The organism is Nocardia sp. NPDC004278 (assembly GCF_053602975.1).
Genome location: NZ_JBSGEQ010000031.1, coordinates 1 through 57,671, shown reverse-complemented (window position 1 = coordinate 57,671; position 57,671 = coordinate 1). Strand labels below are relative to the sequence as shown.

Here is a 57,671-nt window from a genome sequence, read left to right as displayed (position 1 = left end):
GCGGTGTCCGAGGACCGTGGCCACCTGGGCGCGCACTACGTCGAGGACCGCCCGCCGCTGTTCGGCCTCGCTCACACCGGCCAGGCGCCGACGCAGCATGCCGAAGTCGTCGGAGTCGCCAACCACTCGGCGCCGCGGGATCGTCACCAATTCCCTGAGCAGAGCTGGTAGTTCGGTCGATCGTCGCGAAAGCGCCTGCGGGTCGATGCGTGTCGCTACGACCTGCGCGGTGGGCGCGGACAACGCCGCGTCGAACATGGCAAGGCCCTCGGTTACCGATAGCGGGGTGATGCCTCGACGCTCGATGCGCTGAATACGTGCCGCACCCAGCACATCACCCATACCCGCACCCGACCACAAACCCCACGCCACCGACACAGCCGCGAGACCGAGACCTCGGCGATGAGCGGCAAGCGCATCCAGGAACACATTCGCCGCCGCATAGTTGCCCTGTCCTTCGGCCAGCACCAGACCACCGACCGACGAGAACAACATGAACACACCCAGCGACATACCCGCGGTCAGCTCATGCAGATACCACGCCGAATCCGCCTTCGCGGCCAGCACCGAATGCATCCGATCAGCGGTCAGTGCCTCGACCAGACCGCTGTCGCCGATCCCCGCCGCGTGCACGACCCCGGTCAGCGGAGACGACTCCGGGATTCCCGCGAGCAACCGCGCGAGCGATCCGCGATCGGAGACATCGCACGCGACGACGTCGGTATGCGCACCGAGCCTGGACAACTCCTCCCGCAAAGCGGTCGCACCGGGAGCATCCGGACCCCGCCTGCTTGCCAGCAGCAGACGCTGCACACCGAGCCGCGCAACGAGGTGCCGGGCAACCTCGGCCCCGATCCCACCCGTGCCACCCGTCACCAGCACCGTGCCATCGGGATCGAGCGCCGGCTCCCGCGGTGGGGTCTGTGTGATCCGAGCCAGCCGAGGTGCGAACGCCGCGCGCCGCCGAATCGCGATCTCCGGCTCGCCGGACATCAGCACGGCAGGCAGCTCCGAAAACGATTCGGCCCCATCGACATCCACCAGCACAAAGCGGCCCGGGTGCTCGGACTGAGCCGCACGCACCAGGCCCCACACGGGGGCGTGTGCCACCTGGACGTCCGTCCCCGGAATGTCGACCGCCCGCTCGGTCACCACCGCAAGCGTCGCATCGGCGAACCGCTCATCCGACAGCCAGCGCTGCAACACCGCCAGGACAGCGACGGCGGCCGAGTGCAGACCCGCGACCACCTCGCCGACCTCTGTATCACACTTCAGCACAACGACTTCCGGAACCGATCCGGAAAGCGCCACCTCTCCCCACTCGACCACAGAGACCGGCTCGCCGCTGGGAACTGCGCGCCACTGCACCCGGAACAGCTCCCCCGGTGTGGACTGTGCCAGCTGCTTCGGCGGCAACGGCCGGACGGACAGCGACCGCACCGACACCACCGGAACCCCTGCACCGTCAGCTGCTTGCACCGACATAGCGCCGGAGCCGATGGGCACAATCCGCACCCGCAGCCGGGACGCCCCGGTAGCGAACAACGACACCCCCTCCCACAGGAACGGCACCGCCGTGGCCTGTCCGTCCGGTCCTGAATCTGCCAGCGCGCTCGCGTGCAATGCCGCGTCGAACAAGGCAGGGTGCACACCGAACCCGGCCGCGTCCGCCACTTCCGGCAGCACGACCTCGGCGAACACCTCCTCCCCTCGCCGCCACATCGCCGTCAAACCCCGGAAGGCGGGACCGTAGCCATATCCCAAGTCGGACAGGCGGTCATAGGCTCCGGCGATGTCCACGCCCGTCGCCCCCGTTGGTGGCCATGTCTCGAATACGTAGTCCGGCAGGGTATCTGCTACCCCGGTGTGCACCCGACCTGTCGCGTGCAGCACCCACGTTCCATCGACATCCTCGTCCGCTGCGCAGGAGTACACCGCGACCGAACGCCCGCCGCCCTCCTCGGGACGACCGAGGACCACCTGGACCCGCACCCCGCCCGCCGCTGGCAGGATCAGCGGAGCCTGCACGGTCAACTGTTCCACGGCGCCGCAACCCACCTGCTGCCCCGCCCGCAGCGCCAGCTCGACGAAACCGGTCCCCGGCAGCAGCGCCACACCACCGACAGCGTGATCGGATAGCCACGCCTGCGTGCCTGCGGACAACCGACCGGTGAACACCACGTCCCCTGACTCGGCATGTTGCACAACCGCACCCAGCAACGGATGATCGGCGCCCACCAGTCCCCATCGCGAAACGTCGGCCGAATCCCCCACCGATTCCAGCCAGAACCGCTGCCGTTCGAATGCGTAGGTCGGCAGATCGACGTGTCGGCCGTATCCGCCGAACACCGCGCTCCAGTCGACGTCTACTCCGGTCACGAACACATGCGCCACGCCGGCAAGCACTGACCATGCCTCCGAACGATCCCGCACCAGCATCGGTGTCACCACCGGATCGGCGGGCTCCAGGCACTGCCCGATCAGTCCCGTCGACCCACCGTCCGGACCTGCCACCACGAACCGGCGCGCCCCGGCCGCGGCGAGTGTGCGCACCCCATCGGCGAAGCGCACGGTCTCCCGGACATGCCGCACCCAGTACTCGGGTGCGGTCATCTCGGAGCCAGCCGATTTCCCACTGACATTCGACACGATCGCGATGGTGGGCTCGGCGAAGTCCAGTCCCGCGAGAACTTCGGCGAACTCGGCCAGCATCGGTTCCATCGATGCCGAATGGAACGCGTGTGATACCGCGAGCCGACCAGTGCGACGGCCCATTTCGGCCAAGCGGTCGACCACCTTCGCGACCGGCTGCGCCGCACCCGACACCACAACCGATTCCGGGCCGTTGACAGCCGCCAGCGCCGCTCCGTCCACCAGCAGCGCCAGCACCTCCGCCTCGGACGCCTGCACCGCGTACATCACGCCGCCGGAGGGCAGCGCCTGCATCAGCCGACCTCGTGCGGTCACCAATGCGGCGGCGTCGTCGAGCGACAGCATGCCGGCCACATGTGCGGCGGTGATCTCACCGACGGAGTGCCCGATGACGAAATCGGCGCGCACACCCCAAGATTCGAGTAGCCGGAACAGTGCGACGCCCACGGCGAACAGGCCCGCCTGCGCACCGGACGTCTGGTCCAGCGTGTTCCGGTCCTCCCCCCACAGCACGTCCCGGATCGACTGATCACCGTGCGCATCGACGGCGCTCACCACCGCGTCGAATGCCGCGGCGAATGCCGGAAACGTGCCGTGCAGTTCGCGGCCCATCGCGAGATATTGCGCCCCCTGCCCTGGGAATACGAATGCCGTGCCGCCCGAGGGCTGTACCGAACCTCGGATCACGGCGGCCGCATCGGCACCCTCGTGCAACGCTACGGTGCCGGTCAGCAAGCCGTCGCGATCCGGCCCGAGCACCACGGCTCGATGCTCGAATACAGATCGCGTCGTCGCCAGCGACCATCCGATATGCGCCGGATCCGACTCCGGACGCGACGACACCCAGTCCAGCAGTCGGCCCGCCTGGTCGGTCATCGCCTGCGCACTGCGCGCCGACAACACCCACGGCACCAGCGCAGGCCGATAACCCGTCGGGTCGGCGGTGGCATCATGCTCGGCGACCTGCTCGAGGATGAGGTGGGCGTTGGTTCCGGAGATCCCGAACGACGACACCGCAGCACGTCGCGGCCGATCCAGTTCGTCCCAATCCCGGTGTTCGACAAGCAGTTCCACTCGGCCGCTGTCCCAATCCACCTGCGACGACGGTGAATCCACATGGAGTGTCTTCGGCAGCACCCCCCGCCGCAATGCCTCGACCATCTTGATCACCCCGGCCACACCGGCCGCGGCTTGGGCGTGGCCCATGTTCGACTTGATCGATCCGAGCCACAGCGGGCGGTCAACGGGACGATCCTGACCGTAAGTGGCGAGCAGCGCATGAGCTTCGATCGGATCACCCAGTGCCGTACCGGTCCCGTGCGCCTCGACCACATCCACCTCGGACGCGGCCAGCCCAGCATTCGCCAACGCCAGCCGAATGACCCGCTCCTGCGATGGTCCGTTCGGCGCCGTCAAACCATTCGACGCACCATCTTGATTCACCGCACTACCGCGAATCACCGCCAGCACGCGGCGGCCATGGCGCCGGGCATCCGAAAGCCGTTCCAGCACCAGCACCCCGACGCCCTCGGACCACCCGGTACCGTCCGCGGCCTCCGCGAACGACTTGCACCGTCCGTCGGCCGACAACGCCCGCTGCCGCGAGAATTCCACAAACAGTCCCGGAGTCGCCATCACCGTCACGCCGCCGGCCAAGGCCAAGGTGCACTCACCCGACCGCAGCGCCGCCACCGCCTGGTGCAGCGCGACCAGGCTCGACGAGCACGCCGTATCCACCGATACCGCAGGCCCTTCCAGCCCGAGCGCATACGACACCCGGCCCGAAACGATCGAGCCTGCACTGTCATTGCGCGGATAGTCGTGATGCATCACGCCCATGTAGACGCCGGTTGCACTGCCCCGCAACGCCTTCGGGTCGATAGCGGCCCGCTCCAGCGCCTCCCACGATGTCTCGAGCACCAGCCGCTGCTGCGGATCGATGGCGACGGCCTCGCGGGGGCTGATCCCGAAGAACCCTGCGTCGAATTCGCCTGCCCGATGCAGGAAGCCGCCCTCGCGCGCATACGTTTTCCCGGTCGCATCGGGATCCGGGTCGAACAGCCCGTCGACGTCCCAGCCGCGGTCGGCCGGGAACTCCGACACCACGTCGCGCCCGTCGGCCACCAGCCGCCACAGGTCCTCAGGTGTGCAGACCCCGCCCGGGTAGTGGCACCCCATCCCGACGATCGCCACCGGCTCCCTGGTGGCGGCCACCAGTTGCCGGTTCTGCGCGCGCACCGTCTCGTACTTCTTCAACGACGCCCTGAGCGCGTCCAGCAGGGTCTGGTCCGAAGCGGTCATCAGTCCTCCAATGCCATCTCGATGAGCGCGCTGGCGCTGAGCGAGTCGATAGCATCGCCGTCGGATTCCATGTCCGTGTCGGCCGCCTGTTCGGACAGTTCGAGCAGCGCGGGCAGCAACCCTGCGCGACGGATCGTGTCGAGCGGAATCGCGCCGATAATGTCCCGTAGTCGTTCCTGCGCGGGATCGGGAGATCCGGGTCGGTCGGTGAAAAGGTGCTTCCGAACCAGGTATTCGGTGAGGGTGGCCGGGCTCGGGTAGTCGAAAATGAGGCTGACAGGCAGGCGCAGCCCGGTGGCGGTGTTGAGCCGATTGCGGACCTCGATGGCCGTCACCGAGTCGAAACCCAGCTCCTGGAAATTGCGGTCCGGATCGATATCGGCTGCGCCGTCATGTCCGAGAACAACCGCCACTTGAGTACGAACCACCTCGAGGACCACGCGGATCTGTTCGGTCTGGGTCGAACCCGTCAGCCGCTTGCGCAGTCCGGTGGAATCACCTGTGTCGCCCGCGGCCATCCGCCGAGCCGGTGGAACCAGGTCACGTAGCAGAGCGGGCACCGGGTCGGTGCGCTCGGCCAGTGCTCGGGTACTGATGCGGGTGGCCATGACGACCGAATCCGCCACGCCGAGCGTCGAATCGAGCAACGCCAACCCATCGGTGACCGACAGCGGTGTGATGCCCTGGCGTTCGATGCGCTGAATACGTGCCGCACCCAGCAGATCGCCCATACCCGCACCGGACCACAAACCCCACGCCACCGACACAGCCGAAAGTCCACTGCTTCGCCGATACGCGGCCAGCGCATCCAAGAACACATTCGCCGCCGCGTAGTTGCCCTGCCCCTCGGCCAACACCAAGCCGCCCACCGAGGAAAACATCATGAACAAACCAAGCGGCATTCCCGCGGTCAACTCGTGCAGATACCAAGCCGAATCCGCCTTGGCAGCCAACACCGAGTGCATCCGATCTGCGGTCAGCGCGTCGACGAGGCCGGTGTCGCCGATCCCTGCGGCATGCACCACCCCGGTGAGCGGATATGCCGCGGGAATCGCCTCGATCAACCGTTGCAGTGCCGCCCGGTCGGCCACATCGCACGCAAGGATATCGACGGATGCGCCGAGCGCCTCGAGCTCGTCTCGCACAACGGTCGCGCCCGGAGCACTCGAACCCCGCCTGCTTGCCAGTAGCAGACGTTTCACACCGTGCCGCGCAACGAGGTGCCGCGCAACTTCGGCTCCGATCCCACCCGTGCCACCGGTGATCAACACCGTGCCATCGGGATCCAGTCGGACTGGTTCGCCGAGCTCGGCCCGCGCGATGCGTGCCAACCGAGGGACACAGACCCGGCCGAGCCGGATCGCCACCTCGGGCTCGCCGGCGACCAACGCCGCCGACAAGGCAGCGGTCGAGGACTGATCGCCGTCGACGTCCACCACGATGAACCGTCCGGGGTGTTCGGCCTGGGCCGCGCGCAGCAGACCCCAGACGGGAGCATGCGCCACATTCAGTTCGACGCCGGTAGCAGCCAGGTCGGTGCCGGTGACATCGACGGCTCGTTCGGTCACCACGGCCAGGGTCGTGTCGGCGAACCGCTCGTCGGCCAGCCACCGCTGCAGTGCCTCCAGCACGTCGACACTGACGGAATGCAGATCGGCCACCACCCCATCGGAACCGGCCGCACACCGGTAGACCACGACATCCGGTACCTGACCGCCGGTTTCGACCTCATGCCACTGCGCCCACGGCGCCGAACCTGCGGCCGCAGCCGCCCGCCACGCGATCCGAAGCAGATCTCCCCGACCCGGTCCCCGCAACTGCTCCTCCGACACCGGTCGCACGGACAGCGACCGCACCGACAACACCGGCGCTCCAGCGTGATCCGCCGCTTCCACCGCGACGCTGTCGGTGCCGACCGGCGAGATCCGCACCCGCAACCGTGTCGCCCCCGAGGCGAACAACGACACACCCTCCCACAGGAACGGCACCGCTGTCGCGTCCCCATCCGACCCCGAACTTCCGTGCACCGCACCGGCATGCAGCGCAGCATCGAACAATGCCGGATGCACGCCGAACCCGGCCGCATCGGCCACGCCGGGGAGGACGACCTCGGCGAACACCTCCTCCGCCCGCTGCCACATCGCTGTCAGACCACGGAAAGCGGGACCGTAGCCGTACCCGAGGTCGGACAAACGGTCGTAGGCGCCCGCCACGTCGACCGGCAATGCCCCCGACGGCGGCCAGGTCTCGAAGTCGAACTCCGGCACCTTCGCGGCCGGCCCAACGGTGCCGCGTGCGTGCAACACCCACTCCCCGTTCCCGTTCTCGGTGGTGGAGTACACCGACACACTACGGTCACCGGTCTGCTCGGGACCGCTCACCACGACCTGGATCCGAACGGCGCCCTCGACCGGCACCAGCAGCGGTGCCTGCAAGGTCAATTCCGCCAGCACCGCACAGCCCACCTCGGCAGCGGCGCGCAGCGCCAACTCCACGAAACCCGTGCCGGGCAGCAGCACCACCCCGGCCACGGCGTGATCGGCCAGCCACGGCTGGGATTGCTGCGACAGACGGCCGGTCAGCACCACACCGCCCGACTCCGGCGCGACCACGACGGCACCCAGCACAGGATGACTCAGGGGGGACAAGCCCAACGACAGCGCATCCCCCGAACCCGCCATCGGATCCGCCCAGTACCGGCGCCGCTGGAACGCGTACGTCGGCAGATCGACTCGCTGCACCGCGCGGCCGGAAAACACCGCGGCCCAATCCACTCCATCCAGGTGGGCGACCGCCGCCAGCGCGGACGAGGGCTCCGAACGTCCCTTTCCCAGCACCGAGATCACCCGCGCGTCCGGCGATTCCACGGATGCTTCGATCAGTCCGGGCAGTCCACCGTCCGGACCCGCGACAAGGAATCCGGCGACACCCGCACGGTGCAAGGCCCGGATTCCGTCGGCAAAGCGCACCGTTTCGCGAACATGCCGGACCCAGTACTGCGGCGACACCAACTCCGAACCAGCCAACGCGCCAGTCACATTCGACACCACCGGAATCACCGGTTCCTCGAAAGCAAGTCCCGCCACCACCTCAGCGAACTCCGCCAACATCGGCTCCATCAACGCCGAATGAAACGCATGCGACACCCGCAACCAACTCACCCGACGCCCCATGCCCTGCAACCCATCCACGACGGCGGACACCGCATCCCGAACACCGGACAACACCACCGAACCCGGACCGTTCACCGCCGCAACAGCAACCCCATCGGCCAACAGCGCACGCACCTCCGCCTCCGACGCCGCCACCGCACACATCACCCCACCCGACGGCAACCCCTCCATCAACCGACCACGCGCCACCACCAACACCACCGCATCCCCCAACGACAACACACCAGCCACATGCGCAGCCACCACCTCACCCACCGAATGCCCAACCACAAAATCCGGCCGAATCCCCCACGACTCCAACAACCGAAACACCGCAACCTCAACCGCAAACAAACCCGCCTGCGCAAATACCGTCCGACTCAACAGCTCTTCGTCAGATCCCCAAACAATCTCGGTCAAACAACACCCCAACTGTTCATCCAACCGACCGACAACCTCATCGAACGCCGCAGCAAACACCGGATACGCCCCATACAGCCCCCGGCCCATACCCAGCCACTGCGCACCCTGCCCCGGAAACACCAGCGCCGTCTTCCCCGGCACACCAGCCACGCTCCGCACCACAGCAGCCGACGACCTACCCCCAGCCAACTCCGCCAACCCGGACAACAATTCCGTCCGATCCGCACCGACCACCACCGCACGATGCTCGAACCGCGACCGCGTCGTCGCCAGCGACCATCCCACATCGACCGAACCCAGTCGGGGTCGCTCGGCCAGGAATTCCACCAAGCGCTGGGCCTGTGCGCGGAGCGCCGATATATTTTTCGCCGAGACAATCCACGGCACCGCACCATCGCTTGCGCCGGTCCGGTCGACAGTCGCGGTGCTGATCGCTTCGTGATCGGCGACCGGGGCCTGCTCCAGAATCACGTGCGCATTGGTGCCGCTGACCCCGAACGACGAAACGCCCGCCCGCCGCGGCCGTTTCGTCTCCGGCCACGCCATGGGTTCGGTCAACAATGCCACCGCACCGGACGTCCAATCCACGTGCGAGGACGGCGAATTCACGTGCAGGGTGGCGGGAAGCACCCCGCGGCGCATCGCTTCCACCATCTTGATCACGCCCGCGACACCGGCGGCGGCCTGCGTGTGACCGATGTTCGATTTGATCGATCCCAGCCACAGCGGACGATCCGCCGGCCGATCCCGGCCGTAGGTGGCCAGCAGCGCCTGTGCTTCGATGGGATCGCCCAATCGTGTTCCGGTGCCGTGCGCCTCGACCACATCGACCTCGGCGGCAACCAGTCCCGCGTTCGCCAAGGCCCGGCGGATCACGCGCTGCTGGGCGGGGCCGTTCGGCGCGGTCAAACCGTTCGACGCACCATCCTGATTCACCGCCGATCCACGCACCACCGCCAGCACTTCGTGGCCGTGGCGGCGCGCGTCGGAAAGCCGCTCGACCACAAGCACTCCCACGCCCTCGCTCCATCCGGTGCCGTCCGCCGCATCCGCGAACGACTTGCACCGCCCATCCGGGGCGAGCCCACGCTGCCGGGAGAACTCGATGAAGGTGCTCGGCGTCGCCATCACCGTCACCCCGCCCACCAAGGCCAGTGCGCACTCACCCGAACGCACCGACTGCACCGCCTGATGCAGGGCGACCAGGCTGGACGAGCACGCCGTATCCACCGATACCGCAGGCCCTTCCAGTCCGAGCGCGTACGACACCCGCCCGGACACGATCGCGCCTGCGACCGCACTGCCTGGATAGTCGTGGTACATCATGCCGACGAACACGCCGGTGTCGCTGCCGCGTAACGACTCCGGCGCGATGCCCGCGTCTTCGAGTGCCTCCCAGCTGGTTTCCAGCAGCAGCCGCTGCTGCGGATCCATCACGGCGGCTTCCCGGGGGCTGATGCCGAAGAACTCCGCGTCGAATTCAGCCGCGTCGTACAGGAATCCGCCCCTGCTAACGTACGATCTCCCAACCGCCGCGGGATCCGGGTCGAACAACGACGCCACATCCCAACCACGATCGACCGGGAATCCCGAGATGGTGTCCCGGCCTTCGGCGACCACATCCCACAGTTGCGCCGGGGAGCCCACGCCGCCCGGATAGCGACATCCCATGCCGACGATCACCACCGGCTCCGCCGCGGTCTGGGCAGGTGCGTTTCCAGATGGAGTATCCGGCTCTTCACCGAGCAGATCCCGAAGGATCAGGCGGGCAACGGCATCCGGCGTCGGATAGTCGAAGACGAGGGTCGCAGGCAGCCGCAGGCCGGTCACCGCGCTGAGCCGGTTGCGAGCCTCGACCGCGGTCAGCGAATCGAATCCCAACTCTCCGAAATTGCGACCCTCCTCGATGGCGGCCGGCCCGTCGTAGCCCAGCACTGTGGCGATCTGGTCACGTACCAGGGCGAGTACCAGCCGCGCTCGGTCGGACGCGGCGAGGCCGGACAGCCGCTCACGCAGCACCGCCGCCGAATCCGCCGCCGAAACACCGGTTGCTCCCGTGGCACCGCGACGCGCGCGCGGCGCCAGTTCCCGCAGCAGCGGCGCGAGGGTTTCGGTCCCGGACTGTGCCGCGAGCGCGATCGGGTCCCAGCGAACCGCGACCACCTCGGCGAGGTCCTGCCCCACGGCGGCATCGAACAGTGCCAAGCCCTGCTCGGTCGACAGTTCCAGGAACCCGGTCCGGTTCCATCGCGTGGCGTCGACCGCGCCGAGCTGCCCGCGCATTCCGGTGTCCGAGGCCCACATGCCCCATGCGATCGACGTCGCCACCAACCCGTTCGCGCGCCGGTGTGCGGCCAGCCCGTCGAGGACCGTGTTCGCGGCCGCGTAGTTGCCCTGGCCGGCGCCACCGAACGTCCCCGCGACCGACGAATACAGCACGAACATCGCCAAATCCAGGTTCCCGGTCAGCTCGTGCAGGTACCAGGCCGCATCGGCTTTTGCCGCCAGCACCGCATCCAGCCGCTCCGGCGTCAGCGATGCGACCACACCGTCGTCGAGCACGCCCGCCGCGTGCACCACACCGACCAGGGGAGACTCCTGCGGCACGGAGGCAATCACTTCCGCCACCGCATCGCGCGCGGATACGTCGCACGCCACGACGCGAACTCGAGCCCCTAGATCGGTGAGCTCCCGCAGCAATTCGGCTGCGCCGGGTGCCGCCGGTCCACGACGGCTCACCAGTATCAGTGATCCGGCCCTATGCGCTACCACGAGATGCCGGGCCATCGCCGCGCCGAGCCCTCCGGTACCGCCGGTGATCAACACCGTCCCATCGGTCAGCGCTCGCCTGGTACCTCGCCGCACACGGGTGCCCGTGGCGGGGACACGCCTCAGCCGGGCCGCATGCAACACACCGCCGCGAACGACGACCTGCGGCTCGCCCGAGGCGAGCACCGCGGGCACCACACCAACGTCACCGGGCGCACTATCACTGTCCACGAGCACAATTCGACCCGGATCCTCCGACTGCGCCGCACGCACCAGCCCCCACATCGCGGCACCCGCCAGGTCCGTCACATCTTCTCCGGCCGGCCCGACCGCGCCATGCGTGATCAGCACCAACGTGCTCGTCCCGAATCGAGACGCACCCAGCCACGTCTGCACCGCTGCCAACGCCTCGCGGGTGGCGGTATGAATTCTCGCTACGACGTCACCGACACTCCCACAGCTACCCGGGACGTCGATGACGACAACCGAGGGTATGGCATCAGGTCTGTCCTGTGCGTGGCGGATCGTGGTCGGGAACGAGCCGATGTCGGAGAACGACATCAGATCCGCAACAACCGGCGGTGTGCCGACGGGCGGGACAAGCGGATTCCATTCGACCGCATGCAACCGATCATTCGATCCGGCAGTGGACAGTTGTTCGGCCGCCACCGGCCGCGTAGTCAACGAGCGGACCGTCAGCACCGGCTGATCGTTCTCGTCAACAGCGACGATCGCCAGCGCGCCGGTACCGTTCGGTGCTGATGAGATTCGGGCGCGCAATGACGACACTCCGGTAGCGTGCAGCGTCACGTCCTGCCAGGAGAACGGCATGGCCATGGACGGTCCGTCCCCGCTCTCCGGTTCGGCGAGCGCCAGCGCATGCAGTGCCGCATCCAAGAGCGCCGGATGCACGCCGAAACCCGCTGTACCCGTGTCGGTTTCCGGCAGCTCGACCTGTACGAACAGGTCCGCGTCCCGCTGCCACACAGACCGCAGGCCGCGGAAGGTCGGCCCGTACCCGTAGCCCACGTCCGCCAGCCGGTCGTAGACGCCGCTCACGTCGATCGGTACCGCATCCGAAGGCGGCCAGTCACCGAGCCGATCCGCTGCACCGTGGCCCGCGGCCTGCCGACTCAGCACGCCTTGCGCGTGTACCGTCCACTCCTCGTCGGTATTCGCGTCCTCGATGCACGAGTACACCGATACGGCGCGCGCGCCGGTTTCGTCGGGGCCCGCCACGACCACCTGGATGCGAACCCCACCCGCGGACGGCAACACCAGCGGCGTCACCAACGTCAGCTCCCGCACCGTGGCGCAGCCCATCTCGGCACCGGCACGCAGCACCAACTCGACGAATGCCGTGCCGGGCAACAGCACCACCCCACCCGCGGCGTGATCGCCGAGCCACGGCTGGGAATTCAGCGACAGTGTGCCGGTGAGCACAACGCCACCCGAATCCGGGGAAGTCACCACCGCACCGAGCAACGGGTGATCGGCGGCCGACAATCCCGCCGCGGACACCTCACCCGCAGCCGTGGTCGCGTTCAGCCAGTACCGCCGCCGTTGAAACGCATATGTCGGCAGCTCGACCCGCCGGGGCGCGGCCGGCGCGAACACCGCAGCCCAGTCCACATCCACGCCCCTGACGTCCAGTTGCGCGACAGCGGTCAGCGCGGTCGATACCTCCGGCCGGTCTTTGCGCAGCAGCGGCACCGCCGCCACCTCGGCCCCGTCGACGGATTCGAGGCTCCGGCCGATCAATGCGGTGAGACCACCGTCAGGTCCCGCGATCAGGAATTTGGTGGCTCCTGCTCGCCGCACGGCGAGCATTCCCTCGCCGAAGCGCACCGTCGCGCGGACGTGGTCCACCCAGTACCGCGGCGTCGCCAGTTCCGAACCTGCGAGCTTCCCGCTGATATTCGACACGATCGGGATCGACGGCGTGCTGAACGTAAGCCCGGCAACGACATCGGCGAACTTCGCGAGCATGGGTTCGGTCAGCGGCGAGTGGAATGCGTGCGACACGGGTAGCCAGCTGACGCGTATTCCCCGCTGCCGCAACCGGTCCACGATCTCGGCAACCGCATCGCGCGCGCCGGACAGCACGACCGCATCCGGTCCGTTCACCGCCGCAACAGCGACACCGTCGGTCAGCATCGCCGATACGTCGGCTTCGGACGCCGTCACGGCACACATCGCCCCGCCCGGCGGCAGCGCCTGCATCAAGCGTCCGCGCGCGGCCACCAGCGTGGCTGCGTCATCGAGCGTCAGCACACCGGCCACATGCGCCGCCGCCACCTCGCCGATTGAATGACCAGCCACGAAATCCGGCCGAACGCCCCATGATTCGAGCAGTCGGTACGCGGCCACCGCGACGGCGAACAGACCGGCCTGCGCGAACACGGTGGCGTTTGCCGCCTCCTGATCCGAGCCCCACAGGATCTTGCGCAGCGCACCGCCCAGCCGCTCCTCCAGCCGAGCCGCGACCTCGTCGAATGTCGTCGCGAAGACCGGAAATGCCGCGCACAGCTCCCGGCCCATGCCCACGAATTGCGCGCCTTGCCCAGGGAACACCAGCGCGGTCTGCCCGGCGCCGTCCGCTCTCCCCCACGTAACGCCTGTCGTCGGCGTCCCGTCCGCCAACGCTGCCAACCCGGACAACAGCTCCGAACGATCGGCACCGACGACGACCGCGCGGTGCTCGAATCGCGATCGCATCGTCGCGAGCGACCAGCCCACATCCACCGGGGACGACTCCGGATGTCGAATGATCCAGTCGTGCAGCCGTTTCGCCTGGGCGAGCAACGCTTCTCGGCTCCGCCCGCCCAAAACCCACGGAACCACCGCCATCTCGCAGGGCGCGGCGACCTCGGCGGGTTCGGGATCGGCCGCGGGCGCCTGCTCCACAATCACGTGCGCGTTCGTGCCGCTGACCCCGAACGACGACACTCCGGCCCGGCGCGGCCGCTCCGTCGCCGGCCACGCCCTTGCCTCGGTCAGCAGTTCCACGGCGCCCGCGGTCCAGTCGACATGGGCGGACGGCCCGTCGACATGCAGCGTCTTCGGGAGAACGCCGCGCCGCATGGCTTCGACCATCTTGATCACCCCGGCCACCCCGGCTGCCGCCTGGGTGTGACCGATATTCGATTTGATCGAGCCCAGCCACAGCGGCCGGTCGGCGGGCCGATCCTGCCCATAGGTCGCCAGCAGCGCTTGGGCCTCGATCGGATCACCCAGTGTCGTGCCGGTGCCATGCGCTTCGATCACGTCCACGTCGGATGCGGCGACGCCCGCGTTCGCCAAAGCCCGGCGGATCACCCGCTGCTGGGACGGACCATTCGGCGCGGTCAAACCATTCGAGGCACCGTCCTGATTCACCGCACTACCCCGAACCACCGCCAACACCCGATGACCGCGGCGTCGTGCCTGCGACAGCCGCTCCACTACGAGCACGCCGACGCCCTCGCTCCATCCGGTACCGTCGGCCGCATCCGCGAATGATCTGCAGCGCCCGTCCGCCGACAGGCCACCCTGCCGGGAGAACTCGAGGAATGCCGCAGGTGTGGCCATCACCGTCACCCCGCCGACGAGCGCCAACGTGCACTCGTTCAACCGCACGGCTTGTACCGCCTGGTGCAGGGCGACCAGGGAGGACGAGCATGCCGTATCCACCGACACCGCGGGGCCTTCCAGGCCGAGCACATACGACACCCGGCCCGACACCACGCTTGATGTAGTCCCCGTCAGGAGATAACCCGCGACGTTGTCGGCGTCGGCGACCTGGTGCAGGCGCGGGCCGTAACCCTGGTCGGTCACCCCGGCGAACACGCCGGTATCGCTGCCGCGCAACGTCTCCGGGTCGATTCCCGCGTCTTCCAGTGCCTCCCAGCAGGTCTCCAGCAGCAACCGCTGCTGCGGGTCCATCGCCATGGCCTCACGCGGGTTGATTCCGAAGAACCCGGCATCGAAATCGGCGGCTCCATCGATGAATCCACCCTCGCGCACCTCCAGCGAGGCCGCCACATTCCAGCCCCGATCAACCGGAAACCCCGACACCGCATCCCGGCCCGCCGCCACCACATCCCACAGATCCGCCGCCGAGGACACACCTCCCGGATAGCGGCATCCGATCCCGACGATCGCCACCGGTTCCGACAGTGCCGCATGCAGCTGCTGCTTGGCCTCGTACAGCTCGGAAGTGACCCATCGCAGGTTTTCGAGGATCTTGTCGTCGTTCATCGATCTGGACCTATCTGTCGAAAGCCGGTGCGCGCGTCAGGATTTTCCGAGCTGCGTCTGGATGAAGTCCGCGAGTTCCTCTGCCGATGCGGACCGCAGGGCGTCCTTGGTATCCGCAATCCCTGGAACCCCCACCGTGTCACGGCATTTCAGGAGGAGGTGTTCGAGACGCTGTGCGGCATCGCGGCGTTCGGGGCTATCGGGGCGAGTGTCGAGCAGCACGGCTTCCAGCTCGTCCACCGCACGCAGCACTCGCTTCGCCACGGCATCGGTCTCGCCGACGCCTAGTTGGTGAAGGAGGTGTTCGGCGACGGCCCGGGAGGTGGGATGGTCGAAGATCAGGGTCGCCGGCAGTGCCAGCCCGGTTGCGAACCTCAATCGGTTGCGGGCATCGACGGCGGTCAGCGAATCGAATCCGAGGTCCTTGAAATTGCGGTCGGGTGCGACCACATCGAATGCGGTGTGGCCCAGAACCATCGCAACCTGGTCGCGCACCAGGTCGAGCAGCAGACGTTGCTGTTCGGCCGCGGGCAAGCCGGTCAGCCGCTGCCGCAACACGGCTTCCGACTCCGCCGTGGCCGCGGTGTCGTCCTGTTCGTTCCGCAACACCGCCCGCACGTCGGGGAGGTCCGCGATGAGCGGCCGATGGCGCAGCATCGTGTAGGGCCCGGTGAACAACGTCCAATCCATGTCGGCGATGGTGAGCACGGTTTCGTTGTTACCGACCGCCTGACTCAGTGCCCGCAGAGCGGTATCCGGGTCCATCAACCGCACGCCCCTGCGTTCGAGATAATCGGCCGCGCCGGTGGTCTCGGCCATCCCGCCGCCCGCCCAGCCGCCCCAGGCCAGTGCGGTGGCGACCAGTCCGCGGGCACGCCGGTGTTCGGCGAGACCGTTCAGGAACGCGTTGCCCGCGGCGTACCCGGCGCCGCCGCTGTTGCCCCACGTCGCGGCGCCGGAGGAGAACAGCACGAAGGCATCGAGCGGACGCTCGCCGAGCAGGTCGTCGAGGTGCTGGGCGCCTGCGATCTTGGGGGCAGCGACAGCGGCGAGCGCGGCCGGATCGGTGTCGGTGATCCGACACTGCGATTCCACTCCGGCCGCATGGATCACGGCGGTCAAGGGGATGTCGCCGTCATCGATTGCCGTCAGTGCCGTGGCCACCTCGTCGCGATCGGTCACATCACAGGCCAGGATCGTGGCACGGCCGCCGAGCGACGTCAGCTCCGCCGCCAGTTCACCGGCGCCGGGAGCGCGCGGGCCGCGTCGGCTCAGCAACACGACATGCGCTGCCCCGCCCCGCACCAGCCACCGGGCGAGATGCGCGCCGATACCGCCGGTGCCGCCGGTAACCAGGACCGTTCCCCGTGGCGTCCATGATCGGTTCAGACCTGATTCGGGCAGCGGCGCCCGCATCATCCGCCGACCGTAGCTGCCCGACGGGCGCAGCGCGATCTGATCTTCGCCATCATCGCGTGACAGCAAGCCCGGCAGTCGGCGCAGGAGCGCGGAGTCCCATTGGGCGGGCAGGTCGATCATGCCGCCCCACCGGTCCGGGAGCTCCAGACCTGCCACCTGGCCGATGCCCCACATCGGCGCTTGGCGTGTGCTGTCGACCCGCTCGGCGGGACCGACCGCGACCGCGCCGCTGGTCACACACCACAGCGGGACACCGACACCCACATCGCTCGCAGCCTGTAGGAGAAGAAGATTCCCCAGCACGCCTCGGGTCAATGCGGTAGCCCGGGTACTGGGCCGATCATCCAACGCGGCGAACGACACGACACCGGATAGTTCGCTCGCCGCATGTTCGCGACGGAGCAGGTCGGTGACCTCGTGCCGCGTCATCCGGTCGGCATCGATCTCTATCCTTCGCACGTCGACGCCCGACTCCTGAAGCGCCCCAAACGGATCTCCGTCGAGCGCAGCACCGGCCGAGACGACGACAAGCCATGTGACCGACGGCTGGAGCGGGCGGTCCGCGAGTCGGGCCCATTCGATCCGGTAACGCCAGGAGCCGATCGCCGATCGGCTTCGGCGCCGCGAGCGCCAGGACGACAGCAGTGGCAGGACCTCTCCGAAGCGGCGATCCGGGTCGATGCCGAGCACATCGGTGTCGGCGCCGTCGACGGCACGCCAGAACTCGCTATCGATGGCGTCCTCGGTGGCCGACAGGTCGGATCCGGAGCCCGCCGCCCGCTCCAACCAGAAGTGGCGCCGTTGAAAGGCATAGGTGGGCAACGGCACCCGCCGTGGCGTGCCGCCTTCGAAGACCGCCGGCCACCGTGCACCCGACGCGTCGACGACGTCCACGCATGCCGCCGCCATCAGTACCGTCGATGCTTCAGTGCGGTCCTTGCGCAAGGCTGGGACCACGAACTCCGCGGACTCCAGGCACTGCTCTATCAGGCTCGTCAGACCACCGTCTGGACCCGCCACCACGAACCGGCTCGCCCCAGCTGCCTCGAGCGCCCGGATTCCGTCGGCAAAGCGCACCGTTTCGCGAACATGCCGGACCCAGTACTGCGGCGACACCAACTCCGAACCAGCCAACCCACCAGTCACATTCGACACCACCCCAATCGCAGGCTCATGGAACTCGAGACCCGCCACCACCTCAGCGAACTCGCCCAACATCGGCTCCATCAACGGCGAATGAAACGCATGCGACACCCGCAACCAACTCACCCGACGCCCCATGCCCTGCAACCCATCCACGACGGCGGACACCGCATCCCGAACACCGGACAACACCACCGAACCCGGACCGTTCACCGCCGCAACAGCAACCCCATCGGCCAACAGCGCACGCACCTCCGCCTCCGACGCCGCCACCGCACACATCACCCCACCCGACGGCAACCCCTCCATCAACCGACCACGCGCCACCACCAACACCACCGCATCCCCCAACGACAACACACCAGCCACATGCGCAGCCACCACCTCACCCACCGAATGCCCAACCACAAAATCCGGCCGAATCCCCCACGACTCCAACAACCGAAACACCGCAACCTCAACCGCAAACAAACCCGCCTGCGCAAATACCGTCCGACTCAACAGCTCTTCGTCAGATCCCCAAACAATCTCGGTCAAACAACACCCCAACTGTTCATCCAACCGACCGACAACCTCATCGAACGCCGCAGCAAACACCGGATACGCCCCATACAAACCCCGCCCCATACCCAACCACTGCGCACCCTGCCCCGGAAACACCAGCGCCGTCTTCCCCACGGTATCCACTGCGCCCAGCGCCACCCCTGTCGACGACCTGCCTTCGGCCAGTTCCGCCAACCCGGATAGCAATTCCGACTGATCGACACCGACCACCACCGCACGATGCTCGAACCGCGACCGCGTCGTCGCCAGCGACCACCCCACATCGACCGAACCCAGCTCAGGGCACGCCAGCAGATAGGCAGACAGCCGTTTTGCCTGCGCTACCAATGCCTCTCGGCTCCGCCCGGACACCACCCACGGCACCACAGGCAATGGGTGCGCTTCATCGCCGGGGTGGTCCTTCTCGATGGTGCCCGGAATATGAGTCGCCGGATCGACCGGTGCTTGTTCCAGTACGACATGTGCGTTGGTGCCGGAGATCCCGAACGACGACACGGCGGCCCGGCGCGGTCGCCCGGTATCGGGCCACGGCCGCTGCTCGGTCAGCAGCGCGAGCCCGCCCGCGCGCCAGTTCACATGCGGTGTCGGTGCGTCCACATGCAAGGTCTCGGGCACTATGCCGTGCCGCATGGCCTGCACCATCTTGATGATCCCGGCCATGCCGGCCGCGGCCTGCGTATGACCGATATTCGACTTGATCGATCCCAGCCACAGTGGCCGATCGTCCGGACGGTCCCGCCCATAGGTCGCCGACAGCGCCTGGGCCTCGATCGGATCACCCAACCGAGTCCCTGTCCCGTGTGCCTCGACCACATCCACATCGGCGGCACCGACACCAGCATTCGCGAGGGCCTGACGGATGACGCGCTGCTGCGACGGACCGTTCGGCGCGGTCAAACCATTCGACGCACCATCCTGATTCACCGCGCTGCCCCGAACCACCGCCAACACCGGATGCCTGAGACGCCGCGCATCCGAAAGCCGCTCCACCACCAGCACGCCGACACCCTCCGACCATCCGGTGCCGTCCGCTGCCTCCGCGAACGGCTTGCACCGGCCGTCCGGGGCCAAGCCACGCTGGCGGGAGAATTCGACAAAGGGCTCCGGCGTGGCCATCACGGTGACCCCACCGGCCAATGCCAGCGTGCATTCACCCGAGCGCAGCGCCGCCATGGCCTGGTGCAGGGCAACCAGACTCGACGAGCATGCCGTGTCCACCGACACCGCGGGCCCTTCCAGGCCGAGCGCATACGACACCCGCCCCGACACCACACTCGACGCGGTGCCCGTCAACAAGTAGCCCTCGGCACCGGTCTCGCTGCCCGTGCCTGCCCACACATTGCCGTAGCCCTGGACCGACACCCCGACGAATACGCCGGTGTTACTGCCGCGCAAGGAGCCCGGTTCGATGCCCGCGTGTTCGATTGCTTCCCAGCATGTTTCGAGAAGTAAGCGCTGTTGCGGATCCATGGCCACGGCTTCGCGGGGGCTGATCCCGAAGAACGCCGCATCGAATTCGCCCGCGTCGGGCAGGAAGCCGCCCTCCCGGGCATATGACTTGCCGGCCGCCGCCGGATCCGGATCGAACAGTCCTGCCACATCCCAACCCCGATCGGCCGGGAACCCGGAGACCGCGTCCCGTCCCTCGGCCACCAGGTGCCACAGCTCATCAGGCGAGGTCACACCGCCGGGGAAGCGACACCCGATCCCCACGATGGCCACCGGCTCGGTGGAGACCGCGACCATCGGCGCCGTCGTCGCGTCCGCAGGCCGTCCGGTCAGCTGACGGTTCAGATAGGCTGCGACGGCCGCGGCGGTCGGGTAGTCGAAGACGAGAGTCGTGGGAAGTGCGAGTCCGGTCACGGTTTTGAGCCGGTTGCGAGCATCCACGGCGGTGAGCGAATCGAAACCCAACTCCTGGAAGTTGCGATCTGCTGCCACCGCATCGGCCCCCGTGTGGCCCAGGACCGCTGCGACCTCGCTCCGTACCAGCTCGAGCAGCACCCGCAATTGTTCGGGCTCGGCCAACCCGGCAAACCGTGCCCGCCATGCCGATTCAGGACTGCCTGTTTCAGTGTTGTTCGTCCGTACCGATTCGGGTACCAACTCGCGCAGTAGCGGCGCGACTGTTCCCGCCCGCGCGGTCAGGGCCGCCGGATCGAATCGGGCAGCAACAACTGCGGCCCGAGGCTGGTTCAGGGCGGCGTCGAACAACGACAGCCCCTGCCCGATCGACAATCCGAGCACACCACCACGAGTCATCCGCGCGGTATCGGAATCACCCAGACGCCCGGTCATTCCGATCCTCGACGACCATAGGCCCCACGCAATGGATGTGGCCACCAAGTCATGTGTCCGACGGAGCGCGGCCAAGCCGTCCAGGAAGGCATTCGCCGCCGCATAGTTGCCTTGGCCCGGCGCGCCCAACACTGCGGCCACCGAGGAGAACATCACGAACATCGCCAGATCCAGATCCCGCGTCAGTTCGTGCAGATACCACGCCGCGTCTGCCTTCGCGGCCAGCGCCACGTCCATCCGCTCCGGCGTCAACGACCCGATCACACCGTCATCGAGCACCCCCGCCGCATGCACCACACCCACCAACGGCAACTCAGCAGGAACCTCGGTCAACAAGCGTGCTACCGCATCGCGATCCGACACATCACAGGCTACAACCTCCACCCGAGCCCCCAGCCCGGTCAGCTCCCCGACCAATTCCTCCGTCCCCACCGCAGCCATCCCCCGACGACTCACCAGCATCAGCGACTCGACACCACACTCGACCACCAAATGCCGAGCCACCACCGCGCCCAAACCACCTGTGCCACCGGTGATCAACACCGTCCCTCCGGCAAGCGTGACGGCCTCCCTCTCCCCATCGCGGTCGTCTGCTCGGACCAGCCGGGCCGCATACAGCGCACCCTTGCGCCGGACCACCTGGGACTCCCCGCATGCCGATACCGCCGAGACGATGTCCGGCAGATCAGCGCGGCCCGTTGATTCATCTATGTCGGCGAGCACGATCCGACCGGGATCCTCCGATTGCGCCGACCGCACCAAACCCCAGACCGCCGATCCGGCCAGATCTGTGACATTCTCATCAGCGGCATCCGCCGCGCCGCACGTCAGGACCAGCAACGTGCTCGACGCGAATCGCTCTTCGCTCGAAAATGCCTGTAGCACAGCCAGTACCCGGTGGGTCGTGACGTGCGTGGCGGCGAGGACATCGGCCGCTTCGCCACGTCGGCAGTCGAGCACGACCAGCGGCGGCAGCACGCCCGAGCCGAGTTCCTCGGTCGCGGATTCGATTTCGGTCCACTCGATGAACGACCTCGACGCCGGGTCCGCGGGCGCCGGTATCTCGATCCACCGCACGGTATGCAGTTGGTCGGCGGCCGAGGGCCCCGCGTCCACCGGTCGGGCCTTCGGGACCAGCCAGTACCGCTGCCGCTGGAAGGCGTACGTCGGCAGGGCCACTTGGCGCGGTGCGGTTCCCGCGAACACGGCGTCCCAGTCGACAGTGTCACCGGACACGAACAGCCGTGCCGTCGCGGCCAGTGGCGCGAAGGCCTCCACACGGTCCTTGCGCAGGGCTGGCACCACCACAACATCCGCACGATCGGCACACTGCTCGATAAAGCTGGTCAAGCCTGCATCGGGACCAACTATTACGTATCTGGTCGCGCCCGCCTCCCGCAGCGCACGTACTCCATCGGCGAAGCGCACCGTCTCCCGCACGTGCCGCACCCAATACTCCGGTGACAGCAGCTCCGAACCCGCCACCGCACCAGTCACATTCGAAACAACCGGAATGGCCGGGTCGCCGAATGCCAAACCACCGACGACGTCGGCGAACTTCGCCAGCATCGGCTCCATCAACGGCGAGTGGAACGCGTGCGACACCCGCAACCAACTCACCCGCCTCCCCGCCAGCGCGAAGTGATCCACTATGGCGGACACCGCATCCCCGATGCCGGATACCACCACCGAACGAGGCCCGTTCACCGCCGCAACCGCCACCTGATCGGTCAGCAACGGCAGCACCTCCGCCTCGGTGGCCGCGACCACGGCCATCGCCCCACCCGCAGGCAACGCCTGCATCAACCGGCCCCGCGCCACCACCAAAGACGCTGCATCGTCCAACGACAGGACATCAGCCACATGCGCCGCCGCCACCTCACCCACCGAATGACCACACACGAAATCCGGTCGCACGCCCCAAGACTCCAACAACCGAAACAACGCCACACCCACCGCGAACAACCCCGCCTGCGCAAACACCGTGGCATCCAACGCCCCCGCATCCGAACCCCAGACGACGTCACGCACCGAACAACCAAGCTCCACGTCCAACCGCGCGACAACCTCATCGAAAGCGGTCGCGAACACCGGGTACGTCGCATACACGCTCCGACCCATGCCAAGCCACTGCGCCCCCTGGCCCGGAAACACCAGAGCAGTCTTGCCCGGCGCGCCCACCACGCCGTGCACTACTCGTTCTGACGGAGTCCCCGCCGCCAATGCCCGCAGACCCGACAGCAATTGCGCGCGGTCGGCTCCCAGCACCACCGCACGGTGCGCGAACCGCGACCGCGTCGTCACCAGCGACCAACCCACATCCGCGGGCGTCGAATCCGAGCTTTGCCGGGTCCACTCCGACAACCGTGCCGCCTGCGCCGCCAAAGCCTCGTGACTCCGCGCCGACAGCACCCATGGCACCACCGAGAGCTCGCCGCCACCGGAGCCTCCGGAATCGGCAGGATCGGGGATCGCCGAGCCCGCCGCAGGCGCCTGCTCCAAGATCACGTGCGCGTTGGTGCCGCTCACTCCGAACGACGAAACGGCAGCCCTGCGCGGACGGTCCCCGACATGCCATTCCCGTTGCTCGACAAGGAGTTCCACCCGCCCGCTGTCCCAATCGACCCGCGACGACGGTGCATCCACATGCAGTGTCGGCGGCAGCACGCCCCGCCGCAGTGCCTCCACCATCTTGATCACCCCGGCCACACCCGCCGCGGCTTGCGTGTGACCGATATTCGACTTGATCGAACCCAACCACAACGGGTCACCCGATTCCCGGCCCTGCCCATAGGTGGCCAAGAGAGCTTGCGCCTCGATCGGGTCACCCAAGGTCGTTCCGGTCCCGTGCGCTTCCACCACATCGACTTCGGCGGCCGACACTCCGGCGTTCGCCAACGCACGGCGGATCACCCGCTGTTGCGACGGACCATTCGGCGCCGTCAACCCATTCGACGCACCATCCTGATTCACCGCACTGCCGCGAATTACCGCCAACACCGGATGCCCGTTGCGCCGAGCCTCCGAAAGACGCTCCAGCACAAGCACTCCCGCGCCCTCGGACCATCCCGTGCCGTCAGCGGACTCCGCGAACGGCTTGCATCGCCCATCCGGTGCCAGGCCCCGCTGCCGGGAGAACTCCACGAACGCGGCCGGTGTAGCCATGACGGTCACACCACCGGCCAAGGCCAGCGAGCACTCATCCGAACGTAGTGCGGCCACCGCCTGATGCAGCGCAACCAACGACGACGAGCACGCCGTATCCACCGACACCGCCGGTCCTTCCAGGCCGAGCACATACGACACACGCCCCGACACCACACTGGACGCCGTCCCGGTCATCAGGTGCCCCTCGACACCGGCACCGACCTGCACGCCCATCCCGTACCCGGACCCGACCACGCCGACGAAGACACCGGTATCGCTGCCACGCAGTGACGTCGGCGTGATTCGCGCGTCTTCGAGTGCTTCCCAGCATGTTTCGAGCAACAGCCGCTGCTGTGGATCCATGGCCGTGGCCTCGCGCGGACTGATCCCGAAGAATCCGGCGTCGAATTCGGCGGCCGCATCGACGAAGCCGCCCTCGCGCACGTACGACTTACCCACCGCTGCCGGATCCGGATCGAACAGACCCGCCACGTCCCAGCCGCGGTCGCCGGGGAATTCGGAAACCGCGTCCCGGCCCTGGGCTACCAGATCCCACAGATCCGACGCGGAGGCGACACCGCCGGGGAAACGACAACCCACACCCACGATCGCCACCGGCTCGGGCGTGCGTGCCTCGAGATCGGCCACCCGGCGACGGCTCTCCCGCAGATCCGCGGTCACGCGGCGCAGCAGGTACTGGAGCTTTTCCTCATTCGTCATGGGGCCATCGCCTTCTCGGAGATCTACGCGGTCCGCGGGGCTGATTTCCCTACCGCTCATGACTGCGCCTCGCTGTTGCTCGGCTCCGTCATGACCGACATGTCCGCTGTGTCGATTGCTCGCTCGCTGTGCTCACTCATGAGATGCCGAATTCGTCACGCAGGACATCGAAGACATCGTGGTCGTCCATCGACATCAGCTCCGAGAGTCCGCCGCCGTCGTGGTCCGCGGCCGGGTGGACGTCCGATACCGGGTTCGCCAGTTTCGCGAGTCTGCGCTGCACCTCGTCGAGCAGGCTTCGGTCGGCCGCTATCGACACCATCGCCGCTTCCAGGTCGTCCACCATGGTCATCACGGTCGATCCATTGCCCAGCAACGCTTCTCGGATGTGCCGCGCGAGCAGGGCGGGTGTCGGATGGTCGAAGACCGCGGTCGCCGGTAGCCGCAGCCCGGTGGCCTTGTTCAGCCGGGTACGCAGCTCGACCGCGGTGAGCGAGTCGAAGCCGAGGTCGCGGAAGGCTTGTTCGGCATCGAGTTCATCGGTGGTGGTGTGGCCGAGTACAGCCGCAGTGTGGGCCCCGATCAGCCGCACGATGGTCGCGCGCTGTTCGTCGTCGGGCAGGTCTACCAGCCGTGCGGCGAATCCGGCGTCCGATACCAGCTGCTGCGACGCGCCCTCTGCCGCCAACAGTTGCGCGACCGCGGGCAGGCCGTGCAATAGGGGACGCGGACGCGCGATGGCGAGGGCCGGGTAGAACCGCGACCAGTCGACGTCGGCCACGACCAACGTCGTCTCCTCGGCGGTGATGGCCTGGTGCAGCGCGGCGGTCGCGAGTTCGGCGGGCATCGAGATCAGCCCGAGTCGATCGAACTGCCCGCTCGTATCGGCGTCGATCGGGTCACCGTTGGCCACCATGCCCCAGGCGATCGTCATTGCGGGCATGCCTGCGCCGCGGCGGTATTCGCTGAGGGCGTCGAGGTAGGCGCTGCCCGCCGCGTCAGCGGCTCGGCCACCGGCACCCCAGACTCCGGCGCCGGACGAGAACGACACCAGCGCAACCTCCCTGCCACGCTCGGCGAGGAGATCGTCGAGTACCCTCGCCCCGATCACTTTCTCCGCCACTGCCTCGGCAAACGAGGCGGCCTCCAGTTCATCGACCGATCTATCGAATGTCGTTGCTGCGGTATGGAATACGGCAGTCAACGGATGCTCGGCGGAAATGCCGTCCAAAATGCGGGTCAGCGCGGGCCGATCGGTGAGGTCATCGGTGACGGTCCGTACGGGTGTCCCGCTGGCCTCGAGTTCCGCGGCCAGCTCCGCTACGGCCGCCGCGTCGCGATCGCCGGTGACCAAGATGAGGCGCGCCGTGCCGAATCCGGCCAGCCACCGCGCAGTGTGCGCACCCAGCCGATCCGCACCGAGCGTGATCAGGATGGTGCCCGTCGGTGTCCACGCCGACGACTGCGCGGTCGTCGCCGGCACGGGCACCAACCGCCTCAGGTACACCCCGGAAGGCCGCACCGCGACCTGATCTTCATCCTCGGCGCCCGCAACGACGGCGCAGACACGATCCCAGGTGCGCCCGTCGATCGTGGCGGGGAGATCGATCAATCCGCCCCAGCGAGCGGGGTGCTCCAGTGCCACAACCCGGCCGAGGCCCCACACGGCCGCCTGTGCCGGATCTGTGCGGACATCCGGCGCGCCGACCGATACCGCTCCGCTCGTCACGCACCACAGCGGCCGTTCCAGTCCGGCGTCGCCCATACCTTGCACCAAGCCGAGCGTCCCGGCCACACCCACCGACAGCGCAGGCGACGCCGAGAGCGGGCGCGAAACGGTCGACAGCAGCGACACCACCCCCGCGACAACATCCGTCCCGCCAATCGATTTCGCGACCGTGTCGAGCAGCCGAGCCTGCCACTGCGCGCGGTCGCCGACCGAGGCGTCGTCAGGCGCCGTGACGACAACGACATCGGCACCGCGTGCCCGCAGCGCCGCGGCGCACTGTTCGGTTGTCGCGGCCCTGTCGCATTCGTGGGGCGCAACGAGCAACCAGGTACCCGCCGCGACCGCCACGTCGCTGTCGGTGCCGGATTTCCACTCGACCCGATACCGCCATCCATCCACCGTGGCGCGGGCCTGCTGTGCCTTGCGCCACGACCGCAGCGCGGGCAGCACCGGCAGCCATGCTTCGGCGGCAACCCCGCCGGAGCCGGTGGTGAGCCTGTTCGCCAACTCCTGTGTGTCACCCTGCTCCACCAACCGCCAGAAATGCTCGTCCACGCCATCCGACGCGGTCGAGCCTGGTTCGGCACCTGCGGCGAACCAGAACCGCTGGCGTTGGAAGGCATACGTAGGCAATGGCACTCGCCGCCCGGCCAGCCCGATATCCGATAGTGCGCTCGCCCAGTCGATATCGATACCGGTGGTGCACAGTTCGGTCGCGGTGCCGAGCAGGCGTTCACTGTCGTTCGCCGCACGTCGCAGACTGCCCACTACCACACCGGGTTCCGCTGCCGCGTCGAGAGTTTCGGCGATCCCCGAGACGAGTACCGGATGGGGGGAGACCTCCAGGAACGTGCGGTGCCCAGCACGGGCCAGCGCGGCGACCGCGTCATGGAAACGAACGGTGCTGCGTAGGTTGGCGAACCAGTACGACGCATCGAGCGTCGCCGTGTCGATCTGCCCGCCGGTGACGGTCGAATAGAACGCCACTTCTCCCTGCTGTGGTTCGATCACCGCCAACTGCTCGACCAGTGCTTGTTCGATCTGGTCGACGTGCGCCGAGTGCGACGCATAGTTCACCGGGATTCGCCTGCACCGGATCTCCTGCTCGGTCAGCATTCGTTCGATGCCGTCGAGGGCCTGCGCCGGACCCGACAACACCACGGTGTCGGGGCCGTTGACCGCTGCGATCGACACCTGATCCGCGCCGCGCCACGTGCCGAGACGCAGATGGACGTCGGACTCCGGCAATGCGACCGACAGCATGCCGCCGTCACCGGCGAGTTCTCGCAGTGCGCTGCTACGCACCGCGACTACGTGCGCCGCCTCGCGCAGCGATAGCGCACCCGCCACACAGGCCGCAGCGATCTCCCCCTGGGAGTGCCCGACGACCGCCGACGGCGTCACACCCCAGCGCCGCCAGACCGCGGCCAGCGACACCATGACCGCGAACAGCACCGGTTGCACCACATCGACACGGTCGAGTTCCGGTGCGCCCTCCGCGCCCATCAGCACATCGCGCACCGACCAACCGATCCAGGGCGAGAGCGCGGCATCACAGTCGGCCAGCCGCTCCCGGAACACCGCCGAGTCGGCCAGCAACACTCGGCCCATCCCGGCCCATTGCGATCCCTGCCCCGGAAATACCCACACGACTCCGGAATCGGGCCCTGGCATCGGGCCGTCGCCGTCGGCTTCTCCCGAAGCAACCGCACGCAGGCCGTCGAGCAGTTCGGCGTGATCCCGGCCGACGACGACCGCGCGATAGGCGAACATCGACCGCGTCGACGCCAACGACCAACCGACGTCCACCGGATCGACATCACGGTCACGCACATGCGCGAGCAACCGAGCAGCCTGGGCCCGCAAGGCCGCGCCCGACTTCCCCGACACCACCCACGGCACGACCGCTGTCGTCGACCGTGGCGCCGCGGCGGTCGCAGTGGCCATCGATTCGGTCGGCGGTTCCTCCAGGATCACGTGCGCGTTCGTTCCGCTGATGCCGAACGATGACACCGCCGCACGCCGTGGCAGTCCTTCGGTTGTCCATGCACGCGGCTCGGTCAACAACTCGACGGCACCGGCCGACCAATCCACCTGCGGTGAAGGCTGTTCCACGTGCAGGGTCTTCGGCAGCACGCCTCGCCGCATCGCCTCGATCATCTTGATCACCCCGGCGACGCCGGCCGCGGCCTGGGTGTGACCGATATTCGACTTGATCGATCCCAGCCACAGCGGCCGATCCGCGGGCCGATCCTGTCCGTAGGTCGTCAGCAGTGCCTCGGCCTCGATCGGATCACCCAATCTCGTTCCCGTTCCATGCGCCTCGACAACATCCACCTCGGACGCGGCGACACCGGCATTCGCCAACGCCTGCCGGATAACCCGTTGCTGTGCAGGACCGTTGGGGGCGGTCAAACCGTTGCTGGCGCCATCCTGATTCACGGCGCTCCCGCGTACGATCGCCAACACCGGATGGCCATGCCGCTGTGCATCGGAAAGTCGTTCCAGCACAAGCACTCCGACACCCTCCGACCAGCCCGCTCCATCGGCGGCGGCCGAGAACGACTTACAGCGGCCGTCCGGCGACATGACCCGCTGCCGGGAGAACTCCACGAAGGTCCTCGGTGTCGGCATCACCGTGACCCCGCCCGCCAATGCCAGCGTGCATTCACCTGATCGGAGTGATTGCGCCGCCAGATGCAGCGCCACCAACGACGACGAACAGGCGGTATCCACCGACAGAGCAGGGCCGGTCAAACCCAGGCTGTAGGCAATGCGGCCCGACGCCACACTCGTCGTGACCCCGGTCAACGACAGCCCGGCCAATTCCGGTGGCACCGTGCCGACCCCGGGCCCGTAATCCTGCGCGATCACCCCGGTGAAGACACCGGTTGCACTGCCTCGCAACGACATCGGATCAATCCCCGCGTCCTCCAACGCCTCCCACACCGTCTCCAGCAACAACCGCTGCTGCGGATCCATCCCCAACGCCTCCCGCGGACTGATCCCGAAGAACCCCGCATCGAACTCCGCAGCGTCATAGAGAAACCCACCCGACATCGCGTAGCTCTTGCCCACCGCATCCGGATCAGAACTGAACAGACCGAGGTCCCACCCGCGATCCACCGGCAGCCCCGACACCACATCCACCCCGTCGGCGACCAACCCCCACAGCCCGTCAGCCGACCCGACGCCGCCCGGAAAGCGACACCCCACACCAACAATCGCCACAGCGTCGCCATCGGTGCCGACAGTCGACGCCCGCACCGATACGGTAGGACTCACCCTCGACCCGAACAGTCCGCTCAGGAATTCGGCGAGCTCGGTCACGGTCGGGTGGTCGAACAGGAGCGCGGCCGGTAGCTTGACCCCGAGCAGCTTGGTCAGCCGATTACGCAATTCGACTGCCGTCAGCGAATCGAACCCCAATTCCTTGAACGCGCGGCCAGCCCCGATAGCTGTCTTCTCATGCCCGAGGACCGCCGCCACCTCACCGGCTATCAGCTCGCCGAGCAGCACGAGCCGCTGCTCGGCAACGAGACCGGCGAGCCGCTCCCGCCACGACGAACCATGCACTGCCGACCCGATCGCCGTGCGCCGCACCGGAACCCGCACCAGTCCCCGCAACACGCTCGATACCCCACCGGGATTCGCCCGCAGCGCCGCGGGATCGAGACGTGCCGGAACGATCACAGCAGCGCCGATTGCCACTGCCTCGTCGAACAACCGCAGACCCTGTTCGGCATCGAGCGCGGCGATCCCGCCGCGCGCCATCCGATCCAGGTCGGCGGCACGAAGATGACCGGTCATTCCACTGGCCTGCTCCCACAGGCCCCACGCCAGCGATGTCCCCGGCAGTCCGAGACCGCTCCGATGCCGAGCCAACGCGTCCAGGAAGGCATTCCCCGCCGCATAGCCTGCCTGGCCCGCCGTCCCGATCAGCCCGGACAGCGACGAGTAGAGGATGAACCCCGTCAGATCATGATTTCTGGTCAGTTCGTGCAAGTTCCACGCACCCGCCACCTTCGGCGCCAGCACCCGGTCCACTTGCTCCGCCGACAACGATGTCACCACACCGTCATCCAGCACGCCCGCGGCATGGACCACCACCCGCAACGGTCGTTCGCACGGAACCGCATCCAGCACCACCGACAGTGCTTCCCGATCGGCGACGTCACACGCCGCGACGGTGACACTCACCGCACCGAGCTCAACCAACTCCGATCGCAACCCCGCCACCGCCGCGGACCCACCCCGGCTCACCAGCAGTAGGTGCCGAATCCCGTGCTCGGCAACCAGGTGGCGAGCCAGCATCGCCCCCAACGCCCCGGACGCCCCGGTGATCAGCACGGTTGCGTCCGGATCCCAGACCGCGTCGATACCGAGCACGTTCTTCCCGACGTGCCTGCCTTCACGCATGAACCGGAAGGCGTCACGGGCCCGGCGGATATCCCACACCCTGGCGGGTAGCGGCTGGAATTCTTTCTGCCGGAACAGCTCCAAGACCTCGGCGAGCAGCTGGCCCATGCGCTCGGGCCCGGCGTCGAGCAGGTCGTATGCGCGGTAGCTGATCGTGGGGTGGTGTCCGGCGATCTCTTCGGGCTGACGGATGTCGGTCTTGCCCATCTCCACGAACCGTCCGCCCGCCGCGGTCAGCCGCAGCGACGCGTCGACGAATTCGTGGGCGAGCGAGTTGAGTACGACATCAACGCCCCGCCCCGCTGTCGCCGTGCGGAACCGAGCTTCGAACTCGATCGAGCGAGAAGACCCGATGTGCGCCTCGTCCACCCCGAGTCCGCGCAGGATGCCGTGTTTGCCCGGGCTCGCGGTGGCGTACACCTCGGCGCCGAGATGGCGGGCCAGCTGAATCGCGGCCATGCCGACGCCACCGGCACCCGCGTGCACCAGCACCGTTTCACCCGCACGCAGTCCAGCCAGGTCGACCAATCCGTAGTAGGCGGTCAGGTAGACCACCGGCACGGTTGCGGCGCGCGGGAACGACCAGCCGGCAGGCATCGGGGCAAGCATCCGCGCATCCGCGACCGCCACGGGGCCGAACGCGCGCAGGAACACACCCATCACCCGATCGCCCGGAGCCAGGTCGTGCACTGCCGCACCGACTTCCAGGACGACACCCGCCCCTTCACTGCCGAGCACCAGGTCGCCCGGGTACATCCCCAATGCCATCAGCACGTCGCGGAAGTTGACTCCAGCGGCCCGCACCGCGACCCGGACCTGGCCCGGCGCCAACGGCACCGTTGCGGCGTCGCTCGGCACCAGCGACAGCGCGTCGATCGCGCCCACGTCCGGTGCGTCGAGCCGCCAGCTCGGTGCGTCGGGTGCCGCGAGCGCGGTGGTCGTCGTCCGGGCGAGCCGGGGAACGCGGGCCAGCCCGTCGCGCAGCACCAGCTGCGGTTCGGCCGAATCCACTGCGGCGGGCAACATCTCCCATGACCGCGGGGAATTATCCAGATCGATCAGTACGAAGCGGTCCGGGTGCTCGGTCTGCGCCGAGCGCAGCAGACCCCACAGCGCCGCACCGGCAAAACCACCCGTCGGCGCACCGATACACGTGCGGTCTGCGACCCCGTCGTCGTCGAGTACTGCCGCACCCTGGGTCAGGACCACCAACCGGGTGTCCGCGAAGAGTGGTTCGGCGAGCCAGGTCTGGATCAATGCAAGCGCGTCGTGCACGGCGTCGTGCACGTCCTCGACCACATCTCCGGCGCGCGTGGGCATCGCCACCACCACGGCGGCGGGCACCGATGCTCCCGAGCCCAGTGCATCCCGCAGCGCCCACAGGTCGGCGAATGATCTGCGGCTGTCCATCACGGCGAGATCCGTCCACGGCGCGGCGTCGGTTCCGATGAACACCTGATCCCACCGACTCCGCGCACCATCGGGCACTGTGACCGGCACCCAGTCCAGCTCGTACAGCGAATCGTGCGGCGACCTATCCGCCGCCCGCAAGGATGCGGCCGAGATCTCCCGCAGCACAAGCGACTCCACCGTCGCAACCGGTTCACCCGCGTCGTCGGCCAGTGCTACCGACACCGCCTCCGGCCCCGCCGGTGACAATCGAACCCGCAGGCGCGTCGCGCCGTGCGCGTGGATGCGCACCCCGCTCCATGAAAACGGCACGCCGCCCTGCCGTTGCGGCTCGACGACACCGGGCAGCAAGGCATGCAACGCGCTGTCGAACAGGGCCGGGTGCAGCACGAACTCGTCGCCGTGTGCCTCCGCCAGCACCACTTCGGCGAAGATTTCGTCGTCGCGTCGCCATACGCGCCGCAATCCTTGGAATGCCGGGCCGTACTCGTAGCCGTGTTCGGCAACCCGCTCGTAGGCGCCGGTGAGCTCGACCTCGGCCGCACCGATCGGCGGCCACTCCGGCAACTGCCGCGCCGTCGTGCCCGATCCGGCGCCGAGCATCCCCGTCGCGTGTAGCGTCCAGTCAGTCTGCGCCCCTGCCCCGCGAGGCAGCCGCGAATACACGGCGACCACCCGCCGGCCCGCATCGTCCGGCGCGGCCACCACGACCTGAAGTCGAACCTCGTCCCGCTCCGGGACGGTCAACGGGGCCGTCAAAGTCAGGTCATCGACCCTCCCGCAACCGACCCGATCTCCGGCCGCGACAACCAACTCCACGAACGCGGTCCCCGGCAACACCGTCACCCCGGACACCGCGTGATCGGCGAGCCACGCGTGCGTCGCCGAGGACAGTCGTCCCGTCGCAACCAGGCCACCGTCGGCCAGCTCCACGGCCGCCTCGAGCAACGGATGCCCGCCGACCGTCAGGCCGGCCCCCGCGAGGTCCGCGACTCCGGCAACCGGCCGCAGCCAGAACCGTTTCCGCTCGAACGCGTACGTCGGCAGCGCCACACGCCGCCCACCTGGCAATGCCGCGGCCCAGTCCACCGGAACACCGTGCACGAACATCCCGGATGCCTGCCGGAGCAGCTCATCCAGTCCGCCGCGATCACGCCGCAGGGTTCCGAAGACCGCGGCCGCCCCTCCTCGATCCTCGACGATGTCCTGCACCCCGGCGGTCAGGACAGGATGCGGGCTCACCTCGACGAACACTGTGTGCCCTGCGGCCGCCAGGCCGTGCACCGTGCGCTCGAATTCCACTGGCTCGCGGAGATTGCGGTACCAGTACACGGCATCCATTGCCGTGGTGTCCAGCCGCCCGCCGGTGACCGTGGACCACACCGGCACCTGTGCCGAAAGCGGTGTGACACTGCGTAATTCGTTCGTCAACTGCGCACCGACCGGCTCGACCTGCACCGAATGCGACGCGTAGTCGACCGGAATCCGGCGAACCGCGACCCCTTCGGACTCGAGTGCCGCGCACAGCTCGTCCACCGCCCCGATCTCGCCGGACACCACCGTGGTCCGTGGGCCGTTCACCGCCGCCACCGACAGCCGCCCACCCCATCTCGTCAGTGCGGCCTCCACCGCATCGCGCGGCAGCGGAATCGACAGCATCCCGCCGGTGCCTGCCAGTTCGGCCAGCAGTCGGCTGCGCCGGGCAACGATCAGGGCCGCGTCGGCCAACGACAGGCCTCCCGCCACACAGACCGCGGCAATCTCCCCTTGTGAATGCCCAACCACGGCAGCCGGCACCACACCGAGCGACCGCCACACCTCCGTCAACGCCACCATCACCGCGAACAACACCGGCTGTACGACATCGGCTCTGTCCAAAGACTTCTCCTCGGCACCGCGCACGACATCCACGACCGACCATCCGAGCAACGGAGTCAGTTCGCGGTCGCAGCGCGCCAAAGCCTCGGCGAATACCGGTGAGTCGGCCAGGATGCCCCGCGCCATACCGGCCCACTGAGATCCCTGGCCAGGGAATACGAAAACGACCTCGCTCGTCGCGGCTTCGGCCGATCCGGTGCCGATGTCTCCGCCGCTCTCGCCACCGGCTACCGCACCCAACCCGGCGAGCAGTTCGGTTCGATCCCGGCCGACCACCACCGCACGATGAGCGAACAACGACCGCGTCGACACCAGCGACCAACCCACATCCACCGGATCGAGATCCCGATCCCGCACCTGCCCGAGCAGCCGAGCCGCCTGCGCCCGCAACGCCGATGCCGACTTCGCCGACACCACCCACGGCACGACCGGGATTTCCGGCCGCGCTGTTGAGCCTGCGCCGCCCGCCGGGGCATCCACCCTGTCGTCGGCTACCTCGGCGGGCGCCTCCTCGATAATCACATGTGCGTTCGTCCCACTGATCCCGAACGACGACACCCCGGCACGGCGCGGCCGACCGGACCGTTCCCATCTTCTGGGTTCGGTCAACAACTCCACCGCACCGGTGGACCAATCCACGTGCGGCGACGGCTGATCCGCATGCAAGGTCTTCGGCAACACCCCTCGTCGCATCGCCTCGACCATCTTGATCACCCCGGCCACACCGGCCGCGGCCTGAGTGTGACCGATATTCGACTTGATCGAACCCAGCCACAGCGGGCGATCGACCGGCCGATCCTGCCCATACGTCGCCAGCAAGGCCTGCGCCTCGATCGGATCACCCAACGTCGTTCCAGTGCCGTGAGCTTCCACCACATCGACCTCAGCGGCGACAACACCGGCGTTTGCCAACGCCTGACGAATCACCCGCTGCTGCGACGGACCATTCGGCGCGGTCAGGCCATTCGATGCACCATCCTGATTAACGGCGCTACCGCGCACGACCGCCAGCACCGGATGCCCCAACCGCTGTGCATCGGAAAGCCTTTCCAGCACAAGCACTCCGACACCCTCCGACCACCCCACCCCGTTCGCGGCGGCCGAGAACGATTTACAGCGCCCGTCCGGCGCCAAACCGCGCTGCCGGGAGAACTCGATCAGCGTCTCGGGTGTCGACATCACCGTGACCCCGCCCGCCAATGCCAGCGAGCATTCGCCCGAACGGAGTGATTGCGCCGCCAGATGCAAGGCCACCAGCGACGACGAGCAGGCGGTATCCACCGACACGGCAGGGCCGACCAGACCCAAGGTGTAAGCGACGCGACCCGAGACAACACTGCCCGCGGTTCCGGTCAGAATCGCGCCTTCGACCTCGGCGGGTGCGCGTCCGGCGGGCGGTGCGTAGTCGTGGTACATGACTCCGGTGAAGACGCCGGTCGCACTGCCTCGCAACGACACCGGATCAATCCCCGCATCCTCCAACCCCGCCCACACCGACTCGAGCAGCAACCGCTGCTGCGGATCCATCCCCAACGCCTCACGTGGACTGATCCCGAAGAAGCCCGCATCGAAATCGGCCGCGTCGTACAGAAACCCGCCCGCACGCGCATAGCTCTTGCCCACCGCATCCGGATCGGCATCGAACAGGTCGGGATCCCACCCCCGATCAACCGGCAACGCCGACACCACATCCACCCCGTCGGCGACCAGCCCCCACAATCCCTCAGCCGATTCGACACCGCCCGGAAAGCGACACCCCACACCGACAATCGCCACAGCCTCGCGTTGTCGGTCCTCGACATCGCGCAATCGGCTGCGCAGGTCACGCGCATCCGTAATCGACCGCTTGAGATGTTCGCGGAGCTTGTCTTCGATACTCATGGGGATACTTCCTCGAAGGTCGACGCGGTCACGCGCGGTAGATCTGGTGCGGCTCAGTCGGATTCGTTGACAAGCGCGAAGAGCTCGTCATCCGTCGCGGCGTCCAGATCCACATCGTCGGCGGGCGTACCCGGTTCTTGACACAGCTCGAGCAGCTGCCGGAGGCGGACGGCCGCCTCCTTCCGCCGGGATTCGTCGGAAAGAACATCCGGCAAGGCGGATTCGAGCGCGTCCATGGTGTCGAAAACCGACGCGCGCGGACTCTCGCCCGCACCTATTTCCCGCGCCAGATGGTCGGTCAGGTGCTCGACCGTCGGGTAGTCGAAGGCGAGGGTGGTCGGCAGCGTGACCCCGGTCAACTCGGTCAACCGGTTGCGCAGCTCGATCGCCGCGAGTGAATCCAAACCCAACTCCTTGAACGCCCGTCCCGCCCCGATATCCGTCTGCGCGTGCCCGAGCACCGCGGCCACCGCATCGGAAACCAACCCGCCCACCAGCACCAGCCGCTGCTCCGGTTCGACGCCGAACAGTTGTTCCTGCAGCGACAACTCATCCACCCCGCCAACCGCCACCGCACGGCGGGCGGATGCCCGAACCAATCCACGTAGAACAGCTGGAACCGCGCCCGCTTCGTCCCGCAGGGCCGCGACGTCCAGTCGCGCTGGGACAACCGCGGGCGCGCCGAGCGTCAACGCCTGGTCGAACAACCGCAAACCCTGCGTGGATCCCATCGGGACAATTCCCCCACGCGACATTCGGCGCAGATCGGCGTCCCGGAGCTGAGCCGCCATCCCGCTGGCCTGCTCCCACAGGCCCCACGCCAGCGCGGTAGCGGGCAGGCCGAGCCGATTCCGGTGCCGCGCCAGCGCATCCAGATACGCATTTCCCGCGGCGTAGTTGCCCTGCCCGGCCGTGCCGAGCACTCCGGACACCGAGGAGTACAGGATGAATCCGGTCAGATCGTGGCCGCGCGTGAGCTCGTGCAGATTCCACGCACCGGTCACTTTCGGTGCCAACACCGTATCCACCCGCTGCGCGGACAGCGATGTCACGACACCGTCATCCAGCATGCCCGCCGCGTGCACCACCACCCGCAATGGATGCTGCGCGGGGACGGACGTGAGCACGGCCGCCAGCGCTCGGCGATCCGTGATGTCGCACGCGGCAATCGAGACCGCTTCGGCGCCGAGGTCGACCAACTCCGCACGCAACTCAGCCGCGCCCGCGGCGGCGAGACCACGTCTGCTGACCAGCACGAGGTGCCGAATCCCGTGCTCGACCACCAGATGGCGAGCCAGCATCGTCGCCAACCCACCGGACCCGCCGGTGATCAAGACGGTCCCCTCCGAATCCCACACCGCGCCGGCCGAACCACCGCCAGCAGTCGCGGAAAGCGGTGCGATGGCGGCCTGCGCGAGACGCGGGACACGGGCCTGCCCGGAAACCAGCGCAACTTGCGGCTCAGCCGAATCCACCGCCGTGGCCACCAGCGCCGATGACTGCGAGAACTCGTCGACGTCTATCAACGCGAAGCGGTCCGGGTGCTCGGTCTGCGCCGAACGCACCAGGCCCCACACGGCCGCGGCCGCCATATCGTCGCCACCGATCCCTGTCGCACCGCGGGTGAGAATCACCAATCGGGCATGGGCCAGCCGTGTCTCCGCCAACCAGTCCTGCACCAATGCCAGTACGTCATGCACGGCGCCGTACACATCCGCCACGGTCTCGTGCCCACGGACCGGCAGTGCTGTTATCGCCACCACGGGAGCGGGCTCTCCGGCGTCGAGTGCTGCTCGTAGCTCGTGCAGGTCGTCAAACGAACGCCGAACACCCAACGCCGCCGGATCGAGCCACGCTACGTCACCCGACCCGACGAACACTCGATCCGCTTGGCCGCCGCGGCCCTCCGGCAACGCGAACGGCGCCCACTCCAGTTGATACAGCGAATCATGGTGCGCCCCAATCGCGGCATGCAGCGCATCCGCGGAGACTTCACGCATCACCAGCGAATCTACGGTCACCATCGGCCTGCCTGCATGGTCGGCGAGTTCTACCGACACCGCGTCCGCTCCCACCGGGGCCACTCGCACCCGAGCACGGTCCGCGCCCGTCGCGGCCACACTCACTCCGGTCCACGAAAATGGCACGCCGCCAGGTCGATCCGCATCAATTACACCCGGGAGCAGTACATGCAGCGCGCTGTCGAACAGTGTCGGCGACACCGTGAATCCCGTGCCCTCTCCCGCAGCGGTCACTTCGGCGAAGATCTCCGCGCCGCGCCGCCATACTCGACGCAATCCTCGAAACGCTGGACCATAGCGGTAGCCGTGATCGGCGAGCCGTTCGTAGGTGCCGGTCACGTCGAGCTCCACCGCATCCACCGGCGGCCACACTCGCAAGTCCGACCGTGCCACGTGCGCGTCCGTGGTCAGTACTCCGGTCGCATTCCGTGTCCACCTACCCTGGCCCGGTGCGGGGCGCGAGTACACGGCGACAGCACACCGGCCCCGGTCATCAGCCGCCGAAACCACCACCTGGATCTCGGCTTCATCGCGCTCCGGAACAACAAGCGGGGCAGCCAGACTCAGCTCCGCAACCCGCCCGAACCCGGCGCGATCACCTGCCGCGATCACCAGTTCCACCACCGCGGTGCCAGGAAGCAGAACCGACTCGTGCACGACGTGGTCGGCCAGCCAGGGCTGCGTGGTGGACGACAACCGACTCGTCACGATCACACCCCCGTCGGCCATGTCGACCGCCGTGCCCCGCAACGGATGACCGGCCGTATCCGGGCCCGCCGAATCCGGGCCCGCCGAATCCGACCAGAACCGCTTGCGCTCGAACGCATAGGTCGGCAGGCCGACGTGGACGCCACCGGATCCCGCGAACACCGAATTCCAGTCCACCGCAATGCCACGGGCGAACACCTGGGCCACGGCGGTGAGGAGCTGTGCGGGCTCGAAGCGGTCGGGGCGCATCGCCGCCGCGGCGAGCACCGTGCCGGGCAGGCTGTCGGTCAGTGCCACCGACAGCGCCGCATCCGGTCCCACTTCCAGAAACGAATCAACGCCCGCACCGTGCGCTGTGGTTGCTGCGGCCGCGAAGCGGACAGTGCGCCGCACATGCTCGACCCAGTAGTCCGGGGCGGACAGGGTATCCGCGTCCAGCATCTGCCCGGTGACCGTGGAGATCATCCGCCGCCGTGGCGGCGCGAAGTCCAATTCGACGACCACACGCCGGAATTCGTCGAGCATCGGCGCCATAAGCGGAGAGTGGAATGCGTGGCTCACGCGCAACCGTTGTGTCCGGCGCCCTCGTGACCGCAACTGCTCGACGATGTCGGCCACCGCCTCCGCGCGACCGGACACCACTACCGATGACGGGCCATTGACCGCCGCGATGCCCAACTCGGATTCCCGACCCGCCATCAGCGGCTCGATCTCCTGCTCACCGGCCTGCACCGCCGCCATCACTCCCCCGGTGGGCAGCGCCTGCATCAGCCTGCCGCGCGCAGCAACGAGCACACACGCGTCTGTCAGGCCGAGCACCCCGGCCACATGCGCGGCGGCGATCTCGCCGACGGAATGCCCGAACACGACATCCGGTACCACGCCCCACGATTCGAGCAGGCGGAACAGTGCCACTTCCACCGCAAACAGCGCGGGTTGGGCCAATGCGGTGTCGTCCAGGCCCGCCCCCGAGAACACCGCATCACGTAGCGCGCTGCCCAGCAGCGGGTCGAGTTGCTCGCACACCTCGTCGAATGCGTCGGCGAACACCCGGAAGGTGGAGTACAACTCCTGTCCCATACCGACCCGCTGGGAGCCCTGGCCGGCGAACACCAAGCCGAGCCGAGAGTTCGCCGCGGTGCCGATCACGGTGCCGCCGTGGGTTTCTCCCGCCGCGACGGCATCCAGCCCCGCCAGCAGTTCGGTTCGATCCCGGCCGACCACCACCGCACGATGAGCGAACAACGACCGCGTCGACACCAGCGACCAACCAACATCCACCGGATCGAGATCCCGATCCCGCACATGCCCGAGCAGCCGAGCCGCCTGCGCCCGCAACGCCGATGCCGACTTCGCCGACACCACCCACGGCACCGCCGCCCGTCCGGTTCCCGCCGCCTCGTCGGCCGAGCCGGTATCGGCTGTCGCGGGCTGCTCGAGGATCACGTGCGCGTTCGTGCCACTGATCCCGAACGACGACACGGCCGCACGCCGAGGCCGGCCGCCGGTCGTCCATTCACGTGGTCGGATCGACAGCTCCACCGCACCGGCAGACCAATCCACGTGTGGCGACGGCTCCTCCGCGTGCAACGTGGCCGGCACCATCCCGTGCCGCATCGCCAGCACCATCTTGATCATCCCGGCAACGCCCGCGGCCGCCTGGGTGTGACCGATATTCGACTTCACCGAACCCAGCCGCACCGGCACAGACCGATCTTGTCCGTAGGTCGCCAGCAGTGCCTCGGCCTCGATCGGATCGCCCAACCGAGTGCCGGTGCCATGTGCTTCGACCACATCCACCTCGGATGCGGCCAGCCCGGCATTCGCCAACGCCTGACGGATAACCCGTTCCTGCGACGGACCATTCGGCGCGGTCAGGCCATTCGACGCACCATCCTGATTCACCGCACTGCCCCGCACGACCGCCAGCACGGAATGGCCATGTCGCCGCGCATCGGAAAGCCGCTCCAGCACAAGCACTCCGACCCCCTCCGCCCACCCCACGCCATCGGCCGCCGCCGAGAACGGCTTACATCTGCCGTCTGCCGCCAGCCCGCCCTGGCGCGCGAATTCGACGAACATGTGCGGCGTCGACATCACCGTGACGCCGCCCGCCAATGCCAGCGAGCACTCCGCAGACCGCAGCGATTGCACCGCCAGATGCACGGCCACCAGCGAGGACGAACACGCCGTATCGATCGACACGGCAGGCCCGACCAATCCCAGGCTGTACGCGACCCGCCCCGAGGCGACACTGGGCGTCACGCCCGTCAACGACGCACCTCGCGGCCCGTAGTCCTGCGGCGCCAACCCCGCGTATACACCGGTGGCGCTGCCCCGCAACGACACCGGGTCGATACCCGCATCCTCCAATGCCTCCCACACCGACTCCAGCAACAACCGCTGCTGCGGATCCATCCCCAACGCCTCGCGCGGACTGATCCCGAAAAAACCCGCGTCGAAATCGGCCGCGTCGCTCAGGAATCCGCCCCGGTAGCCGCCGGAGCGCCAGCCGCGGGATTCGGTCATGGACGAGATCACCTCGCCCTCTCGCCGCACCAGGTCCCACAGCGCGTCGGGTGAGCTGATCCCCCCGGGGAACCGGCAGGCCATGCCCACGATGACCACCGGATCATCCGAAGTAGCTACAGCGGAAGGTAATTCAGTGCTTTCGCGGTCGGCACCCGCCAGCTGCCCGCACAACTGCCCGGCCAGCGAGTCGATCGTCGGGTAGTTGAACATGACGCCTGCGGCGGGCTGTATTCCGAGCGCCGAGCCGAGCCGGTTACGCAATTCGACCGACGAGGCCGAATCGAAGCCCAGGTCGGTGAAGGCGGCCGTCTCGGCATCCGGCCGCGCGAGCTCGGTGCGCAGTATCCGCCCGCCTTCATCCCGGATCAGCTCGCGCACCGCCGCCAGTCGCTGGTCAGCAGGCAATGCGGCCAACTGCACCCCCAACATGGTGGTCGGGCTCGCCGAGGGCAACCGCTGCCCGGCCGGTCGCAGGCGGCTGCCCAGCCAGTGGCGCCGACGTTGGAATGCATAGGTGGGCAGCCGCACCCGCTTGCCTACCGACTCGGAGAACACCGAATCCCAGTCCACCCGGGCACCCCGCACGAAAATCCGCGAAGCCTGCCGGAGCAGTTCGTCCAGCCCACCGTGATCGCGCCGGAGCGAGCCGGCGATCACAGCGCCGCTGTCCGCGACCGTCTCCTCCATCCCGTAGATCAGCACGGGATGCGGGCTCACCTCCACGAAAACCCCGTGCCCGGTCGCCGACAGCCCACGCACCGCCCGCTCGAATTCCACCGTCTCGCGCAGATTGCGGTACCAGTACTCGGCATCCATCGTCGCGGTGTCCACCGGCCCACCGGTGACCGTAGACCACACCGGCACATCCGCCGAACACGGTGCGACGGTGTGTAATTCGCACAACATCCGTTCCCGGACCTGCTCCACCTGTGCCGAGTGCGAGGCGTAGTCGACCGGAATCCGGCGAACCTCGACGCCTTCCGCCACGAGAGTCGCACAGAACTCGTCGACATCCGCACGGGCACCGGATACCACGACATGCCGCGGACCGTTCACCGCCGCCACCGACAGCCGTCCACCCCATGTCGCCAACCGTGCGGCAACTTCGCTGCACGGCAAGGGAATCGACAGCATGGCACCCGTACCCGCCAGCTCCGCCAGGAGCCGACTGCGTCGCACGACGATCAGCGCGGCATCGCCCAGCGACAATCCGCCCGCCACACACACGGCCGCGATCTCCCCCTGCGAATGGCCGACCACCGCGTCGGGCACCACACCCAGCGAACGCCACACCGCCGCCAGCGCCACCATCACCGCAAACAGCACCGGCTGCACCACATCATCACGCTCAGCATCCAGTGGGCCGCCCGCACCGAGGAGCACATCGCGCACCGACCAACCGAGCAACGGCGTCAGGATGTCGTCGCACGCGCCCAGTTCCGCCGCGAAGACCGGCGAATCGACCAGCATCGCTCGCGCCATTCCGGCCCACTGCGACCCCTGACCCGGAAACACGAAAACCACTCCACCCGGGTTGGTCTCGGCGGCGCCGGTGACCACACCGTCAGCGGTTTTCCCGGCTGCCATCGCAGCCAGATCACCCAGCAGCGCTTCCCGATCCCTGCCCCACACCACTGCCCGCCGCTCGAACAGTGATCTCGTCGACACCAGCGACCGGCCGACATCCACCGGATCCAGATCTGCGCCGTCTCGCAGGTATTCGTGCAACCGGCCTGCCTGCGCCCGCAGCGCGTGCTCACTCCGCGCCGACACCACCCAGGGGATCGAACGGCCGGTCGCCATGGGTTCTTGCGCACTTGCGGTGGGCAGCCAATCCGACAGCACCACATGGCAGTTCGTGCCACCCATGCCGAAGGAACTCACGCCCGCGACGAGTGGCCGGTCCGGACGCGGCCACGACCCCGGCGCGGTCCGAACCTCCAATCCCCGCTCGGCCAGCGATAGATCGGCATTCGGCGCGACAAAATCCGGCATGCCGGGCAGGCGCCGATTCTTCAGGCACAGCACGGTTTTGATGACACCGGCAATGCCTGCCGCGCCTTCCAGGTGCCCGATGTTGGCCTTGACGCTTCCGACAACCAAGTCCTGCGTGCGGTTCGCCGTGGCGCCCAGAACCGACCCGAGTGATTCCGCTTCGATCGGATCCCCTACCCGCGTCCCGGACCCGTGCAGTTCCACGTACTGAACGTCGGCAGGCTCGATACGGGCCGCGCTGTAGGCCCTGCGCAGCACGTCGCGCTGCGCTTCGACACTCGGCGTAGTCACATCGGCACCGCCGCCGTGTCCCACAGCACTGCCACGCACCACACCGTAGATCTCATTGCCCTCCGCAAGCGCGCTCGACAGCGTCCGCAGCAGCACCACGCCCGCCCCTTCGCTACGCGCGAAGCCATTGGCACGGTGGTCGAACGTGAAGCACCTGCCGTCCGGCGAAAGTCCGCCCCATTCAGCCAAAACGGTCGAGTTCTGCGGGTTCAGGATCACGTTCACCCCGGCCGCGACGGCCAGCGCCGACTCGCCGGCACGGATGCTCTGATACGCCAGGTGCAGTGCCACCAGCGACGAAGACTGCCCGGTGTCGACCACCAAGCTCGGCCCCTCGACACCTAGGAAGTGCGACAGTCGGTTAGCGATCAGGCTGCGTTGGATTCCGGATGCCGTGCCAGCGGACACCGCGCCCGACGCGCCGCGGGTGAGTTCGGCGTAGTCGTCCCACATGGCACCGACGAAGACCCCGACCCGACGCCCGCGGAAATCGCCGGGGATCAGTCCTGCGTCCTCGAACGCCGCCCAGCCGAGTTCGAGCATGAGCCGCTGTTGCGGGTCCGCGGCCGCGGCATCCGACATCACCGAGGAGAAGAACTCGGCGTCGAACATGTCGATGTCTTCCAGGAAATTGGCGCGAAACTCCCTGTGTGCCTGCGCATCCGGCAATAGAAGCCGACGGTGGTCGGGTAGTCCGGCTTCGACATGATCGCCCGCTACCAGCATCCTCCACAAATCCGTCACCGAATCGGCACCAGGAAATCTGCCTGCGATTCCGACTACCGCGACGGCATCCGGGTCAGCCACGTGAACTCCCAATCTCCCCCGCAGCCTGCCCCTGAAACTTATGCACCCCCGCTATCGAATTCGCGGTGACGACAACACCTTCGGATCAGCAACCGACATCGGCGCAATCCACACCACAACGACGATCCCGAATCGCCTCGCACACCAAGTGATCTCGCCGCGAAGGATTGTCGCCCTGCGCCACCTTGCGACTCCTCCGTAACCAACTTACACTTCGTCACCAATGTAGAACATGTTCTATTTGGCTTCCAGTTCCATCAGCGGGTCGACTCATCCGGCGCGGTACGATCGGCTACCGATGGACCGCAATCTAAACATGTATTCGCGAGTCGGACAATCCATTTCGAGACGCTACGGACTTGCCCGATCGGATCGCGCAGGGCATGCTCTGTGACGCGGGGCCGCAGTGGAACCGGTGTCTGAAGCGGGCCGATGTACCCCACGAAAGGAGCATCCGATCACCGCTATGCGAGATTCTGACGTCGGCGATCTGCTCGCCGAATTGACCGAGTATGTCAGTACCGAACTCCTCGGTCCTGGCGAAGCCGACGGCCTGACCAGCAGCACTCCGCTAGTGGAATGGGGCGTGCTCAACTCGATCAAAATGGCGCGCCTGGTGGCGCACATCCGAAATCACCTCGGCGTCCGCATTCCACCGACCGAGGTGACCGCAGCGAACTTCCGCGATCTATCCAGCATCGCCGGGCTGGTCGGCACGCTGCGCAGTCGATCCTGAAACGGGCAGAGAGCGATTCCGTGATACCCGAGAACATCTTCGTCAAAGGCATCGGCACCTATCGGCCCGAGGTGGTCGGCGTCGACACGGCCATCGCGCAGGGTCTGTATTCCGCTGAGCAGGCGGAACAGACCGGCTTACTGGGCGCCACCGTCTCCACCGACCTCTCTGCGCCCGAAATGGCACTGATGGCGAGCGGTCAGGCCCTCGAACGCGCGAGCACCTCCGCCGAACAGGTGGACATGCTCCTCTACGCCGACGCCTTCCGTGCCGGCCCCGAAGGCTGGCTCCCCCATGCCTATCTGCAAAAACGACTCGTCGGCGGCCGGGCCTTCGCGGCCGGGATCCGGCAGGGGTGTAATGGCGTGCTCGGCGCGCTCGAACTCGCGGCGGGATACCTGCAGGGCTCGGCCGACCATGCGGTCGCACTCATTGCGGCGGGCGACAACTTCACCTCCGCCGATGTGGACCGGTGGCAATGCGGTAGACCGCACATGCTGCTTGCCGATGGCGGTGCGGCGGTAGTGCTGGCCAAGGAGGGCTTCGCCCGGCTGGCCGCGATCGGCTCGCTGGCGCTGCCGGAGTTCGAGGAAATGCACCGCGGCACCCAGCCGCTGCTGCCGGCGAGCAGGCAGCTCGACTTCACAGACCGGCTGATCGAATTCGAGGGCACCGAGAACGCCGAGGGCTTCTGGATGGGCTATCTCACCGCCGCACCGAAACTGATGGAGCAACTGCTCCAGGACGCCGGGATCGCGGCCGGTGACCTCACCCGGGTCTTCATGCAGCACGCTTCCCGTGACTTCGTCGAGAACGGGCTGCTGAACCTGATCGAGGTGCCGCTGGACCGCTCGACGTGGGATTTCGGCAGGCGCATCGGCCATGCCGGCCCCAGCGACTACTTGATGTCCTTCGATCACGTCCTCACCACGGGCGAGGTAGGCCCTGGTGACTATGTGCTCGCCTTCGGCGTGGCACCCGGATTCAGTTTGGCCGGAGCCATTTTTCACATCGTGGACCGGCCCGGCTGGGTCGCCTGATGGAGTTCGGCTGGTCCGAGGATCAGCGGCACCGCTACGAACAGACACTGACCGCAACCCTCGACGCATTCCCCGGCGGCGACAGTCCGGCCTTCGATCGCGAGAACTGGCGCACCGCAGGAAAACTCGGCCTACTCGGCGCGAGCCTGCCGGTCGAATACGGCGGACAGGGCCTCGGCGCACTCGACACGGCGTTGGTGTTCGAGGCGTTCGGGCGCGGCTGCCTGAACACAGGCCTGGTGTTCGCCGCCGCGGCCCATCTGTTCGCCTGTGCGATGCCGATCGCCGAGTTCGGCTCTGCGACGCTGCGCGATCGGGTGCTGCGTGCACTGTCCTGCGGTGATCTCGTCGCGGGTAACGCGATGACCGAAGCGGATGCCGGCTCGGATGTGGCGGCCATGAGCACCTCCGCCGAACGGGTCGATGGCGGCTATCTGCTCAGCGGGACAAAGACATTCGTCAGCAACGGCCCCGTTGCCGATGTCTTCGTCACGTACGCGGTGACCGATCCGGAAGCCGGACCGTTCGCCACGACCGCATTCGTGGTCGATGCGACCGTGCCGGGGGTCGAGATCGGCACGCCGCTGGACAAACTCGGGATGGACGGCTGCGCCGCGTCCGCCGTCACCTTCGACCGCGCTCCAGTGCCCGACGACGCCGTGCTCGGCGCACCGGGTCAGGGCGCGATGGTTTTCCAGCACTCCATGAGCTGGGAACGGGCCTGCCTGTTCGCGCTGTACCTCGGCGTGCAGGACCGGCTGATCGAGCAAAGTGTCCGACACGTCCGGGCGCGCAAGCAATTCGGCAAGCGGCTCGCCGAATTCCAGTCGGTGTCCAATCGGATCGTCGACATGAAGCTGCGAGTCGAGAGTGCCCGGCTGCTGCTGTACCGGACCTGCTGGGCGCATGACGCGGGCGAGCCGACGGTGCTGTTCGCCGCCCTGTCCAAACTCGCCACCTCCGAGGCCGCGCTGGCCGGTGCCACCGATGCGATCCAACTATTCGGCTACCGCGGCTATCTGCGCGACCAGGGCATCGAGGCGGCGCTGCGAGATGCCGTCGGCGGCACCATCTTTTCCGGAACCTCCGACATCCAACGTCAGCTGATCGCTATCGAGATGGGGTTGTGACGGCCGTGTCTCTTGCCGAGTTGGTCATCGCCGCGGCCGCACGCACACCAGCGGCGCCCGCCGTGCACTGCGGCCCGGTCACGGTCAGCTACCGCGAGTTGGACAACATGACCCGGGGTTACACCGCGGCGCTGGTCGAGCTAGGTGTCGCGCCGGGTGATCGCGTGCTGATCTGGGCAGAGAAGAGCGTCGAGGTCATCGCGGTGATGCAAGCCGCACTGCGCATCGGCGCCATCTATGTCCCACTCGCCCCGGCCAACCCGGCGGCCAGGGTCGAACTGATCGCAGGCTCCTGCTCGGCAACACTGCTCGTCACCGATGCCGCGCGAGCCAGCCGAATCTCCTTGCCTCGCACGAGATCTGTCGAGTTTGCCGCGCTGCACACGAACGCACCCGCCGCCGAGTGCCACCGGCCCGACCTCGACGATCCGGCGTACATCCTGTTCACCTCCGGTTCCACCGGAGCACCCAAGGGAGTGTGTCTCAGCCACCGCAACGCACTGGCCTTCGTTGAGTGGGCGGTCGCCGCGACCGGACTGGTCGCTGCGGACCGGCTGGCCAATCACGCGCCATTCAACTTCGACCTATCGGTCTTCGATCTCTACGGCGCGTTCCGCACCGGCGCCGCCGTCGATCTGATCACCAGCGATCAGGCCTATGCGGCCGACGTATTGGTCGAGTTCCTTTGCGATCGCGCCATCACGGTCTGGTACTCGGTGCCCTCGGCGCTACAGCTAATGATGCGGTACGGCGCGCTGCTCCACCGTGCCGAACCACAGTTGTTGCGCACGTGCGTGTTCGCCGGTGAGCCTTTTCCGATCGCCGACCTGCTCTCGCTGCGCACCGCGTGGCCCAACGTCAGGATGTTCAACTGGTACGGCCCGACCGAGACCAATGTCTGTGCCTCATATGAGGTCACGGCACGCGATCTCACCCGCGAACGCGCGGTCCCCATCGGCGCCGCGGCCTCCCGCGCCCTGCTGACGCTGGATCCGGCGGATGAGGGCGAAATCGTGGTGGACGGCCCCACCGTGATGCTGGGCTACTGGGGCCTGCCCCCGCACCGCGGCCCCTACCGAACCGGCGATCTGGCGCGCGCCAACGATGCGGGCCAGCTCGAATACATCGGTCGCCGCGACGCCATGGTCAAGGTGCGCGGGCACCGGGTGGAACTGGGCGACGTCGAGTCGGTATTGCTGGCGCATCCGGCGGTCGCCGCGGTGGCCGCCACCGTGCTCGGCACCGGCCTCGACGCCCGGCTGCACGCGGTGGTTGTCCCACATGACGCTGACGCCCCGCCGACACTGCTCGCACTCAAGGCACATTGCGCCGCCCGACTCCCGACCTACCTGCTCATCGACTCACTGTCCCTCGTCGACGAGCTGCCGAGAACGGCCAACGGAAAGCTCGATCGGACCGAACTCGCCGCCGCACAGGGGTAGCCGTAGCATTCGCCGAAGTCCACGACGATCTGGTCCGCTGCAATTTCTCCGCGCAGGTACCGAACCGGTTGTGGCTGGCCGACATTCCCGAACATCACACCGGTGAGGGCAACGCGAATTTGTTCGATAACGGCAGAACAGTGCGTCTGAGACGGTCTCAGGGTTTCGGCGCCGGTGCGAGATCGACGCCGACCGGTGGCCGCAGGCGACGTAGTGTGCCGTCGAAACCGGTGACGTACAACGCCCATCCCTTGCCGTCCGGGCCGACGCGCACCGAACTCGGCCCGGTCCATCCACCAGACAAGCCCGACGCGACGACGCATGAAGCGCCGGTGTTCGAGTCGAAGCGGTAGATCGTGCCCTCCAGGTGCGCGGCGACAAAAATGTCCCCGGACGCTGTCATTGTCAGATCGTCGGGCCCCGGGGCGAGACCGGGCAGCCGCCCGGCCACCGTCCAGCGGTCTGGGGCCTCCAGCGGAACCCGATAGATTTGGCCGGTAAACAAGTCGTCGGTGTAGACGGTGCGGTGGTCCGGGCTCAATGCCAGGCCTTCCGCACGAGGCACCGGCGCCCAATTGGGTTGCACTACCCCGGTGTCGTGCCAATAGCGTGTGAGCCCTTTCGAGTGGCCGCCCTCGGTGCCGACCCAGGTGGTCAGCAGGTCACCGCCAGGCAGGCGCAGCAAGCCGTTACCGCCGGACGCGGCCAGCACGACCGATCTACCAGTGGTGGTGTCGAGTTTCGAGAACGTGCCGCCGTCGGTGAAGTCGGCGAAGTACAGGGTGGATCCGTCGAGCTGCAGACCGCCGAAGCCGTTGCCCTGGTGGGTGAGAACTGTGTGCACCTGCCCCGACGCGTCTACGTGGTACAGCGTCGAGTCAATGCCCGCGAGATAGAAGCCGTCGTGTCCGTCGGGTTCGAGGTTCTCGAGCTTCTCGAGCCCCTGTACCACCGTGCCGACCTGCCAGCCCTCGCACCCAGCCCAGACATCTCCCGACGCCGGTGCAGCCCCGGCCACGCAGCCGACAGCGAACACCGCAGCCACACACAACGCCCGAATTCGCTTCCCCACCAAACTCATTCCGCGCACAATACCAAACCGGCTGTGCAGAGTCCCTGATGCGCAACGGCGCCGGCCTCGGCGACGACATCGCTGATCGAGTGATACGAAATCACACCATGGCGAGACTCGGCGACCAGCCCATGATCACTGCCCAGAGTCAACCAACGAGTCGAGCTCGACACCGAGGCGTTCCGGCCTGCCGCGCAGCGCGCGGAAGTGCTATGGCCCGCCGACAGCGAGGCCAAGCCGCGCGAGCTGCCACGCGTGGTTCCGGATTTCGCACCTGGCGGATGGTTCGAACGTGCCCTGAACTGAATCGATCTCTCAACGTCGAGGTCAGCCGCTCGAAGTCCGCTGTTGTCGTTTATCGTCAACGGAGACGATCGATCCGGAATCACATATGTGACAACGCGATTCGTTTACCTCAGGCATCATATCGAAGGAACAATTCCGAAGAATTCAGCGGTTCCACCGTCGCCAGAATGTGTTGTCGTGATCAGCGGCAAGTGCATCTTTGAGCGCACAGGGCCGAAGGTCGGCGACGGGTAGTTGATCGAGGGGCAGCCACAGGAACTCGAGGTGGTCTTCCTGACTGATGGGTTCACCAGTGATGTCTCGTGGAAGGCGTGGGCGTCGCCGACCGGCCGCCGGTCAGGGCAGTGAACCTTAATGTACCGGAGGGAAAAGCGATCGACTCCGCACTCGCGTGAACTTTACTGTTCTGCCATGTCCGTCAACGGTTTCAGCATCGGTAACGTGATTCTGCGCTCCCCTCGCATGGGCGACGAGCAGGTCATACGAGCAGCCCACCACGCCATGGCTGTCGAGGACGGCTTCGACTTCGCTCTCGGTCTGGAGCCTGCGATGGATTGGAAGCGGTACCTCGACGTGCTAGAGGACTACCGTCAGGGCCGCAACTTGCCGGACGGCGTCGTTCCCGCGACCTTTCTGATCGCCACCGTCAACGACGAAATCGTCGGCCGCGCCGATATCCGGCACACGCTCAACGACCACCTGGCTCGCAGAGGCGGACACATCGGCTACGCCGTCCTCGCCGAACACCGACACCGAGGCCACGGCCGCGCTATCCTGCAGCAGAGTCTCGACCTCGCGCACCAGATGGGTATCGAGCGTGTGCTCATCACGTGCGACGACGGCAACGAAGGAAGCCGCCAGATCATCGAATCCTGCGGCGGCACACTCGAATCGGTTGAGCCGTGGAGTGACGGGACGCTGATCCGACGCTACTGGATCTGATTCGGGGCAATTGCCAGCTGGTGCAGGATCTAACCTACGCGGTCTCTTTGACCTTGGCAGCTCTAGCGGCATCGGTGCCGCTGAGCAGCGGAATAACCGGTCGACCCACCCGACATCGACTCGCTGCCCGTCCGCCTCGACGTGCGCAGCGTCGAAGCTATCCTGTTGTGGGCGTGGTTGTTTCGCCGGTGGCAGTGTGATGGTTGGTAGGTTCGACTGCTGCTGCTGCTGTGGTGGGGCATGCCGCACACACCGGCAATGGGATCGGTTGTGGCAGTTGAGTCTTCGCCGACTTCACGACGTGGGAGGCGGTGACTCGTGCGGCCGGTGTCTGTCGCCTTCGCTCTCGCCGTCGCGGTGGACGGCATCGCCTGGCGCCCCTCCCGACCTGGGAGGTTCGGCGTCGCACGGATCCTGCGGTAGCGGGCGCCCTCCGCTGCCGCTATGCTCGGCCCCGAGATCCGAACCTGCTTGTCGGTCTGCACATTTGGGTGGTGAGCAAGGGTGACGGGGCGTCAGGGGGGAACCGATATCTTTCCCCTGGCAGTGAGCGCGAGGGTGGTAGCACGGACTTGTCACAGTCACTGAATCAGCCAAAAGTCGACCTCACAGACCCCCGTACACGCAGCGGTCCACCCCTGCCGTACCGGACATGGTTGGCATGTTTGGTGGTCACCGGTGGTGCGGTCGCCGCCGCAGTCTTCAACTCTCCCAACGACTTCCGCATAGCGCTGTCGATCGGTGCTGGGTTGGCTGCGCTGGTGTTGTCTACGGCGGTGAGCGCGGCAGTGTTCTACCGGCGTGGGGCCATCGACGCCCGGCAGATAGCGGCCTCGGCACGCGCCGACGCGCACGCGGAGGTCACCTCAACGATCAATGATCTGCGCAAGCAGCTGACAGCCGCGCAGGACGCGGCAGCCGCGCACACCGCGGGCGCCAGAAGCAGCGAGAACGGCCGTGTCGCGGCCATGGCGTCTTTCGCTGCTGCGGCCGGGCGTATCCAGGCGATGGCCACGAGCATGCTTGCCGAACTGCGCGACATGCAGGACCGTCACGCCGATCCCACCGTGATGGGCGATTTGTTCGAACTGGATCACCGCACAGGCCAGTTGAGCCGTCTTGCCGACAGCATCGCGGTGCTCTCTGGAAGTCGCACCGGGCGACGGTGGCCCAAACCGATTGTCATGCAATCGATTCTGCGCGGCGCACAGGGACGCGTCGCAGGCTATCAGCGGGTGCGACAGCGTGTGGTGGCCAACGTGGCGATCGTCGGGCACGCCGCCGAGGGCATCATGCATCTTCTCGCGGAGCTGATCGACAACGCCTGTAACTTCTCCCCACCCACCACTGAGGTGCACGTCTATGCCGCCGAAGTTCCGGCGGGGGTGATCATCACCATCGAGGACAGCGGACTGGTCATGAGCGAATCGGCGCTGGCGCGCGCCGAGGCCGCCGTCGCCGGGAACATCGGCGCCGGCCGTCCTGGCTCCACGCTGGATTTGTCGTCGCTGTCGGGCACGCGACTCGGGCTCGCCGTGGTCGGTCTGCTCTCGCGCAAGCATGGCCTGCGGGTTTCCTACCGGCCCTCGGCTATCGGTGGCACGGCCGTCGTCGTGATGGTTCCGCGTGAGCTGATCACCCGGGTGGACCCGACCGGAGTCCAGACCAGCCTCACCACACCAGCACCGGCACCACTGGCAGTGCCCCCGCCTGCTGAGCAGCCATCAGTCGGCGGCACCGAACTTCCCAAACGACGCCGAGGAAGCACCCTGACTGCCGTGCATCCCGAAGGGTTGTCCACCCCGATACACGCTGCCACGCCCAACACCGCGAACCCTGACGCGCTGCGAGCGTTCCAGAGTGTGTTCACCAACGGCCGCGACCAGGCCACCGCGTACCCCGTCCCTTCTGTAGCCGTGGAGAACGACCGATGACCTCGTCTGGATCACAGCTGAATTTTCTGCTCGAAGGCCTCGTCGCCCGCACCCCCGGCGCTGCACACGCACTGTTGCTGTCCAGCGACGGGCTGCGGATGAACAACACCGCAGGCCTGACCGTCGACAAATCCGATCAGCTCGCCGCGATCGCCGCGGGCATTCAAAGCCTATCGATCGGCGCGTCCATGGAATTCGGGGACGGCCGCGGTGGAGTCCGCCAGTCCATGACCCAGTTCTCCGGCGGGATCCTGTTCATCGTCGACGCCGGGATGGGCGCGCATATCGCGGTCATCGCGACCGAAGATGCCGATGCAGGTTTGGTCGGGCACAACATGCTAGAGCTGGTCGAGCAGATGAGCCACTACCTCATGGCCGAGCCGCGCTTCGGGGGAGCGAGCGTGTCGTGAGCAGACTAAGGCGCGACGAGGACCCCGACCGTCTATATACCGTCACCGGCGGCCGCACCAGACCCGCCACCGACGACTTCGACCTGGTGACTCTGGTGGTCACCGAGTGCGATCCGACTCCTGACATGCAGACCGAACACGTCCGGATCCTGGACATGTGCGGTGCCCCCACCGCTGTCGTGGAAATCGCTGCTGAACTGCGCGTCCCCGTTGGCGTCGCCACGATCTTGCTCTCTGACCTGCTGCTCGCCGGCAAGATCACTGCCCGCCACCCCCAAACCAGCCCCACACTGCCTGGTGCGCCGTACGATTCGCGGCCCACCCTGGCCATCCTCGAGAAGGTTCTTGTTGGAATCCGCAACCTTTGACTCCCGGCCCGCCCGCGCTGACGCGCCCTTACACGCCAACACCAGTCAAGCCCTGAAGATCGTCATCATCGGCGGCTTCGGGGTCGGCAAGACGACCTTCGTCCGCTCGGTCAGCGAGATCCGGCCCCTCGACACCGAAGCGACGATGACCGCGCAAGGCAAAGCCGTCGACGACCTCACCGGCGTGACCGGCAAAACCACCACCACCGTCGCGTTCGACTTCGGGCGTATCACCATCGACACCCAACATGTGCTCTACCTGTTCGGCGCACCCGGACAAGAACGGTTCTGGTTCCTGTGGGACCGGCTGTTCACCGGCGCGCTCGGCGCGATCGTGTTGGTCGACCAGCGTCGCATCGCCGACTCCTGGTACGCCATCGACCGACTCGAACACCAGGGCATCCCATTCGTAGTCGCCTCCAACAACTTCGGCGGATCACACCACCATCCCGACAAGATCCGCGACGCCCTGGACCTGGATCCGCACATCGCCCTTATCGACTGCGATGCACGCTCCCGCGAGTCGTGCAAAGGCGTTCTCATCACCCTGGTCGAGCACTTGGTAAACCTCGCCGCCGCAGCCGATGGCCGCCACCGCGTGCTCAGCACACCGGAAGGGGCGTTGTGAACACCCCGAACGCCGCAGCCGACGCCAGCCGCGGCGAGTGCCCCGTACAACCCGGCCTCGCCCGAGTGGCGTTGAGCGGTCCTCGGTTTCACACCGATCCGCAACGGTTGTACGCCGATATGCGCCGTGCGCACGGCTCGGTCGTGGCTGTCGAGCTGCCCGGCGGTGTCCCTGCATGGCTGGTCATCGGCTATCGCGAATTGCATCAGGTCACCAGTGACCCGGAACTGTTCCCTCGCGATGTCGGCCTGTGGAACCAGTGGCCCAACATCCCCGAGGACTGGCCACTGTTGCCGATGGTCGGCACACCCCAACCGTCGATCTATTTCACCGCAGGCGCCGAACACCGCAGGCATCTGGCGATGGTCGAACCGGCGCTCGACGCGGTTGATCCCTTCCAATTGCGGCGTGCCTGTGAAGAATTGGCCGACCGGCTGATCGATGGGTTCTGCGGAACGGGCGAAGCCGACCTGGTCGCCGACTTCGCGGTGCCGATGCCGGTGCTCGCACTCGCCCGAATCCTGGGTTTTCCTGATGAGGACGGCCCGAGCCTGGCGTGGGCGATGAAGGCTCTCGCCGACGGCGGCGCTGACGCACACATCGGGTTCGTGCGTTTGGGTGAACACATGCAGCACATGCTGGCCACCAAACAGCAGTGGCGCGGCGACGACGTGGTCTCGCGGATGCTGGACTATCCAGCACCGTTCACCGACGAGGAATACACGCTGGACCTGACGGCCGTCGTCGCCGCCGGATACCTGCCGACCTCGGACTGGATCGGGAACTCGGTGCGACTGATGCTCACCGACGACCGTTTCGCCGCGGCGTTCGGCGGCGGTCGCCACAGCATCGCGCAGGCGATGAACGAGGTGTTGTGGGAGGACACACCCACCCAGATCCTCGCCGGACGGTGGGCCGCCCGCGATACCCGCCTTGGCGACAAGGCGGTGCGGGCCGGGGACATGCTGCTGCTGGGTCTAGCTGCCGCCAACGCCGATCCCCACATCCGTCAGCACGTCGCCGACACAGTCGAGCCCGTCTACAGCGGCAATAGTGCGCACTTCGCGTTCTCCTACGGCGAATACCGATGCCCGTTCCCAGCTCAGCAGATCGCCGAGATCATCGCGCGCACCAGCATCGAAGTGCTGCTGGACCGGCTGCCCGACATCGACCTTGCGGTGCCCGCGGAGGCCCTGGTGCGCCGCCCGTCGCCGTTCCTGCGTGGCATGACAACGCTGCCGGTTCGATTCACCCCTGTTAGTGCCGTTGGAGGTACCCCGTGACCCAGGTCTGCCCACATACCCAGCCCCTCGTCATCGACCCGATGGTCGCCGACCTCGCGGGGGAAACCGCCTACCTCGTTGCCGCGGAACCCATCACCCGGATCGAGTTGCTCGGAGTGCCCGCCTGGACGGTCACCCGCCACGCCCTGGCCCGTCAACTGCTCGTCGACACCCGGCTGGTGAAAGACATCAACGCCTGGAAGCTGTGGCAGTCCGGGGTTGTCACCCGGCAGTGGCCGCTGATCGGGATGATCGACGCGGGCCGGTCCATGTTCACCGTCGACGGCCCCGAACACCGGCGACTGCGGATCAAAACGACCCAGGCGCTGACCAAACGCCGACTGGACGCCCTGCGCCCCACCATCGCAGCCCTCACCGCCGAACTGCTCGACGACCTCGCCGCCGCCGGCCGCGGCGGGGAGGTGGTGGATCTGAAGTCGGTGTTCGCCTACCCGCTACCGATGCGGGTCATCAGCGAACTCATGGGCGTGGACCGCGCCGACCACCCGATGCTGCTCGCCTGGTACAAGGCGTTCTTCTCGCTGCTGACCCCGCAGGACGAGCGACTACGGGTGATCGACGAACTCGACACCTACTTCACCGACCTGGTGCGCACCAAGACCGCCACCCCCACCGACGACCTCACCAGCGCCCTCATCCAGGCCAGCGACGGCGGTGAACCACTCACCGAAGAGGAAGTGGTCGGCAACCTCAAAGCCCTCGTCGCCGCCGGACACGAAACGACGATCGGGCTGATCCTCAACGGCGTCCGCGCGCTCCTGAGCAACCCTGACCAACGCGCCAGCCTCGTGTCCGGCGACGTGGATTGGGATGCGGCGGTAGAGGAAACACTGCGGTGGGACAGCCCCGTCACGCACCTGCTCATGCGGTTCGCCAGCGAAGACATCACCGTCGACGGCATCACGATCGAGAAGGGAGACGGGGTTGTCATGTCCTACCGTGCGATCGGACGCGACGCCACGATCCACGGACCGGACGCGAACAACTTCGACATCACCCGCCCAACAGCGAACCGGCACATTACATTCGGGTACGGCCCACACATTTGCCCGGGCGCGGCATTGGCACGCCTCGAAGGCGGCATCGCACTACCCGCCCTGTTCAGCCGCTTCCCTGACCTGAAGCTCGCCGTGCCGGTCGAAAACATCCGCAACCTGCCCGTCCTGACCCAAAACGACTTGGAATCGTTCCCGATTCAGCTCGAAAGCTGAGGGCGCAGCGACGGTGCACCGGGTGATGTGTAGCCGACACGGCAGCAAACGTTGGGAGACAATCACCCAGATCCGTGGCGAACTCGCTGTACGGTCCTTTCAACAGTGCGCGGGCCCCGCCGACCATGCGATCGGCGGGGCCTGCGGCGACTTCTCGGCACCACTCCAACGCCGCGGCCTTGTCGTCGGCGATCAAGAGGTTCGCCAGGCGTAGGTCGGCGTGGATGAGCCCGAACCGCCTGAAATGGGATAGCGGCGACGCCCCCACCGATTCTCTCCGATACATCGATCTTGTATCGGAAGACGGCTTGGGTGATCCCGATCTGATGTCGAAGGTTCCTCGATGGGATCCTTCGCTTCAGCAGTGGTTCTGCAGTTCGATCCTTGTCACAGTCGAAAATGCCTCTGGCGGATAGGTTTTTTGGCTGTCCCGTGCTCGTGCAAGGTCCGATCGAGCCCCTCCGGGATACCGCCTTCGGCGACAGCCAACTCCCCCAGCACCTCCCGTGCGGTAGGCGGATGCAGGTGGACACGCCGAGCATGCGCGATATCTGGATGATCTACGACATCGGTGCCGGACCTGACACTGACAATCACCCGAACGTGGCCCAATCGCTCATCGGTAGTGAGGGTTGCGACAGCGGCGACAA

Annotated in this window: 16 protein-coding genes and 1 pseudogene (1 of these 17 running past the window's edge); 11 read left to right on the top strand and 6 right to left on the bottom strand. The window is 67.3% G+C overall.

Going from position 1 to position 57,671, the window contains the following annotated elements; genetic code table 11:
• The 5 genes and pseudogenes from ACWEO2_RS34265 to ACWEO2_RS34245 form a co-directional block, all read right to left on the bottom strand.
• On the bottom strand, positions 1-4,953 hold the 5' portion of the coding sequence (locus ACWEO2_RS34265) for a type I polyketide synthase (protein WP_452409143.1). It extends 4,950 nt beyond the left edge of the window; 4,953 of the gene's 9,903 nt are visible here — the first part of the coding sequence; the start codon lies at positions 4,951-4,953; its stop codon lies beyond the left edge, outside the window.
• Positions 4,953-15,536, bottom strand: coding sequence for a type I polyketide synthase (locus tag ACWEO2_RS34260; protein ID WP_452409142.1), 10,584 nt, complete (start codon positions 15,534-15,536; stop codon positions 4,953-4,955). The genes ACWEO2_RS34265 and ACWEO2_RS34260 overlap by 1 nt, the downstream gene beginning before the upstream one ends.
• Positions 15,537-15,698: 162 nt before the next feature.
• Positions 15,699-24,797 (bottom strand): annotated as a pseudogene (locus tag ACWEO2_RS34255) (type I polyketide synthase); the annotation flags it as partial.
• Between the two features lie 166 nt (positions 24,798-24,963).
• Positions 24,964-36,144 (bottom strand): type I polyketide synthase, encoded by an 11,181-nt coding sequence (locus tag ACWEO2_RS34250; protein ID WP_452409141.1) that lies wholly within the window; start codon positions 36,142-36,144, stop codon positions 24,964-24,966.
• A 53-nt stretch (positions 36,145-36,197) separates the two neighbouring features.
• Complete coding sequence (locus tag ACWEO2_RS34245; protein WP_452409140.1) at positions 36,198-44,498, bottom strand: type I polyketide synthase; 8,301 nt, start codon at positions 44,496-44,498, stop codon at positions 36,198-36,200.
• A 466-nt stretch (positions 44,499-44,964) separates the two neighbouring features.
• Here ACWEO2_RS34245 and ACWEO2_RS34240 point away from each other — a divergent pair, with 466 nt between their 5' ends.
• Genes ACWEO2_RS34240 through ACWEO2_RS34225 form a run of 4 tightly spaced genes read left to right on the top strand, consistent with a single transcriptional unit; the run spans position 44,965 to position 48,846 of the window.
• Positions 44,965-45,234 (top strand): acyl carrier protein, encoded by a 270-nt coding sequence (locus tag ACWEO2_RS34240; protein ID WP_452409139.1) that lies wholly within the window; start codon positions 44,965-44,967, stop codon positions 45,232-45,234.
• A gap of 20 nt (positions 45,235-45,254) precedes the next feature.
• On the top strand, positions 45,255-46,274 hold the full coding sequence (locus tag ACWEO2_RS34235) for a ketoacyl-ACP synthase III family protein (RefSeq protein ID WP_067840427.1): 1,020 nt from the start codon (positions 45,255-45,257) through the stop codon (positions 46,272-46,274).
• Positions 46,274-47,404, top strand: a complete 1,131-nt coding sequence (locus ACWEO2_RS34230; protein ID WP_452409138.1) for an acyl-CoA dehydrogenase family protein — start codon at positions 46,274-46,276, stop codon at positions 47,402-47,404. Before ACWEO2_RS34235 ends, ACWEO2_RS34230 begins: the two co-directional genes overlap by 1 nt.
• Positions 47,401-48,846 carry an AMP-binding protein gene (locus ACWEO2_RS34225; RefSeq protein WP_452409137.1) on the top strand — a complete coding sequence of 482 codons (1,446 nt, stop codon included), beginning with the start codon at positions 47,401-47,403 and terminating at the stop codon, positions 48,844-48,846. The genes ACWEO2_RS34230 and ACWEO2_RS34225 overlap by 4 nt, the downstream gene beginning before the upstream one ends.
• Positions 48,847-49,003: 157 nt before the next feature.
• Here the strand turns inward: ACWEO2_RS34225 and ACWEO2_RS34220 are convergent, their stop codons facing one another.
• On the bottom strand, positions 49,004-49,927 hold the full coding sequence (locus ACWEO2_RS34220) for an SMP-30/gluconolactonase/LRE family protein (RefSeq protein WP_452409136.1): 924 nt from the start codon (positions 49,925-49,927) through the stop codon (positions 49,004-49,006).
• A gap of 708 nt (positions 49,928-50,635) precedes the next feature.
• On the opposite strand from ACWEO2_RS34220, the gene ACWEO2_RS34215 reads away from it, so the two are divergent.
• The 7 genes from ACWEO2_RS34215 to ACWEO2_RS34185 all read left to right on the top strand — a co-directional run bounded on the left by ACWEO2_RS34215 (position 50,636) and on the right by ACWEO2_RS34185 (position 57,021).
• A complete protein-coding gene (locus ACWEO2_RS34215; protein ID WP_452409135.1) occupies positions 50,636-51,166 on the top strand; it encodes a GNAT family N-acetyltransferase in 531 nt (176 codons plus the stop codon).
• Between the two features lie 668 nt (positions 51,167-51,834).
• Positions 51,835-53,100, top strand: coding sequence for an ATP-binding protein (locus ACWEO2_RS34210; protein WP_452409180.1), 1,266 nt, complete (start codon positions 51,835-51,837; stop codon positions 53,098-53,100).
• Positions 53,097-53,510 (top strand): roadblock/LC7 domain-containing protein, encoded by a 414-nt coding sequence (locus ACWEO2_RS34205; protein ID WP_452409134.1) that lies wholly within the window; start codon positions 53,097-53,099, stop codon positions 53,508-53,510. The genes ACWEO2_RS34210 and ACWEO2_RS34205 overlap by 4 nt, the downstream gene beginning before the upstream one ends.
• Positions 53,507-53,878 carry a DUF742 domain-containing protein gene (locus ACWEO2_RS34200; RefSeq protein ID WP_452409133.1) on the top strand — a complete coding sequence of 124 codons (372 nt, stop codon included), beginning with the start codon at positions 53,507-53,509 and terminating at the stop codon, positions 53,876-53,878. The genes ACWEO2_RS34205 and ACWEO2_RS34200 overlap by 4 nt, the downstream gene beginning before the upstream one ends.
• Positions 53,859-54,506: a GTP-binding protein gene (locus tag ACWEO2_RS34195; RefSeq protein ID WP_452409179.1), complete on the top strand. Its 648-nt coding sequence runs from the start codon at positions 53,859-53,861 to the stop codon at positions 54,504-54,506. Before ACWEO2_RS34200 ends, ACWEO2_RS34195 begins: the two co-directional genes overlap by 20 nt.
• Positions 54,503-55,789 (top strand): cytochrome P450, encoded by a 1,287-nt coding sequence (locus tag ACWEO2_RS34190; protein WP_452409132.1) that lies wholly within the window; start codon positions 54,503-54,505, stop codon positions 55,787-55,789. Before ACWEO2_RS34195 ends, ACWEO2_RS34190 begins: the two co-directional genes overlap by 4 nt.
• Complete coding sequence (locus ACWEO2_RS34185) at positions 55,786-57,021, top strand: cytochrome P450 family protein (RefSeq protein ID WP_452409131.1); 1,236 nt, start codon at positions 55,786-55,788, stop codon at positions 57,019-57,021. The genes ACWEO2_RS34190 and ACWEO2_RS34185 overlap by 4 nt, the downstream gene beginning before the upstream one ends.
• The last annotated feature ends 650 nt before the right edge of the window (positions 57,022-57,671 follow it).

What these genes read in the sequence shown, in the direction of transcription:
- ACWEO2_RS34260 (WP_452409142.1), bottom strand. Translation starts at nt 15,536, where the DNA reads ATGAACGACGACAAGATCCTCGAAAACCTGCGATGGGTCACTTCCGAG.
- ACWEO2_RS34250 (WP_452409141.1), bottom strand. Translation starts at nt 36,144, where the DNA reads ATGAGTATCGAAGACAAGCTCCGCGAACATCTCAAGCGGTCGATTACG.
- ACWEO2_RS34240 (WP_452409139.1), top strand. Translation starts at nt 44,965, where the DNA reads ATGCGAGATTCTGACGTCGGCGATCTGCTCGCCGAATTGACCGAGTAT.
- ACWEO2_RS34230 (WP_452409138.1), top strand. Translation starts at nt 46,274, where the DNA reads ATGGAGTTCGGCTGGTCCGAGGATCAGCGGCACCGCTACGAACAGACA.
- ACWEO2_RS34220 (WP_452409136.1), bottom strand. Translation starts at nt 49,927, where the DNA reads ATGAGTTTGGTGGGGAAGCGAATTCGGGCGTTGTGTGTGGCTGCGGTG.
- ACWEO2_RS34215 (WP_452409135.1), top strand. Translation starts at nt 50,636, where the DNA reads ATGTCCGTCAACGGTTTCAGCATCGGTAACGTGATTCTGCGCTCCCCT.
- ACWEO2_RS34205 (WP_452409134.1), top strand. Translation starts at nt 53,097, where the DNA reads ATGACCTCGTCTGGATCACAGCTGAATTTTCTGCTCGAAGGCCTCGTC.